This window comes from Moorena bouillonii PNG (assembly GCF_001942495.1).
Lineage (GTDB): Bacteria > Cyanobacteriota > Cyanobacteriia > Cyanobacteriales > Coleofasciculaceae > Moorena > Moorena bouillonii.
The window spans coordinates 3,218,370-3,259,969 of sequence record NZ_MKZS01000001.1; the positions used below are offsets into that span (position 1 = coordinate 3,218,370).

Annotated in this window: 37 protein-coding genes; 20 read left to right on the forward strand and 17 right to left on the reverse strand. The window is 43.7% G+C overall.

Going from position 1 to position 41,600, the window contains the following annotated elements; all coding sequences use genetic code 11:
* Positions 1 to 203 precede the first annotated feature (203 nt).
* The 4 genes from BJP37_RS13080 (at position 204) to BJP37_RS13095 (ending at position 4,739) form a co-directional block, all read left to right on the forward strand.
* A complete protein-coding gene (locus tag BJP37_RS13080; RefSeq protein WP_438941535.1) occupies positions 204 to 914 on the forward strand; it encodes an ABC transporter permease in 711 nt (236 codons plus the stop codon).
* Entirely contained in the window at positions 915 to 2,141 is a 1,227-nt protein-coding gene (locus BJP37_RS13085) for an ABC transporter ATP-binding protein (RefSeq protein WP_075899361.1), read from the forward strand.
* A gap of 187 nt (positions 2,142 to 2,328) precedes the next feature.
* Positions 2,329 to 2,661 carry a hypothetical protein gene (locus BJP37_RS39115; RefSeq protein WP_158069564.1) on the forward strand — a complete coding sequence of 111 codons (333 nt, stop codon included), beginning with the start codon at positions 2,329 to 2,331 and terminating at the stop codon, positions 2,659 to 2,661.
* Positions 2,662 to 2,687: 26 nt separating this feature from the next.
* The gene (locus BJP37_RS13095) at positions 2,688 to 4,739 is read left to right on the forward strand and encodes a serine hydrolase domain-containing protein (protein ID WP_075899363.1); all 2,052 of its coding nucleotides are present in this window, start codon (positions 2,688 to 2,690) and stop codon (positions 4,737 to 4,739) included.
* Between the two features lie 258 nt (positions 4,740 to 4,997).
* Here the strand turns inward: BJP37_RS13095 and hpnH are convergent, their stop codons facing one another.
* From hpnH to BJP37_RS13115, 3 genes are all read right to left on the reverse strand, one after another.
* Positions 4,998 to 6,017: an adenosyl-hopene transferase HpnH gene (gene hpnH / locus BJP37_RS13100; RefSeq protein WP_075899365.1), complete on the reverse strand. Its 1,020-nt coding sequence runs from the start codon at positions 6,015 to 6,017 to the stop codon at positions 4,998 to 5,000.
* 334 nt (positions 6,018 to 6,351) lie between these two features.
* Positions 6,352 to 7,323 carry a hopanoid-associated sugar epimerase gene (gene hpnA, locus BJP37_RS13110; RefSeq protein WP_198954031.1) on the reverse strand — a complete coding sequence of 324 codons (972 nt, stop codon included), beginning with the start codon at positions 7,321 to 7,323 and terminating at the stop codon, positions 6,352 to 6,354.
* A 4-nt stretch (positions 7,324 to 7,327) separates the two neighbouring features.
* Positions 7,328 to 10,324 carry an efflux RND transporter permease subunit gene (locus BJP37_RS13115; RefSeq protein ID WP_075899369.1) on the reverse strand — a complete coding sequence of 999 codons (2,997 nt, stop codon included), beginning with the start codon at positions 10,322 to 10,324 and terminating at the stop codon, positions 7,328 to 7,330.
* Between the two features lie 503 nt (positions 10,325 to 10,827).
* On the opposite strand from BJP37_RS13115, the gene BJP37_RS13125 reads away from it, so the two are divergent.
* Positions 10,828 to 12,078 carry an RNA-guided endonuclease InsQ/TnpB family protein gene (locus BJP37_RS13125; RefSeq protein ID WP_075899373.1) on the forward strand — a complete coding sequence of 417 codons (1,251 nt, stop codon included), beginning with the start codon at positions 10,828 to 10,830 and terminating at the stop codon, positions 12,076 to 12,078.
* A 19-nt stretch (positions 12,079 to 12,097) separates the two neighbouring features.
* Positions 12,098 to 12,673, forward strand: coding sequence for a hypothetical protein (locus BJP37_RS13130; RefSeq protein WP_075899375.1), 576 nt, complete (start codon positions 12,098 to 12,100; stop codon positions 12,671 to 12,673).
* A 12-nt stretch (positions 12,674 to 12,685) separates the two neighbouring features.
* Here the strand turns inward: BJP37_RS13130 and aat are convergent, their stop codons facing one another.
* Positions 12,686 to 13,270, reverse strand: a complete 585-nt coding sequence (aat, locus tag BJP37_RS13135; RefSeq protein WP_075899377.1) for a leucyl/phenylalanyl-tRNA--protein transferase — start codon at positions 13,268 to 13,270, stop codon at positions 12,686 to 12,688.
* 324 nt (positions 13,271 to 13,594) lie between these two features.
* On the opposite strand from aat, the gene BJP37_RS13145 reads away from it, so the two are divergent.
* Together BJP37_RS13145 and BJP37_RS13150 are read left to right on the forward strand one after the other, a co-directional pair.
* Positions 13,595 to 14,023, forward strand: a complete 429-nt coding sequence (locus BJP37_RS13145; RefSeq protein WP_075906050.1) for a tellurite resistance TerB family protein — start codon at positions 13,595 to 13,597, stop codon at positions 14,021 to 14,023.
* Between the two features lie 395 nt (positions 14,024 to 14,418).
* Positions 14,419 to 15,669, forward strand: coding sequence for an S-layer homology domain-containing protein (locus BJP37_RS13150; RefSeq protein WP_075899381.1), 1,251 nt, complete (start codon positions 14,419 to 14,421; stop codon positions 15,667 to 15,669).
* A gap of 107 nt (positions 15,670 to 15,776) precedes the next feature.
* On the opposite strand, the gene BJP37_RS13155 is transcribed toward BJP37_RS13150, so the two are convergent.
* Positions 15,777 to 17,195, reverse strand: coding sequence for a sensor histidine kinase (locus BJP37_RS13155; protein ID WP_075899383.1), 1,419 nt, complete (start codon positions 17,193 to 17,195; stop codon positions 15,777 to 15,779).
* 460 nt (positions 17,196 to 17,655) lie between these two features.
* On the opposite strand from BJP37_RS13155, the gene BJP37_RS13160 reads away from it, so the two are divergent.
* The gene (locus tag BJP37_RS13160) at positions 17,656 to 17,973 is read left to right on the forward strand and encodes a DUF3155 domain-containing protein (protein WP_008178570.1); all 318 of its coding nucleotides are present in this window, start codon (positions 17,656 to 17,658) and stop codon (positions 17,971 to 17,973) included.
* A gap of 134 nt (positions 17,974 to 18,107) precedes the next feature.
* Here BJP37_RS13160 and BJP37_RS13165 read toward each other — a convergent pair whose 3' ends face one another.
* Together BJP37_RS13165 and BJP37_RS13170 are read right to left on the reverse strand one after the other, a co-directional pair.
* Positions 18,108 to 18,656, reverse strand: coding sequence for a cofactor assembly of complex C subunit B (locus BJP37_RS13165; protein WP_075899385.1), 549 nt, complete (start codon positions 18,654 to 18,656; stop codon positions 18,108 to 18,110).
* 250 nt (positions 18,657 to 18,906) lie between these two features.
* Positions 18,907 to 19,308, reverse strand: a complete 402-nt coding sequence (locus BJP37_RS13170; RefSeq protein WP_070396653.1) for a PadR family transcriptional regulator — start codon at positions 19,306 to 19,308, stop codon at positions 18,907 to 18,909.
* Positions 19,309 to 20,190: 882 nt separating this feature from the next.
* On the opposite strand from BJP37_RS13170, the gene BJP37_RS13175 reads away from it, so the two are divergent.
* The gene (locus tag BJP37_RS13175; RefSeq protein WP_075899387.1) at positions 20,191 to 20,760 is read left to right on the forward strand and encodes a DUF3611 family protein; all 570 of its coding nucleotides are present in this window, start codon (positions 20,191 to 20,193) and stop codon (positions 20,758 to 20,760) included.
* Positions 20,761 to 20,856: 96 nt separating this feature from the next.
* On the opposite strand, the gene BJP37_RS43535 is transcribed toward BJP37_RS13175, so the two are convergent.
* Complete coding sequence (locus BJP37_RS43535) at positions 20,857 to 20,988, reverse strand: hypothetical protein (RefSeq protein WP_269086998.1); 132 nt, start codon at positions 20,986 to 20,988, stop codon at positions 20,857 to 20,859.
* A gap of 17 nt (positions 20,989 to 21,005) precedes the next feature.
* On the opposite strand from BJP37_RS43535, the gene serS reads away from it, so the two are divergent.
* The 4 genes from serS to rpsN all read left to right on the forward strand — a co-directional run bounded on the left by serS (position 21,006) and on the right by rpsN (position 25,014).
* Positions 21,006 to 22,289 (forward strand): serine--tRNA ligase, encoded by a 1,284-nt coding sequence (serS, locus tag BJP37_RS13180; RefSeq protein ID WP_075899389.1) that lies wholly within the window; start codon positions 21,006 to 21,008, stop codon positions 22,287 to 22,289.
* 90 nt (positions 22,290 to 22,379) lie between these two features.
* Complete coding sequence (rseP, locus tag BJP37_RS13185; RefSeq protein WP_075899391.1) at positions 22,380 to 23,471, forward strand: RIP metalloprotease RseP; 1,092 nt, start codon at positions 22,380 to 22,382, stop codon at positions 23,469 to 23,471.
* A 452-nt stretch (positions 23,472 to 23,923) separates the two neighbouring features.
* Complete coding sequence (nth, locus tag BJP37_RS13195; protein WP_075899393.1) at positions 23,924 to 24,616, forward strand: endonuclease III; 693 nt, start codon at positions 23,924 to 23,926, stop codon at positions 24,614 to 24,616.
* Positions 24,617 to 24,711: 95 nt separating this feature from the next.
* The gene (gene rpsN / locus BJP37_RS13200; RefSeq protein WP_070392828.1) at positions 24,712 to 25,014 is read left to right on the forward strand and encodes a 30S ribosomal protein S14; all 303 of its coding nucleotides are present in this window, start codon (positions 24,712 to 24,714) and stop codon (positions 25,012 to 25,014) included.
* 241 nt (positions 25,015 to 25,255) lie between these two features.
* On the opposite strand, the gene BJP37_RS13205 is transcribed toward rpsN, so the two are convergent.
* From BJP37_RS13205 to BJP37_RS13220, 4 genes are all read right to left on the reverse strand, one after another.
* Positions 25,256 to 25,591: a DUF8822 family protein gene (locus BJP37_RS13205; RefSeq protein WP_070392829.1), complete on the reverse strand. Its 336-nt coding sequence runs from the start codon at positions 25,589 to 25,591 to the stop codon at positions 25,256 to 25,258.
* Between the two features lie 365 nt (positions 25,592 to 25,956).
* The gene (locus BJP37_RS13210; RefSeq protein ID WP_081431168.1) at positions 25,957 to 27,657 is read right to left on the reverse strand and encodes a cyclic nucleotide-binding domain-containing protein; all 1,701 of its coding nucleotides are present in this window, start codon (positions 27,655 to 27,657) and stop codon (positions 25,957 to 25,959) included.
* Positions 27,658 to 27,956: 299 nt separating this feature from the next.
* Positions 27,957 to 28,580: a Crp/Fnr family transcriptional regulator gene (locus BJP37_RS13215; protein ID WP_075899395.1), complete on the reverse strand. Its 624-nt coding sequence runs from the start codon at positions 28,578 to 28,580 to the stop codon at positions 27,957 to 27,959.
* Positions 28,581 to 28,722: 142 nt separating this feature from the next.
* A complete protein-coding gene (locus BJP37_RS13220; RefSeq protein ID WP_081431477.1) occupies positions 28,723 to 29,274 on the reverse strand; it encodes a sterol desaturase family protein in 552 nt (183 codons plus the stop codon).
* Positions 29,275 to 30,058: 784 nt separating this feature from the next.
* Between BJP37_RS13220 and BJP37_RS13225 the strand changes: the two genes are divergently transcribed.
* Entirely contained in the window at positions 30,059 to 30,250 is a 192-nt protein-coding gene (locus BJP37_RS13225; protein WP_075899399.1) for a hypothetical protein, read from the forward strand.
* Positions 30,251 to 30,276: 26 nt separating this feature from the next.
* Here BJP37_RS13225 and BJP37_RS42480 read toward each other — a convergent pair whose 3' ends face one another.
* The 4 genes from BJP37_RS42480 to pgl form a co-directional block, all read right to left on the reverse strand.
* Complete coding sequence (locus BJP37_RS42480; protein ID WP_229415293.1) at positions 30,277 to 30,612, reverse strand: hypothetical protein; 336 nt, start codon at positions 30,610 to 30,612, stop codon at positions 30,277 to 30,279.
* A gap of 255 nt (positions 30,613 to 30,867) precedes the next feature.
* A complete protein-coding gene (locus BJP37_RS13235) occupies positions 30,868 to 31,344 on the reverse strand; it encodes an FHA domain-containing protein (protein WP_229415294.1) in 477 nt (158 codons plus the stop codon).
* A gap of 405 nt (positions 31,345 to 31,749) precedes the next feature.
* Positions 31,750 to 32,637: a double zinc ribbon and FHA domain-containing protein gene (locus tag BJP37_RS13240; RefSeq protein WP_075899401.1), complete on the reverse strand. Its 888-nt coding sequence runs from the start codon at positions 32,635 to 32,637 to the stop codon at positions 31,750 to 31,752.
* A gap of 591 nt (positions 32,638 to 33,228) precedes the next feature.
* Positions 33,229 to 33,951, reverse strand: coding sequence for a 6-phosphogluconolactonase (pgl, locus tag BJP37_RS13245; protein ID WP_075899403.1), 723 nt, complete (start codon positions 33,949 to 33,951; stop codon positions 33,229 to 33,231).
* Positions 33,952 to 34,488: 537 nt separating this feature from the next.
* Between pgl and BJP37_RS13250 the strand changes: the two genes are divergently transcribed.
* The 3 genes from BJP37_RS13250 to BJP37_RS13260 are packed head-to-tail and all read left to right on the forward strand — an operon-like array spanning position 34,489 to position 37,574.
* Complete coding sequence (locus BJP37_RS13250; RefSeq protein ID WP_075899405.1) at positions 34,489 to 35,745, forward strand: RNA-guided endonuclease InsQ/TnpB family protein; 1,257 nt, start codon at positions 34,489 to 34,491, stop codon at positions 35,743 to 35,745.
* Between the two features lie 58 nt (positions 35,746 to 35,803).
* A complete protein-coding gene (gene hpsJ-B, locus BJP37_RS13255; protein ID WP_070392834.1) occupies positions 35,804 to 36,622 on the forward strand; it encodes a hormogonium polysaccharide biosynthesis protein HpsJ in 819 nt (272 codons plus the stop codon).
* Between the two features lie 52 nt (positions 36,623 to 36,674).
* Positions 36,675 to 37,574, forward strand: coding sequence for a glycosyltransferase family 2 protein (locus BJP37_RS13260; protein ID WP_075906056.1), 900 nt, complete (start codon positions 36,675 to 36,677; stop codon positions 37,572 to 37,574).
* A 1,005-nt stretch (positions 37,575 to 38,579) separates the two neighbouring features.
* Here the strand turns inward: BJP37_RS13260 and BJP37_RS36440 are convergent.
* A complete protein-coding gene (locus tag BJP37_RS36440; protein ID WP_143727598.1) occupies positions 38,580 to 38,768 on the reverse strand; it encodes a hypothetical protein in 189 nt (62 codons plus the stop codon).
* 1,295 nt (positions 38,769 to 40,063) lie between these two features.
* On the opposite strand from BJP37_RS36440, the gene BJP37_RS13265 reads away from it, so the two are divergent.
* Positions 40,064 to 40,792 (forward strand): DUF502 domain-containing protein, encoded by a 729-nt coding sequence (locus BJP37_RS13265; RefSeq protein WP_070392836.1) that lies wholly within the window; start codon positions 40,064 to 40,066, stop codon positions 40,790 to 40,792.
* A 40-nt stretch (positions 40,793 to 40,832) separates the two neighbouring features.
* Complete coding sequence (nusB, locus tag BJP37_RS13270) at positions 40,833 to 41,462, forward strand: transcription antitermination factor NusB (RefSeq protein WP_075899407.1); 630 nt, start codon at positions 40,833 to 40,835, stop codon at positions 41,460 to 41,462.
* The last annotated feature ends 138 nt before the right edge of the window (positions 41,463 to 41,600 follow it).

Below are 41,600 nucleotides of genomic sequence, written 5' to 3' on the forward strand. Positions count from 1 at the left end.
CCAATTCCCGATTCCCGATTCCCGATTCCCGATTCCCGATTCCCGATTCCCGATTTATATCAATTCTAGTTTTACATCTCAAATTAAAATGCTATATTACTCCAATGTCTTCAATAAAAAATCGAAAATCCCAAATTAAACCGTTGTTTAAGTGGCGGTTTTATTATCTTTATGATTTGCTACGAGAGCTAGTTAATCGGGAGATGAAGCTACTCTACAAACGGTCAGCTTTAGGAGTAGCTTGGATGCTGCTTAATCCACTACTTCAGTTAGCTGTGTTTACCTTTGTTTTCAGTTTTGTATTGTCGGTTGATATTCCTCAATATACTTCATTTGCATTTTCTGGTTTGTTGGTATGGACATGGTTTAACAGCTCTCTTTTTCAAGCCACTGGCGTGATTATTCATAATCGCCCCCTGATCCGACAACCGGGTTTTCCAAACGCTATTTTACCGGTGGTGACGGTAACAACAGGTCTGATTCATTTTATTCTAGCCCTGCCAGTATTAGTTATCTTTCTGTTAATCGATGGTGTTCAGCTACAGCCAGTAGTTATACTGTTACCAATCCTACAAGCTCTCCAGTTTGCCGTTACCATTAGTTTAGCCTATCTACTAGCTGGTTTTAATGTAACGTTTCGCGACACGCAGCATACTATCGGTGTACTTTTACAGCTGCTTTTTTATGTGACACCGATTTTTTATGATATTACTAATGTGCCGAAAAATTATCAGTTTTTGTATTACCTTAACCCGATGGTGCATCTGGTTAATGCCTATCGCACTGTACTAATTAAAGGCACAGCACCGGATTGGCTAGCTCTGCTAGTTATGGCTTTGGTCACGTCAGTATGTTTACCTATCGGTCTTCAAATTTTCCGGTGGCAGAGCGATCGCTTTGTGGAGGAATTATAGATGGTTGATGCAATTATTGTTAAAGAACTTGGTAAACGCTTTAACAACTATCATCCTGACCGACCGTTTACTATTATGGAGGCGGCGCTGTCGGGTTTTCGGCATATTATGGCAGCGGAAAGGTTTTGGGCGTTGCAGAATATTACCTTCACCGTTTCCCCAGGCCAGATGCTGGGGATTCTCGGTCACAATGGGGCTGGTAAATCAACCCTGTTGCGCTTGATTGGTGGGGTTGGAAAACCGGATAAAGGGAAGGTTACAGTTAATGGCTCCATTGGAGCGCTGCTGGATTTGGGAGCTGGTTTCCATCCAGATTTGACTGGGCGAGAAAACGCTTTTGTTAGTGGTGTGGTAGCAGGTCTTACTCGTGAAGAGATGGGGCGACGTTTTGATGAAATCGTGACCTTTGCTGAACTTGAGCCGTTTATCGATAATCCAGTGCGCACTTATAGTACAGGGATGCAGATGCGGCTGGCGTTTTCGGTGGCTGTACACACAGACCCAGATGTGATGCTAGTTGATGAGTTTCTGTCCGTTGGGGATTTGAGATTTCAGGCTAAGTGCTTGGAACGAATTGCGCAGTTGAAAGAGTCTGGCTGTGCTATTGTCCTAATTTCTCACAGTAGCGAACAAATTGAGCAACTTTGCGATCGCGCTTTGTGGCTACAACAAGGACAAATCATGGCTTACGGTGAGCCAAAAGTGGTAGTAGCACAGTATGTCAATCAAATGCGATCGCAAACTCAGCCAGGCACTCCCAACGGATCCTCCCAAGTGACTAGGTCTGGTGTGCAACTGCGAATGAATCAAAACCGCTTTGGCTCTCTAGAAGTAGAAATTACCGATGTTTTGCTGTTACCTAGCTTAGAGATTAATAGTGGTGATTCCTTAGCCATTGATATTGAGTACTTTTCACCTCAACCAATTGATGGACTAATTTTTAGTGTCCTCATTAGCACTGAAGATAGTCAAGTTTGTCTTGAGACTAACACAACTACCATGGGAGTATCAGTACCAGGTATTAAAGGTAAAGGAAAAATCAAACTCCATCTATCCCGCTTAGATTTAAACAGTGGTAAGTATTTTGTTGATGTTGGGGTTCATGAACCAAATCGGGCTTATTCCTATGACTACCATTTGCGTGTTTATAACTTTTTAGTGCGTTCAAAATATACTGAAAAAGGTATGATTAGCCCACCGCTTTGTTGGGATGTTGTTGAAGGTTGAATGTTGGTTGAAGGTTGAAGGTTGGTTGAAGGTTGAATGTTGGTTGAAGGTTTAATGTTGGTTGAAGGTTTAATGTTGGTTGAAGGTTGAATGTTGGTTGAAGGTTTAATGTTGGTTGAAGGTTGAATTTTGGTTGAAGGTTTAATGTTGGTTGAAGGTTTAAGGTTGGTTGAAGGTTTAATGTTGGTTGACTGTTGAATTAGGGACAGGTAATAGGCAAGAGGTAACAGATTTAGCTTTACTATTCCCGATTCCCGATTCCCGATTCCCGATTCCCGATTCCCGATTCCCGATTCCAGATTCCCGATTCCCGATTCCCGATTCCCGATTCCCGATTCCCGATTCCCGATTCCCGATTCCCGATTCCCGATTCCCGATTCCCGATTCCCGATTCCCGATTCCCGATTCCCGATTCCCGATTCCCGATTCCCGATTCCCGATTCCCGATTCCCGATTCCCGATTCCCGATTCCCGATTCCCGATTCCCGATTCCCGACTCCCGATTCCCTGTTCCCTTTGATCAAAAATTTCCCAAATATAAAACTAGTGAAAACAACAGTAAATAGCTTACTAAAACTGATTCAATCACTAAGTTTAGCTCTATTAATTCTTAGTGTTTCTGTACTTCCCGTATTTGCTGATGAATCTTTGAGTGTATCTAATCGGTATTTGCCGATGGTATCTACAACCGATGATTCCCAGGTAAAACTAACCAAATTCCAGGATATAGAAGAATTTAGTGACAATTTTTTTGTCAATCAAATGACAGAAAATAATATTCCTGGAGCGGTATTTACCTTAGTCAAAGATGATAAGATTATTTTCTCGAAAGGCTACGGCTATGCCAACCTTGAGGAGAAGATACCGGTTATTCCTAACAAAACTCTGTTTCGTGTAGGGTCTGTATCTAAACTAGTTACCTCTACAGCAGTAATGCAACTAGTCGAGCAAGGTAAGCTTAAGCTAGATGAAGATATTAACCAATATCTTAAGGATGTTCAAATCAAGACTAATAAATTTAAGCCAATCACAGTTGATCATCTCTTAACTCATACTCATGGATTTGATGTAGCTTGGGCGATTGGCGGAGCCACTCTTTGCCAGTCTCAGCTGCCATCCTTAGAAAAATTTCTCACAGAAAATTTACCAGAGCGAGTGCGACCACCAGGTGAATTATATGTTTATAGTGATGTGGGATTAGCATTAGCAGGTTACTTAGTCGAAGTAGTTGGTGGAATTCCTTTCAGTGACTATATTGACCAAGCTATCCTACAACCTTTGAATATGAGTCAAAGTAGTTTTCAGCAACCATTACCGTCTGAGCTGGCTGCTGATTTAGCTGTGGGATATCAGTACAAAAATGGCAATTATATAAACCAACCCTTTACCTGTAATAAAAGTGTTCCTACTACAGCGTTAAGTACTACTGCTGAAGACATGGCTCACTTTATGATTGCTCATTTACAGGGAGGTCGTTATGGTACAGAGCGTATCCTGAATGACACTACAGTAAAGGAGATGCACCGCCAACACTATACTAATTTTCCCAACCTTCCTCAAGTGGCAGGATCTACTTATGGTTTTTTTGAGCGCTTTGTGAATAATCAACGGATAATTGAGCATGGCGGTAGCATGTCAGGGTATACTAATCTGCTATTTTTAATCCCAGAACAAAAGTTAGGTTTCTATATTGCTTATAACCGTAACACTCTTAATGAAAATTTGCGAGACGACTTGGTTGAACAGTTTTTAGATCGTTATTATCCTGTACAGGAAACCATTTCGTCACCTACTGAAACGATTACTAAAGCGATACCTGACGCTAATAGTAACCAGCAGTATCACCAGCAATATGAACAGCAATATAAACAAATAAAGGGCGGTTATCGCTTCATTCGATATCCTCGAAACTCTCTAGTTAAACTAGCCATGGTTTTGCTGGAATGGGGAAAGTTGTTGATTATTCAAACTAATAAAGACCACACGTTAACTATATTTCCAGGAAGAAGTACATGGGAGGAAGTCGAGCCACTCCTATTTCGTGCTACTGACAGCAGTATGTATATAAATTTTCGGCCAGATAGTCAGGGTAAAATTACTGGTATGTCTATGAGTAGTCATGTCCATTTAAGCTATGAAAAGTTACCCTGGTACGAAGCTCCTGTTTTACAGCTTGGACTGGCAGGATTTTCTGTGACCATCTTCCTATGGGGATGTTTAGTTTGGCTAATTAGACCATTAGTTAGCCGCAAAAATAAAACCTTATCTCTAGTTTCACGACATACTCGTTTGGTAGAGTTGAGTATTGGTCTTATTAGTCTGTTGAATTTATGCTTTTTGATGGGCATAGGGATAGCTATTAGTACAATAGATTTCTGGGAATTTTTCTTCGGAATGCCCCCTGTTATAATTGTGTTACTTTATCTACCGATTGTGACCACAGGCTTGACTACTATAGTATCGATTATTGCTTTACTGGCTTGGAGAGACAAAAACTGGTCTTGGATTAGACGAGGGTATTATTTTTTGAGTATGCTAGCGGCATGGCTATTTATCTGGCTCCTAAATTCTTGGAATTTATTAGGATTTAAATTTTAAGTTTTGTGATTAGATAAGGGGCAGCAGATAATGAGGTTTTACCAAAACGAATTAATTCCCAATGGAATAATGACCTTGAAGTTGATTTCAAGGTCTATTTGATCAAGAATCAGAAAGCTCAGATAAATGCGATCGCATTGATTGTATTGTGTGTATTGTGCTCAAGTTGACCTTGTCTATCCTGCCAGGCTTAGCAATCCATCACTACTCAGAGCTAGGAAGTAGCGCCAGCTTTATGGTCTGGGAAATTGGTCAGGTTCAAACTGCTCCTAACACACTACCCATAGCACGAACCATATTCTGGGGCTGAAACGCATCCACAGCCGCCGTCGGCTCATACCCACAATGGACCATACAATCGGAACACTTAGGATTACCACTAGCGCGACCATACTGATCCCAATTCGTTTCCTCCAGCAATTCCTTAAAAGTGGAATAATGCCCTTCATTTAACAAATAGCAAGGCTTTTGCCACCCCAAAACACTGTAACTAGGACTTCCCCAAGGGGTACACTCGTAATCTTTCTCCCCCATCAGGAAATCCAAAAATAAAGGATTATGGTTAAAATTCCAGGTTTTATTCCCAGCCTTCAAAGGCGCTAAAATTTCCCGGAACATCGCCTTAGTCTGTTCCCGCTTCAGGAAATGCTCCTGATCTGGTGCCCATTCATAACTATATCCAGGAGAAACCATCATGCCATCAATACCCAACATGGCTAGGAAATCAAAGAACTCCTGAATTTCCTTAGGATCACTTCCCTCAAACACCGTCGTGTTAGTAGTCACACGAAATCCCCTAGCTTTAGCGGCTCGAATTGCCTGCACTACCTTATCAAATACCCCCTGACGGTCCACACACTGATCATGCCGTTCCCGTAAGCCATCCAAGTGAACGCTGAAAGTCAGGTAAGGGGAAGGTTGGAACTTATCCAGACACTTTTCTAACAACAACCCATTAGTACAGAGATAGACATACTTTCGCCATGCCACCAACCCCTTGACAATTTCGTCAATTTGTGGATGAAGCAAAGGTTCTCCCCCCGGAATAGAAACCACAGGAACACCACACTCTTTCACCGCAGCAAAGCACTCTTCAGGAGTCAGCTGGCTCTTGAGTATTTCCGTAGGATGCTGGATTTTGCCACAACCGGAACAAGCTAGATTACAGCGGAACAGAGGTTCCAACATCAGCACCAGGGGAAAGCGTTTACGACCCAAAAGACGCTGGGTAACAATATACTTTCCGACATCAAGAGCTTGTTGTAATTGAATTGCCATAATTGTCCTCACACCATATAATTAACGCTAATCATGGAGGGTAATCCTGATTACCCTACAGCTTGAACTTTGATCAGCTTCGCTGATAAATTAATAATACTGTTGGTGAATTCCTTAAAATCCTAGACTTCGCCGCAGTTGTCAGTTTCCCTATTTACTGGAGCCAGCGGTAAGTACCTAGAGATAAATAAACGGAAGTGTATTAACTTTTTTAAAGCTGCCAAAAGTCTTTCTGTTCCCTGTTCCGGTGATCCGCTGTTCCCTTCCCCCCTTACTAAGGGGGGTTAGGGGGGATCCGCTGCTCCCTGTTCCCTGTTCCCTGTTCCCTGTTCCCTTAGCTAAACCAATCAACAGCATCCTTGAGGGCTTTCCTAATCGAAGATTGGGGTAACCCTAACTCTCTAACCGCTTTCGAGGCATCGTAATACATCGGGTGTTGTGCCATCCGCACCCCATTGAGCGGAATAGAAGGGGTTTTGCCGAAAGCAGTCAAGACGCACTCATCAATCCAAGCCATACTCAGCGGTAGCCAGACCGGAACAGTTTTTTGAGGCGCACTCAATCCAGTAATTTCCGCAAGTTGCTCCAATAAGGATTTGAAGGATAGATTTTGGTTACCTAAAATATAGCGATCGCCTTTTTTCCCCCGGTCCAACGCCAACAGGTGACCCTGAGCCACATCCCGCACATCAATAAAATTTAATCCCGTATCCAAATAAAATGGCATTTTCTGCTGTAAGAAGCGCACAATGATTTCTCCGGTAGGAGTTGGCTTAATATCCATTGGACCAATGGGAGCGCTAGGATTAACAATCACCACATCTTGACCAGATTGAGCTGCCTTGATCGCTTCCCGTTCAGCAAAAAACTTAGATTTTTTATAGTCACCCACCAATTTCTCGACAGGACTCTGATGGGTTTCATCCACAATTTCCCCAGGTTTACCCACACCAATAGCCGCTACTGAACTGGTGTAAACAGTGCGTTCAATCCCAGCTTTACCAGAACTTTGTAGCACATTACGGGTTCCTTGGACATTGTTACGATAGAGTAAATCTCGATCCGCTTGCCACAGGGAATAATGGGCAGCGACATGAAATAATACCTGACATCCCTGCATCAGTTGGCACAAGCCTGGATCGTTCAAGTCACCGATAACGACTTCTATATCTAGACCCTGGAGGTTATCGAGTTGGCTAGTAGGGCGCACCAGAGCTCGCACGGAGTATCCTGCTTCAAGTAGCGATCGCACAACATGAGCACCGATAAATCCTGTTCCTCCAGTAACGAAAGCTTTGATTGCCATTGGTTTAGCTCCTCTGTTTCCCTGTTCCCGACTTCTGCAAGAAGTCTAATAATCCTAGCCAGCAATCTTCCAGCAGGCTATACAATACTGGTACAACAATCAAACTCAATAACGTAGACGTAAGCAATCCACCAATAATTGCCACAGCCATCGGTTGTCGCAATTCTGCTCCTGCGCCAAATCCCAATGCCAAGGGCAACATTGCCAAAATTGTCGAAGCAGTAGTCATTATAATCGGTCGCAAACGCACCACTCCCGTTTCCAGAATTGCCTCAGTGCGACTTAAACCAGCTCGACGAAGTTGGTTAACATAATCCATTAGCAAAAGGGCATTTTTGTCAAGTAGTCCCAGCAAAAAAATTAGACCAATCAGGGAAATCATGCCAAAATCACTCTGGGTGATCAGAAGTGCCAGCATTGCTCCCACAATAGATAAAGGCAACGACAAGCCCACCACCATCGGTTCTAACAATCGACCAAAAGGCAAAATCAGCACTAACAGCATACAGGTAACAGACAAGGTCAAGGTGCCAGCAAAACTCCCCAGCACATGACTACTAAGAGCCGAATCCCCCCACAGTTGTAACCTCACACCATCCGGTAAAACCATTTTGGCAACCTTTACCACCTCCTCAGTGGCATCTCCCAATCCTTGACCCTGGTTAAGGCTAGCACGAACATAAACCCCTCGCTGACCATTAACATGCTCAATCTCAGTAATCCTATTGCTTCGATTATTCTGACCTGTTGCCTCTACATCCACTAATCCTGGTAATGTCTCAATCCGAGTTTTGAGATCTGCAGCAGTATTGCCTAACACCTCTAAATCATCACCCAATAAAGCAACTTGAACCGGTTTTTGAGTAGGTAGTTCGATAAACTGAATATCTTCAACACTAGTAGTTACACCAGAAATCTTCGGCAAAGCAGCCCGCATTTTTTCCTGAACCTGAGCAGTAGTATATTGGCGATTACGTTTAAGTTTGACCTGAAGGTTACCTTTGTTGGGATCACCCTGTACCCCCACAACCGTATATACCGATTCCACTTCAGGAAAAGCCAACACCGCCTCTTCCAACTGCTTAGCCACCTGCTCAGATTGCTTCAGTACCAATTGCATCCCTTTTTTAATCGGAAATAGACCATTAAACCCTGACTTTGATAGTTTTGCTTTTGATAGTTGTGGTTTTACCTGCTCCCTAAGGTCTGAATTAGTATCTAAATTAGTATCTAAATTAGTATCTGAATTAGTATCTGAATTAGTATCTGAATTAGTATCTGAATTACTTAATGGCTTTGACTCCTCACTATTAGTATCAAACCCTCCTAAATTCAGAATCTGATCAATTAAATCACCAAATTGAGAGGCACTAGGCATCTGAGGCAACGGTGCCGTATAGGTAATCATAAATTCCCCTCGGTCTAGGGTAGGAATAAACCCCTGAGGAATTAGGGGAATCAGAGAAATCCCAGCTATAAAGCTCAATACCGCTAATCCCACTACAAATTTCCGATGCCCCAGGGACCAGCGCAGCAAATCAGGGTACTTAAGATTAGACCTCAACCAAAAGTCAAAAACTACTCTCGATAATTTTTCCGTGTTTACTGTTCCCTGTTTACTGTTCCCTGTTCCCTGTTCCCTTTTCCCCTGCCTAGGTTTAAGCCAATAAACCGCAAGAACTGGGCACAAGGTGCGAGCAACTAGCAAAGAGGTAAGAACTGCTGCCGAAACCGTCAGACCAAAGGGTTTAAAGAACTGTCCTAAGTTACCACCCATTAAACCAACCGGTAGAAATACCGCCACAATGGTCAAAGTAGAAGCAGAAACCGTCAGACCAATTTCATTAGTAGCAGAAAGAGCAGCTTGTCGAGGAGACTCCCCAGCCTCCAGGTGCCGAGAAATGTTCTCGACTTCTACAATGGCATCATCAATGATAATTCCAATTACCAGAGCCAAAGCTAACAGAGTAATGGTTTCCAGATTGAACCCATAGATAGCCATCACGATAGCCGTTCCCAGTAGGGAAATTGGAATTGCCAAGGCAGTAATTAGGGTGGCACGCCAGTTACGCAAGAAAGTAAAAATTACCAACACTGCCAGAACAATTGCCAGTACTAAACCATCAATAGTAGATTGAGTGGCTTCCCGGATATAGTTAGCTTGAGTGACTGCTAAGACTAACTGCACCTCTGGCAAACTGGCTTGTAGCCTTTGCACCGCTTCCTCTACCCGACTAACCACATCTAAGGTGTTAGCATCACCCCCTTTGATCACCTGAAAAGCCAAAGCTTCCTGTCCATTGAAGCGAATCCGAGTCGGGGTAATGGGTATGGGAGATTCGGGATTATCTCGCTGCTGTTCCTCCTTAATAATTTCTGGTGCTTGTTTGGTCAACTCTGAGCCAGAATTGAGAGCCGTAAACGTAGTTTCCCCCCCTCCCAACAAATTGACTTTCAGAACTCCTGGAAGTTGAGCAATCTCTGGTAAAATACTAGTCTTAGCAATCTCAGCTAATTGCTTCAGGTCTTTAGTATCACTCTTGATGGTGTAGCTAACCGCAGAGGATTCGTTCAAATTGAAGGGAATGACCTGAAAGGTTGCACCTTCAGGAAGAGCAATCTGCCACAGTGTCTTTTCAACCTCCCTTGAAGAGGAGTTGAGATCGGTTCCGACATCGAAATAGAGGGTAACTACTGTTCGACCAGGGTAGGTTGAGGAAACCATCTGATCGAGTCCTGCCAAAGGCAAAAGCCTTTCCTCAATCCGTTGAGTCACTTTCTGCTCCGTTTCCACGGCAGTCTCCAATGGCACTTGAGCATTTACCACCACCACCGGAAACGTAATATCGGGGAATAGGGCATACTTAAGGGAACTGAACGCCAAAAGCCCAGCCACAACCATTGCGATCCAAAAACTGATGGTTACTCGGGAATACTTAATGGCTAACCGAGAAATATTGAACCGCTCTCGTAAGACCTTGAGGGAACTCAACTTGACCATTGAAGAGAATTATGTTAATTCACTGCTTCCTTAGGATATACTAGGAGCGATCGGCTATAAGATCGGATTAGATTATCAAGACATGGGATTGACCCAGTAGCGCCACACTTGGCGAACACATTTGTTAGCTGTCCGGTAAAAGAAGCCCCACGTCTCAATCCGCAAGGATGAGCGTTTAAAGTTACCGTAAGGATAGTGGAGCCTTTATGGTTAGTCGGCTATGAGTAAAAGGGTTAAAACTTTGCCGATTTTGGCTCCACTAACAATCAGGTTTCGTCTCCAGGGATGAATTTTACACAGAGTCTTTCGGCTCAGGGAAACGAGCTATTAAGCTCCTGAGTAATTCGGAGCAAGTCATCCCTCTACGATCGGCTTCCTGTTGAAGTTGCCTTTTTTCAAAGCTGGTAAGTCTAATCATTAAGTTTTTATCTTTCATTTTGCATTGACACATGTAAAGACGACTGATATACTAATCATAGGTCGATAAATAGGAGATAGCAATAATGAGAGCAGCGTACCAGTACCGATTAAGGTTGACCAAATCACAGGAAGTAGAAATAGAGAAATGGTTGGACATGCTCCGACACCAATACAATTATTTACTTGCCGACAGATTCAACTGGTACGAGCAAAATCGTTGTTCTATTAACTCCTGTCCTTTAGTTTGTTACTTACCAGACTTAAGAAATAATCCTGATTATTTTTCCCAAAAGAAAACCCTACCTCAGTTAAAGAAGGATAGACCTTGGTACAAGGTGGTTCAATCTCAAGTCCTGCAAGACTGTGTTAAGAGAGTCGATCTAGCTTTTAAGCGGTTCTTGAAAGGAGACAGTAACGGAAAAAAGAGCGGCAGGCCGAGGTTTAAAGGAAAAAACAGGTACAAGTCTTTTACATTCCCTTCTCTTTCTAAAAATCCTATAAATGGCAACATTATGACTCTCCCGAAGTTTGGAAAAGTCAAAATGATTTATCATCGACCTATTCCAGAAGGCTTTAAAGTAAAGACAGCCACTATAACCCGAAAAGCTGATGGGTACTATGTTACGCTATCAATCCAAGATGATTCTGTTCCGGATATTATCCCAGTAGATAGCGCTTCTAACCCTGTTGGGATAGATATGGGTCTCAAGTCGTTCTTAGTCAAGTCCGATGGTTCCGAGGTGCCAATCCCTCAATACTATCGGAAAGCTCAAAAGCGACTAAAGAAAATCCAAAAAGCTGTCAGCAGATCTAAGAAAGGTAGTAACAATAGAAAGAAAGTTGTAACTAAACTGGGTAAAGCTCATAAAAAGGTAGCTGATACCAGGAAAGATTTTCATTTTAAGACAGCTAAAGAGCTTCTAGACAATCACGACCTAGTGGCTCACGAAAAGTTGAACATAAAAGGTTTGGCTAAGACTAAAATGGCCAAATCTGTATTGGATGCTGGTTGGGGTCAATTCCTGTCTATCCTGTCAACCAAAGCCGTTCGCGTAGCGTGGCCTACGGCCATAAATGCTGGGTTACTCACGGTTGCAGTGAATCCTCGAAATACTAGCCAAAACTGTTCTAATTGTGGAACAAAAGTACCCAAGAAGTTGAAAGACCGCATCCATTCTTGTCCTCACTGTGGATATACAGCAGATAGGGATGTAAATGCGGCAATCAATATATTAAAGTTGGCGGTAGGGCATTCCGTCGGTAGTAAAGCTTTCCGAGTATCCGAAGCGTTAGCTGGAGTTGGAAAGAAGCCCACACTCACCTTTTCAGGTTGAGTGTGGGAGTATGTCACCAATGGATACAGCTCTAGACCAAGCGATTGAGTTCTTAACAAGCCCATCGGTTACACCACCGACCTCATCAGCTGTAGTCGAGGCACTACTTCAGGCAGAGACAACTGCTAAACGAACCAAAGTCAGCCATGGCTATTCACAACTGATCGGAACTTGGCGACTAGGGTTTATTACCGGAACAAAGCGATCGCGCCAACGAGCAGGGGTGATTTTGGGTAGCGGACGATTTCTGCCAAAGTGGATCAAGATTCACCTATCCTACTCCCCATCAGAGTCTTCTCAAGACCAAGGAACGGTTCAAAATGCTGTTCAATTTGGACCGATTCAGATAGTTCTCACCGGTCCTACGAAGTTTTATCCTAAGACGAATATCTTAGCTTTCGACTTTAGTCAAATCAGGATATCGTTATCTGGTCTAACACTTTATCAAGGTTACATTAAAGGTGGACAAGACCGGGAAACTAGGTTCTATGAGCAACCCTTGAAAGAACAAGCATTCTTCACCTACTTTCTCGTGGAAAACCGTTGCATTGCTGCTAGAGGTCGGGGAGGAGGTTTAGCTATTTGGAGCAAGTAAGCCCTAGCTAAGTTAGATAGGTTCATCAAAGGAACAGGTTTGTGCTATTGCCTTCTGTAACAGCAGACTATACTCTTGCTCATTTACCGTACAGGCACCAAACCGTTCTAGGTGAGAATTCATCATCTGAGCATCAAACAGCAAAAAGTTGCGATGGCGCAACCGTTCTACCAACTTAACCATCGCCACCTTTGAGCCCTCCGGAATCCGATAAAACATCGATTCACCAATGAACGCTCCACCAATTACAATGCCCAAAATTCCTCCTGCCAGCTGATTTCCCTGCCAAGTTTCAAAACTGTAGGCCCATCCAGCCTTATAAAATTGCCAATAAATCTCTTTTAGTTCTGGAGAAATCCAAGTAGTTTCACGGTCAGCACAACCAGTCATTACCCCTAAAAAGTCTCGGTTAATGCTGACACTAAATCGTTCCTGATTTAGGACACGACGCAGAGATTTAGGATAGCGAAACCGCTCATCCAGAGGAATTATAGCACGTTCGCGGCTTGAGTACCAGCCTAAATTACCAGTATCATCTGCCATCAGGAAATAGCCTTGAGCATACCCTTGAATTAAGTAATCAGTATCGATTTCCATTAACAGAAAGAAGTGTGTAAGGAAGAACTAACTTAGTTAATTAAAATTAAACGTAACATACTAGCGGTTAACACTTCTGTACAAAAAAATTTGCTTTAAATAAATGAGGTTTATTACCTAGATTAAGGGGTCTAACTAAGTTAGTTTTAACAAACCCGGTTTTTTGACAAAGTTCTCCCCCGTCTCCCCAATCTGCCCACTCTTCCCCCTCTTCCCTTTCCACTTTCCCTTTTCCCCTAATCGTGGCAAGCTGTTGATGATTCAAGGTTGATTGGCAACAAGTGCTGTATTGGTTCGGTTCCCCCCTACTGGAGAGATAAAGTCATGGTTACAAATTCTAGTGTCAAACAGTTGCTCAAAATTTTAATCGGTGCCGCCTGGATAGACGGTAAAGTTCAAGCAGAGGAACGGGAATATCTGTATAAAGTCGCCAAGGAATATGGAGTTGCTGACGACCCAGAGATTAAACCGTTACTGTATGAACTCAAAGCTGTGTCAGCAGATGAATGCTACAGTTGGGTGGAAGAGTATTTAGGCGATCGCCCTAGTCCAGAAGACTATCAGCGCTTGGTTGAAGCCCTCAGTGCCTTAATTTATAGCGATGGGCTGGTAGACACAGAAGAAGCCAAACTTCTGAATCGCTTGCAGTTACTCGACCCCAGCAGTCCATCTCAGCAGTCGAGTAGTCAAAAAGTACTCAAAGCAATTCAAAAAATTTACCGCCGCTGGATTAATAAGCAGTTTACTGATTGATTACTGCCTCAGTAGGTCAGTGGGTAACTGTGTTATAGCTTACTTCTGACTTCTGACTTCTGACTTCTTACTTGCCCGTAGCGCTATACCCAGCAATTCTAGCTTTAGGGTCACCCTGAGCACTCTCCTACTAAACTCCACAGGCGGTTAAGCTGTCACCCCACCCCCTTGGGCTAATGTGACAATTTTTGATCTGGCAAGTGGTTGGCAACTCATGGAATGTTACTAGCGTCAAATTACTCAGATTGTGCCGAAATGATTGCTATTAAACAGGCATAATCTGGTTTTTTATGCTTATTTTTAGCAAAAAAAACAATTTTATTGAACCTAGGAACATCTAGCATCTGATTGGTTCTATTTACTTAAGAACACATTAATTTAAGAGAATGCCTTCCATGCTTAACCTAAATCATTTTCAATCAGGAACTGCTGCTGTTTTAGCCCTTGGACTCACCGCCACCACCATGGCTCCCCTAGTGGCACCTGCTCCCTCCTTTGCCCAAAGCACTAACTTTATCGATGTTTCATCCAACTACTGGGCAAGTGAGTTTATTGGGGAATTATCCCAGCGCGGTATTATTGCCGGATTTCCGGATGGCTCCTTCAGACCAAATGCACCAGTGACCCGCGCTCAGTTTGCGGCAATGCTGCGTAAAGCAAATCAAGATTTCAATAAACCCGCCATTCGCGGTGGCAACACTTTCGTGGATGTTGCTTCCAACTACTGGGCAAATCCTGCCATTCAGGAAGCCTACCAAACCGGATTTCTAAGTGGTTATCCTGGTAATATCTTTAGACCTGAACAAAATATTCCCCGTGAACAAGTTTTAGTTGCCCTTTCTAATGGACTGAATTTCTCTTCCACCGGTTCTACCTCAGAGCTGATCAGTTTCTACCGGGACGGCAGCCAAATTTCTAACTTTGCCCGTGCTCCCATCGCTGCTGCTACAGAAAATAGTTTGGTGGTTAATTATCCTAACGTCGCCTTTCTCAATCCGACTCGGAATGCAACTCGTGCAGAAGTTGCAGCTTTTATGTACCAAGCGTTGGTGGCAACAGAACAAGCCCCAGTGATTAGCTCCCAATACATTATCGATCCCAATCCAGCACCTGTAGCCTTCACAATTCCTGCAGGTACTTCTATTCCGGTTAAGTACAAAAAAGATAAAATTCTGCTCGCCCAAGAGGAAACTATTCCCCTAACCCTGACAGTGGATCTAAACATTACCACTGCTGATGAGGGCAAGTTGCTGATTCCTGCTGGTAGTGAAGTGGTTGGCGAACTGCGTGCGACAAAAGAGGGAGCTCAGTTTGTAGCTCAGCGGCTGTTGATCAATGGTGAAACCCTATCCTTTAATGCCACCTCTGAGGAAATTACCACCACTGAAACCATTCGCAAGGGTAGCAATCCAGGAAGTATCCTAAAAGATGCAGCAGTTGGTACCGCTGCCGCCGCTGCTATCTCTGCCGTTACCGGTGACCGTGCGATCGCTACAGAAGAAATCTTGATTGGAGTTAGTTCTGGTATCGCTTTAAATATCGGCAAACGTTTATTCGGTAGCAGCAGTGTTGACTTATTTGTGGTTGAACCAGAAACCGACTTACAGCTTACCATCGACTCTGACTTGGTGATTAGCAGTCAGTAACTAGAGATGTGGATAGTTAACTGTTGAGAGGTTAATAGATTAACCAATCACAGCCAACCTCTCAACGGTCAACAACAACTATCTACTGACCAATTACTAAAGGTCTACTAAGCGTAAGTCAACCAAACGATAAAGGTTGTTCCAATCCTTGAGTTATCTTGACCATGACTAATGGATAATTCCCCATTTTCCTCAGTCGATAGTAGTTTGGCAGGACTCAAGACTTCAATATCACCCTGCATGTATGCCATCAGTTCTTTTGCGATCGCTAATCCTAAACCAGTGCCAGGGATAGGACCATTAGCTTGAACTCCCCGATAATGTCGCTCAAACAGATGGTCTAAGTCTTCTGGAGCAATACCTGGACCAGTATCACTAATTGCGATCGCTATAGCATCACCATGATCAAGCCATTGTCCAACACCAACTTGGATATCAATTTTTCCCCCAGCTGGGGTGTACTTCAAAGCATTGTCAATCAAATTACTCAACACTTCCCGTAAAGCCTTAGGATTCCCTTTCACCAAAGGTAAGTCGGGGGCAATAGAGCAATGCAACTCCAAATTAGCCTCTTGAGTAATAGCGTCAGCAGATATAAGCAAGGGTTCTAAGACATCCTTGACCGCAAACAGTTCCAAAGGAAGAGTTTTGTCCGTGAGTAGGGGAAATTCCCCTGGGGTGGAGTGTGGTTCGGAGTGACTAGTTGGGTAAATCTCCCCAAGATCATCTGATTCTGGGGATGAGGAAGCCTCAGCCGTAGCTACAGGTAACGTTAGGGATGCTGTATCGGTTTGGTTCATGTCCAGGCAAGCATTAAACTGTTGCAGCAACTCCTGTAAGCGATCGCTTTCTCGTATAATGCTCGAAGCCACTGGATAGTTTTTATCTCCTGGTACCAGTCGCTTCAGCAATAGCTTACCAAAGGTACGTAAAGCCATCAGGGGATTACGAAATTGATGCAGCAGATCATCAAGCATATCCCGTTGTTTGGCCTGTAGACGTCTTTGCTGAGTCAACTGCTGCTCAAACCAACCTTGACGCTGTTCTATGACATATGCGATCGCTAAGGTTCTAGCAATGCGTTCCACACTTGCCTGTTCTGTGTGATTCCAAGGTCTATCATCACGAACACTCACCAATAATCCCATCACTATCCCTTCATGGATTAGAGGTAAAACGATTTGGTGCTGCTGCTGCAGAGAATTTTCAGATCCTACAAAAGAGGTTGAACCCAAATCTTGCTCTTGGTTATTTCCCTGAGGGAGTAGCCGAGGTAAGCTGCTGGATAATCGAGGAATCTGATCAATCTCACCTATTTTCTGTGGCAAAACCCAGTCAGGATCACTCATATCCCGCACGGTACTTGTTTCCGGATAAACTACCACAGGAATTAGCTTTGCCTGATTGCCCTCAACGAATTCTTCCGTTAAATATACAGCACCACTAGCTGCTCCCAGTCCTTGGGTTAATAAAGCCACTTGGTTTCGACACAGGGAGACAAATTCTGAACTGACGCGAGTGAACATGAGCAATAGATGAGTGATCTGGGTTAATCCTACTGGAAGTTAAGCCACTATCAGCTTTCCTTCTATAATGTCGAACCCCTTAAACAATTGACTATTATGCTTTAGTGAGCTTTAGTCATCAGTAATCAGTCATTAGACCTCTGGCAAATATCTGTTACATCCATTGCCTGATCATCTGATCACCCCATCACCCCATCACCTGATCAGTGTAATTGTGAGATGAGTTTAAGGCTATTTTTTCTAATTATATTTAAGTTTTATTAAAACTATTAAATTTTTGTATTAATTTTCCGGAGGTAATCAGGAAACGGAAAATCCCCTAACGTATTGCTGTCAAAGGTTTCAGCCGGGTTGTTTAGTTCTATGACAAGAGCTTGATATTTCTAGAAAGAGTCGATATAATTTCGACGGCTTTTGTAACTATCTTTACAATTGCCAGCAAAAAGAGGAGGTAAAAAGGTTGGCAAGAAGACGTAAGCGTAAGAGTCGCCGCCGCCAAGAAGGGCGAAAGATACTTGAGCATGTACCTCAGTACAATCTAGAAAGTGGCGAGTATAAACCGGTTACAGCAGCACGCGCATACATTCGATCACAAGGGATAGTTCCACCTGCCCTACTACTGGTCAAACGTAACGAGCATACCACAGACCGTTATTTCTGGGCAGAAAAAGGGCTCTTCGGTGCCCAATATGTGGAAGAAAATCATTTTCTGTTTCCCAGTTTGCGATTAATCAACTCTCCCTTAAAAAAGGTAGGGGTTGCCGCTCGTAGCCGCTGAAACCTTACTGGTAATATTTATTGAAAGTGCTTTTACTTAGCCCTCCTCAAACTCAAAGGCTTGAGGAGGGCTAAGTATCTTGGTAAAATTACCTATTATGGTTATAGTGTGGGAAGATGTCAAACCCTGCTTGCTTACGACAAGGGTTTTAGTTTGACAGACTGTTGAAGTTGTATTAGTTCATCGCGATGGCCAGTGACTATAACCAAACATTGCTCCGCAGCGGCTTGATCCCCAGGGGCTTGGGTAGACGCTGATTCTAATTTTAGAGATACCTGTTCGAGTCGCTCAGCTTTTTTCCAATAAAAAACCCCTGCAGCGGGAGCTAGTGCCACTAGCCCCAAAAACACCTTAGTCAAAGTCGGAAACAAAATAGATAGCACTAGGGATAAGCAGAGTATACCACAGGCAGCTAGGACGGTTAAAAAGATAGCCATAAACCAACTCGGTCGGACTATCCCCTGGAACGTGACTTGATTAGTGGCAGCATCCACCGCCACCACCTGGTAGGCTCTTTGATAAAAATATTGCTTCAACTGGTTTAGAAGCGATTCTTCTGTTTCTGGGGAAGCTAACTTGACTTGTTGTATTCGGTCTTTCACAGAGGCTCGAATAAAGAAAAACAAACCTACTGCTAATAAAAGAGTTAGCCAAAGTGTAGAAGCAAGAATAGTGGTATTCACTGAATATTAACTATAAAAATACACATCCTTTGCTACTACTTTACAAGTTATTAGACACGCTTTGGTCAGGTCACGCTACTCCGTACCCACTAGCTAGAGGCTGTAAGATACTGGTATGGGTAGATGGCTAGCAGCTAGCACGCCCTGAATTCACCTGAATTCAGATCTGGGCAAGACAATGCATCACCTGACTTCTGTTATGCCACCAGGGTTTTCACGGGAAAGCACCCTGGAAAAAATTGCTACTTCCCTACCTAACTGACTCAACAACAGACTGGTGGCAGGGAGTCCTTGACTGAATTTTCCCCACTGTTTCCTCAGCCATATAGTCATGCCAAAAACTGGCAAGTTCTATAGCTTTCTCCTGCCACTCTGGGCAGATTTGATACATCCTGCGTGGGCGTCCTCTTCCTTCTACTTTTTGCCAGTAGGCTGAAATTGCCTGTTTTTCTTCAAGAAACTTCAGTGCACTGTAGAGGACAGTATCTGAAAGTCGATAGGTGGGGTATTCTTGTTCTAGTTGTTGGATCAGTTGTGTTCCATAAGATTCTCCTTGCAACAACACCGATAGAACATAGCATACGGCTAATTCTTTATTGAGATAGTTGGGTGGAGGATCTTGGAAAAAGCTATAGATATCTTCGAATTTCATCTGCATATGTAGTTGGAATTCCCAGTTCTTCTAGATGGGATTAGAGGGTTTTCTGGCAAATACTGATGGTTGGAGGCACCCTGGGAAATTCACGCGCGTTTTGCAGTGAGTTTTATTTAAACGATTAACCTGGGTAGGTACATCGCTATCACACTTTATAACTTAAAAATCTCTGGCGTAGGGTTTAAATACCTCCCTAATTTGATGAAAGTTTAATGAATTTTCGACTTAACACACCTAAAACGTAAAGATCAACTTTAATAATTGCTCGAAACCCTGATCCTAAACTTCCGACTATCAAGGGGAACATCGGGAAAGAAGACAACGGAGACCAGTAACACCAATTTCATTGATGCGAGCTAGAGAGGATGATCTCGGATGGAAGGATGGGAGGATGGAGGGATTAATATCTAAGCTAATATCCATTTCAATTTCAGATCTTGCCACTTGTGCAAAAGCGAGTCTACCATCTACCCATCCCCAATCTACCCATCCCCCGATAAACCGCCATTCACAATTTAAATCCGTTAAAGCTTAATAATTTTTGTGGGGGTTGGTGTAAGTGGGGATTGGTATAAGTGGGGGTTAGTGTAACACAAAAGTGAACTATTAATGTCGATCATCTCACATACAACCCATTCAGGCAGGTTTTGTAGAAAATTAACGGTTCCCGCAAGAAGTCTCTCAGCCATTTATCTGCGATTTAGCTAGGGATGAATTGCGAGTGTGATCAATCCTTGTCACAATAAAGTTGGTTGCTGACCCCCCCCGACCGACGACAAGGGTGTTTAGCTTCCAGCCCAAGATTAGCCCTACGTCTTTTCGCGTTGCGGAGCGCGTGGTAGGCGGTTCAAAAGTGATTACTCAAGGGACACAGCCCCCATGCGAGAAATATCTGACACTTCCATCCCACCAGCTCGTCAAAAAATTGCCCTAACGCTGCGCAGATTCGGTTGGATTTCCTTCTGGACTCAGTTAATCTTAGGGGTGATTTCTACGCTGATTTTAGTGTTTGCAGGCTTTACCCTTGCCAGCCCTCAACCTGACAATCCAGGGGGTCAAGGAATCGGCTTCGGTCTTTTTTTCGTAGTTTGTGGACTAGTGGCTTTAGGTATAGGCATTTATTTTGCCTACCGTTACACTGGAATCGCTAGTCGGCTGCTAGCTGCCAATGGGTCAGACATACCAAGCAAAGCTCAAACCCTTCAAACGATTAGGCTGGGCTTGATTGTGAGTTTAGTAGGAATGTTATTGACCATCATTGGCTCATTTGCAGTCATAGGCAGCCTTGTAGCCCTAGCTCTAGCTGAGCAACAAAATCCAGTTGGGTTGGCTTGTAATGATGTTCCACCGATAGACCTGTTTGTTGTGCAGGCAAACATCAACACTATTTTTGCTAATTTTGTTGGCATAGCCATTTCCCTGTGGCTATTTAATCGAGTCAGTCGCTAGCCAACATACCTCACACCAGCTCACCAGCTCACCAGCTCACCAGCTCACCAGCTCACCAGCCGACTCCCTACTCCCTACTCCCTACTCCCTACTCCCCTACTCCCGACTCCCGACTCCCGACTCCCGACTCCCAGGAGAAGTTAATTGCCGTTGGCAAGAAAACTGTGGCACATTGGTGAAGTTAGATCCATGTTGCTCAGATGAGTACTGATCATGCGATCGCGCCATTTTAGAAGAGAAAATCTGTGCTTGACCTAAAGCAAATTCGGGAAAATCCACAAAAGGTTCAAGAACTACTAGACCGACGTAGTGTCAATCAATATGACCTACAACCTATTCTGGAACTGAATCAGCGTCAGCGGGAGCTGGAAACATCCCGCACCCAGTTGCAGGCTCGTAGTAATGAAATTGGTAAGCTGATTGGTCAAAAAATCAAATCGGGTAGTCCTCCACAAAGCCCAGAAATTCAGTCGCTCAAGGAAGAGGGTAACCAAATCAAAACTAAGTTGAGCGAACTGGAACCCGAAGAAAAAGACCTAAAAGACCAGCTGAACACCCTCTTGCTATCCCTGCCCAACTTGCCCTGGGAATCCACACCGATTGGCAAGAGTGAAGCAGAAAATGTAGAAGTCCATCGCTGGGGTGATGAGTACATTCCCAAGGATTTCCAAATTCTCCCCCATTGGGAAATTGGCGAAAAACTCGGCATTCTTAACTTTGAGCGAGGGGTGAAAATCGCTCAGAGTCGATTTGTGACATTGATCGGGGCTGGTGCTGCTTTGGAACGAGCACTGATTAACTTCATGCTTGACCAGCAAATTGCTGCTGGCTATACCGAAGTGATGCCACCGGTACTGATCAACAGTGAATCCCTAACCGCTACCGGTCAGTTGCCCAAGTTTGCCGAGGACAGCTTCAAGTGCTCTGATGATGATTTGTGGTTAGCACCCACAGCAGAAGTGCCATTGGTGAATCTCTACCGAGATGAAATCCTCGAAGCATCCCAACTTCCCATTAATCTCTGTGCCTTCACCCCGTGTTTTCGCCGGGAAGCGGGTAGCTATGGACGGGATACCCGGGGTCTAATTCGACTACACCAGTTTAATAAAGTTGAGCTAGTGAAAATTGTTGAGCCGAGTACTTCCTCCGAAGAGCATCAGAAGCTGCTTAAGAATGCTGAGGCGATCTTGGAAACCTTGAAATTACCCTACCGGACTGTAGAACTGTGTACAGGGGATATAGGTTTCTCAGCTGCTACAACCTATGACCTAGAAGTTTGGCTGCCTTCGCAAAGGACATATCGGGAGATTTCCAGTTGCTCCAATTGCTTTGATTTCCAGGCACGGCGGGGTAGGATTCGTTTCAAAGAGTCCGGCAAAAAAGGCACTAACTTTGTTCATACTCTCAATGGCTCAGGATTGGCAGTGGGGCGTACTATGTCAGCCATTCTGGAAAATTATCAACAACCCGATGGAACGGTTAAGATACCAGAGGCTCTACAGCCTTATATGGGGCGAGATCTGTTGTAATACCATGAGCCTAGAGCCTAGAGCCTAATTGCAATGCCTATACAATAGAAAAATGAAGTTAACATTACATTAAATAAATTCTTCACTTATATGTCAATTTTGGCGGCGATTGCAGTTTTGGCAGTCTTGATTCTTGTTCACGAGCTGGGTCATTTTATGGCAGCTCGTCTGCAAGGAATCTATGCCAATCGCTTTTCTCTTGGCTTTGGTCCAATTCTATGGAAATATCAGGGTCCAGAAACTGAGTATGCAGTGCGAGCGATTCCCCTAGGGGGGTTTGTGGGTTTTCCTGATGATGACCCCGATAGCGATATTCCCCCCAATGACCCCAATTTGCTCCGCAACCGACCGATTCTAGACCGGGCAATTGTGATCAGTGCTGGTGTCATTGCTAACTTAGTCTTTGCTTACTTCCTGCTTGTGGCTCAGGTAGGAATGGTTGGCATCTCCCAATTCAACTACCAACCGGGTGTGGTAGTGCCTAAACTTGCCCCAGAAAGCAGTTTAGTGGCTACAGAAGCAGGTATCAAACCAAGAGACATAATTCTCGCCGTAGATGGTCAAGGGTTGGAAGCAAACCCGGAAGGGATTACTTTCCTGATGAAAGCGATTCAAAATCATCCCAACCAGCCCCTTCAAATGCGGATTCAGCGTCAAAAACAAACGCTACTGTTGAAGGTGATTCCGGAACTAGGGATAGATGGTAAAGGAAAAATTGGTGTACAACTCTCTCCCAATGGAGAGGAAGTGCGTAAACGTGCTGGTAGTTTGCTGGAGGTATTCAGTCGTGGTGCCGAAGAATATCAACGCATTACAGTCTTAACCCTGCAAGGCTTTGGTCAGCTATTGAGTAATTTTGGCGAAACGGCGGAACAAGTGTCAGGTCCAGTGGCAATTGTGGCGATTGGAGCCGATATTGCTCGTTCCAATGCTGTCAATCTTTTACAGTTTGCAGCTCTGATTAGTATAAATCTAGCGATTATTAATATTTTGCCCCTACCAGCCCTTGATGGTGGTCAGCTGGCTTTCTTACTGATTGAAGGACTTCGAGGTAAGCCCTTGCCCATGGAAGTACAGCAGAATATTATGCAAACTGGGCTAGTGCTGCTTCTGGGTTTAGGTGTTTTCTTGATTATTCGAGATACAGCTAACCTGGGTTGGGTACAAAACTTATTCCAGTAACCCGTGTTTGGTTGTTAAAGGTTACAGGTTAAAGGTTAAAGGTTGCAGGTTGCAGGTTACAGGTTAGAGGTTAGAGGTTACAGGTTAGAGGTTACAGGTTGCAGGTTACAGGTTACAGGTTAGAGGTTGCAGGTTAGAGGTTACAGGTTAGAGGTTACAGGTTGTAGGTTACAGGTTACAGGTTAGAGGTTGCAGGTTAGAGGTTCAAAGATTTATTGACCTAGGTTAGTTGATCCTGTGGGTTTTACTGGTATAGCTTCAGAAGAGATTTACCCTCGATCTTCTCAACATTGGCCTTGCGGCCACGCGTGCGCGTTCAACCTTCCAACCTTCTAACCTTTAACTGGCGCTTATCTAGCCAACGTTCAACCTTCCAACCTTCCAACCTTTAAACCTTCCAACCTTCCAACCTTCCAACCTTCCAACCTTCCAACCTTCTAACCTTCCAACCCATGAGTATTACCCGTAAATGGTCTGCCAAGCAGCAAAGATCCCTAGAGATTCTAATTCGCCTTAAGCGACTCTATCCGGACGCCACCTGCACACTGAATTACGAAACGCCAGTACAGTTAATGGTGGCAACCATTCTTTCAGCTCAATGCACCGATGAACGTGTGAATCAGGTAACACCAGGGTTGTTTCGCCAGTTTCCTGATGCTGTTGCGATCGCTAGTGCTGATATAGAAGTCTTGGAAACTTTAGTGCGCTCTACTGGCTTTTATCGTAATAAGGCGAAAAATATTCAAGGTGCCTGCCGCATGATTGTTAAGGAATACGGTGGTCAGGTACCGAAACAAATGGACAAACTCCTCAAGTTGCCTGGAGTGGCTCGTAAAACCGCCAATGTAGTACTTGCCCATGCCTATGGTATTAACCAGGGAGTCACGGTAGACACTCACGTCAAGCGCCTCAGTCAGCGTTTAGGATTGACAGAACACACCGATCCGATCAGGATTGAGCGAGATTTAATGGGGCTTTTGCCCCAGGAGGATTGGGAAAACTGGTCGATTCGGCTGATTTATCATGGTAGGGCAATTTGTAAAGCCCGAAAACCTGATTGTGATGCTTGTGTTTTGGCGGACTTATGTACCAGTGCCGATCTGGCTGAGGCAACGACTACTACAAACGACTACTACAACAGATAGCTGGAAAACTAACGCTACTGTAACAGCCTCTGATTAAGCTCATCGGATAAGATAAAAAGACAGTGTCTTGTTTTTAGATAGAATTTCAAGAATTAATGGCTAAAAAATCAATGATTGAGCGCGAAAAAAAGCGCAAAAAAATGGTAGAAAAGTACGCAGCTAAGCGGGAGGCGCTCAAGGAAGAGTTTCAAAATGCTGCGACTCAACGAGAAAAGTTAGAGATTCACCGGAAAATACAACAGCTCCCCCGCAACAGCGCCCCCTGCCGTGTGCGGAACCGTTGTTGGGTTACAGGGCGTCCTCGAGGTTACTACCGAGACTTTGGACTATCTCGCCATGTCTTGCGGGAATGGGCACACCAAGGTCTATTGCCAGGTGTGGTTAAATCAAGCTGGTAGGTTAACTGGTTGCAGGTTAACTGGTTGCAGGTTACAGGTTGCAGGTTAACTGGTTGCAGGTTAACTGGTTGAAGGTTTTAGGTTGTCTGACATACCCGAGTCTACCCTTAGGGTTTTCCTACTTAAGAGGAGCATAGCCACTCTGCCTTGAGCTTCAACGGGCTCTTGCATGACGCTCTGGGAACTTTCAACCTTAAAACCTTGGCCAATAGGCCACGCGTGCGCGTTCAACCTGAAACCTTTACTGCCCACAACAGCGGTCAATGCCAAGACTTTGTAAGAGTAGGTCACTGACAGCGTTAGCGATCGCAAATTCCCCGTAAAAACTTTCTCGAAAGTCAAACGACTGCATTTCTGTAACAATAGCAATCACAAGTGAACCCAAATCATTTTCTCCTTCCATCCGTTGACGGACGAAAATCTGGGCGGCGCGTTGTGCAATCGTTTGATTAATTGCTTCTGGGAGAAACTCTTGATCTAGCCATTGCGCAAGAGTTTCTCGTAACCATTCACCTTCCTGCTGAGGATTTGCAGCCGGTGGCAGAGTAATAGCTGGAATTGGTTTCGGTTTAGCCATAAATAAGGTTTGGTGACGGCTAAGCTAAATAGTTTTCTGTTGACATTTCATTCCATGATACTGTCAAGTCGCTATCGGCGTTCGCCTTTGGCGTGGCCTACGGCCAAGCCGACGCTGCTTAACGCGCTCCAATTCAAAATTAAAAATTATTAATTCAAAATGACAATCAGTGGGGGCTTGTACCCGCCACTGATTGAATAAGCCCAGAATAAAATTCAGTGGGGGCTTGTACCCAGAATTAATTAATTCAAAATTTATTCTTTTCTTTATTTTGAAGTTTGAATTTTGAATTTTGAATTACCACTAGGGGTCAATACTCTACACTCAACACTTAACACTCAACAAACTGATCCTGCTACTTGCTATTAAAGAGCAAATAGCCTCTTGACTCGCTTGCGAACCCAAACTAGAAGATTTCTGTCATCTTCTGCTGCATCCAACAACCCCATTTTCCGCATCTGTTTTTGTCGCTCAGCTAATTCTTCCTGATGCTTGCCTAATTCCTGGACAATGATCTCAGATAGATCTGGATACTCCTGCAATAGTTGTTTAAAACCTTTATTGTTAATTACAAATAATAGTGACTCTTCTAATGCTCTAACTGATGCTGTTCTTGGTACGCCTAACATTAACGAAAGTTCGCCAAAAAATTGACCTGCCTGAAGATTATTGAGAGTTTTGTTAATCCTCTCTACAAAGACTTCGACAGAACCAGCTAGGATAATATAAAAAGCATCTCCAGGGTCGCCTTCATGAAATAACATCTCTGAGGGACGTAAGCGCTTTCGGTATCCAATTTCAATTAATTGCCTTAGTTCTAATTCAGTAAAATTTTTAAAATAATCGACCTGCCGCAGTAAGTCACGTAAAGCTAAAGGTCTAGGTGTTTTAACTTTGAAGGACTGCTGAGTTGATTGTTCAATAGTTTCTTCAATAGTTTCAAGATTTTGGCGGTTAATCTCTCTCCCCATCAGGGCTTCAGGGTTGCGCAGCCAAAAATCCCTTTGAGGGAAAGGAATTGAGATTCCCTGCTGACGTAAATTATATTCAATAATAAAATTCAAAGAACTTCTTATCAAAGGTTCTTGATCAATTCGATTGACCCATACCCGAAGTTCAAAGTTTAAAGCACTATCACCAAACCCTTTAAAAAGAACTCTTGGTGTCGGATCAGATAAGACAGATGGTTCTAAATAAGCAGATTTTAACAGGACTTCTGTCACTAATACTGGATCACTATCGTAAGCGACTCCTACAGGTATGTGTATACGGGCTTTATAGCTGTCAAAAGTCCAGTTAAGCATTCGTTTTTCTACCAAATGAGAGTTAGGAACTACTACATCTCCCCCCTCCCTTGTGCGGATGATTGTAGACCGCATCGAGACTTCTTTAACATATCCGGATAACCCATCAAATTCAATAAAATCACCAACTCGTATTGTTCGTTCTAATAGTAATGTCACACCACTGATAAAGTTTTTAGTTATATCCTGTAGTCCAAAACCAATTCCAACCCCTAAGCCACCAGCAATGACCGCTAATGACCCCAATTCAAAGTTATTATTCAGAACAATTACAATGCCTAATATCCCAAATGCGTAACTTATGATTGTAGCGATGACTGCTTGATTAGCTTCATCAATCCCCATTTGGGGAAGTAGCTGTTGTTTGAGAAAGTTTTTTAGGGTACTAGCCAGAAAAATTACTATCATTAAAGATAGTACTAGTTTTATTAGAGATTTAATAGATACTTCAGTACTACCTACTTTAAAAATGGTTAAATTAATTAGGTTTAAACCACCTATATCTATATAATAGATAATATATACCAGTACAAGGAAAGTTATATAACTAATTAACTTAGAAATAAACTCTCTTTTATTTGGATCATTAACTAGCTTATTAAGGAGTTTATAATTCAGGATTTTTTTGAAATCTTGAATTATAAATTTAGTAATTAGAAATAAAAAGATTAATTGAAGTATAGTGAGAAGAGAGACAGGCATCTCTCCCAGTTTGAAGAGGGGTTCTTTTAAGAATTTTGGAACTAATTGATCAAGAGGCATAAATAACTGCTTTTCAGCTATGAATCTATATTTATACCACTTAATCTTAGTATTATTTTAGGATTCAGATCTCAGAGTTGCTATTTACCACTTTTCCATCTGGCAACTCCTAGACCAGTTAAATTCCTTGCAAGACCAAGGATGAAGCGCTTTGAGCAACACAACTATTTTTTTTTAGTCAGGCACAAGTAACAAACCTGACAACAAACCTGACAACAAAGCCTAAAAAGCCCTTGCCACACTTACGCAACCACTAATCAGTAAGCAAATCAGTACTCAGTAATAGCTTCAAGTTAGCTTCAGAGATTATTACATACTATACCATGTTTGACAATGATGTGACGGTCTCTGTCAAATGTAATCATACCACGGTTATGGAGTTCTCCTAGAGTTTTAGTCACTGTGACCCGAGAGGTGCCGATGGCATTGGCTAAATTCTGATGGGTCATGCGCACACTCAAGCGAGTTCCCTCAGCAACTGGCTCCCCCATTTCCTGTTTCAACAAGAATAATAACTGCTGCAAGCGGTCTTCAACTCGGCGCAGTCCAGCGATCGCTAAAAGTGCTTCTGTCTGTTGTATCCTGTGACCTAGTTGATTGAATAGGGTGTGAGATAGATGAGGGGACGCTTCCAATTCAATCATCGAAAACCATTGAAGATGCACTTCGGATAAAGCTTGAGCCTGATAGGTGTCTAGAGCAGCCAACCCAATCCGGAAAGAGGTATCCGGCAATGCCCAACCTAGTAGCACTTCCTCTCCATCAAGGTTAATTTTACTCAGTTGAACAATACCTTGACAGACTTGCCAGATCCCAGGTGCAACCAAAGGAATGATTTCCCCCTTTGAATACCAACGCAGCCGCTGTCGCTGTTTTTGTCCGTCTTGGGATATTCCGTGAAAGGCCTTTTGGGTTAGAGGCATTGTTTATAAGTTCTGTAGCTTCTAAAGCTCTATTAAACGCTCTTGATAATGGGTAGGCAAAATAGTTTTGGTTTACCGTTGACTGTTTACCGTCCAGGGTTGACTTTAACATTTACTTAGTAAACAGTCAACAGCCAGCATCCTAACTTGATTTCTGCCTACTTAGCTTATATTTCTTCTTAACTGACATCAAAAACCTATACCAGGCTTGTGCTGGTTGGTCGTAAAATGTGAAGATATCCCCATAAGCAACTGTGGCATCCTGATGGTGAAGCCAATGCTTTTCTGGAGTAGTAATGCACAAGAAGTTGCAAAGGCGCTCTAGGGTCTGGGGAGTTTTCCACTCCATCACAGAAACATGCCTCCAGATCACATGAAACTCACCCAACACCAGTCCCAAGATAGTTCCTAGAGGAGAAATTTGCCAGAACCAAGGCACAAACATCAAGTAAGGAAAGGCACCTGCGAAACCATCAAGGATTACCAGGGGGTTCTTAGTTAATACAGCATAGTGAATAAAGCTACGATTATTACTATGGTGTACTATGGCATGGAATTTACCAAAAATGTGCTCAGGGACATGGTACACAAAAGTAGACAGAAAATCCCCAAGTAGTAGCTGCACTAAAGCAACCAATAATATCTTAATGATGAACACATCTAACTCCTCTTCGTATGCGCTAATCTTAGTCAACAAACGTTAAGGTTTGTCAAAGAAGAGGTTAAACTTAAATTTATTATTTATTGAAGGTATGCTACTCTAGCATTTCTAAATCATTCTTGTACAAGAATCGTTATCTTATCTAATAGTTTCAATTAAGCCAATGTTTTCAACTTATGACTTATGACTTCTAGTTTTTAAACTTCATCTAAGTTGTACAACTACTGAACGACGCGCTACGCTATATAATTTGAATTGCTGAATTAATTGATCTCCTTTTCCGGTTAATCATTAATTGTAAATTTTACCTTCACAATTAACGAACTTCAATTATCATTAATCAAACCAACCGGATATAAATCTGTCTATATATGAGCTATAATTGACCATTTGTGAAGTCAAAATGCATAAGGCAAAATGCAAAATTCAAACAGGTATAGCCTTCTAATTTTGAATTGTTGACACCGGATACAAGCCCCTGAATTCATTTATGGAAAAAGACTATTGGCGTTGCATCAAAGTTTCAAGCCCCCGAATTTATTCGTGGGGTATTTTTGAATTTTTAATTTATAATTTTGAATTGGAGCGCGTTAAGCAGCGTCGGCTTGGCCGTAGGCCACTGACGCAGTAACGTTACTTTTAGTCCCGTGGCCAGCTTAAAATGGTCTAATAGAGAGTAATAGGAAAAAGGTTAAATGCTAAGAAGAGGATAATAATAATGCATCAAATTAAGCTGGCTAAGCCAGTAGGAAGCGACGCCGTGGGTTCCTACTAAATAAGCGCGTTTAGAGCCTAGTTTTGGGTAAGTTCTATTTTAATGACGAATTACCAATTATCAATTACCAATTACCAATTACCAATTACCAATTACCAATTACCAATTACCAATTACCAATTACCAATTACCAATTACCAATTACCAATTACCAATTACCAATTACCAATTACCAATTACCAATTACCAATTACCAATTACCAATTACCAATTACCAATTACCAATTACCATAAAATTTCCATCTTCCATAGCCATAATCCTAAGTTAATTTCTCCCTACTTAGCTTATATTTCTTCTTAACTGACATCAAAAACCTATACCAGGCTTGTGCTGGTTGGTCGTAAAATGTGAAGATCTCCCCATAAGCAATTGTTGCATCCTGATGATGAAGCCAATGCTTTTCTGGAGTAGTAATGCACAATAAGTTGCAAAGGCGCTCTAGGATATGGGGAGTTTTCCAATCCATCACAAAAACATGCCTCCAAATAAGATGAAGCTCACCCAAGACTAGTCCCAAGATAGTTCCTAGAGGAGAAATCTGCCAGAACCAAGGCACAAACATCAAATAAGGAAAGGTACCTGCGTGCGCGATCAAGCATTACCAGGGGGTTCTTAGTTAATAAAGCATAGTGAATGAAGCTACGATTTTTACTATGGTGTACTATGGCATGGAATTTGCCAAAAACGTGCTCAGGGACATGGTAAACAAAAGTAGACAGGAAATCCCACAGTAGTAGCTGCAGTAAACCAACTAATAATATCTTAATGATGAACACATCTAACTCTTCTTCGTATGCGCTGATCTTAGTCAACTTACCAATTAGTAATTAGCATCAATTACCATAAAAGTTCAATCTTCCATTTCAGTTGACTCAGTTTGATCGGATTGGGTGCTTTCGGCATTTATCAACGTATTATTGAATGAATTGATGTTCCGCTTTCGTTCAGAGGTACGCTTATCCAAAATTGTCTTCAGCCTTGCTGAAGGCATTTCTCCATTAACATGAATCTGAATTTTCGGACCCGAACTAGCTAGACGAATAATCATCCCATCGATAACCGGCATTTGGGTAATCCGCTTGCCATCCATGTAGGTGCCATTGGCACCTAAACTGATAATTTCCCAACCATTAGGATTTCGCCGTAGTTCTACATGGTGACGGGAAACTACAGCGCTATAGAGAATAACATTATTATCGGTTGACCGGCCAATCCGAATCACTGATTCTGTTTCAAAGGGCCAACTTTGAACAGGCACAGACTGGAGAGGATGCAGTAGGGTTAGGGTAATCGCCGGTGTCACATCTTTCAAGGATTTTGTCCTCACGGCCTGATACTGTTAACTATCCCCCACCGACACGACGTGGGATTTCCTTGCTTATACAGCCAAAACGGCTGCCAGAGTTAGTCATATCTGCTTAGATTTACAAGGACTGACATGCACCCCAATTAAGGCACACCTATATTAATATAGAATTTAATGTAAACACTATGACTATAGACGACCTTAGTAGAAGGGGCAATCTAGGAGAGTGCCACCATGGTGAATTGTTAATCTAAGGCTATCACTTAAAAGGAAGGTCTGCAATTGACTATAAGCCCTCTCTTGAAACATCCTTTAGTAAACCGCCCCGATAGTAAACTGCCCTGACCTAGCTAGCTCTTTAGGTCAGGGCTTTGTCCGAGATCAATTTTGCACAACCAGCTGTCACACCTACCTAGCACCGGAAACTCAAGAACTTTGGAACAAAAATGTCACTTTATCACCTTTCCCCAAGCTAATGCGATCGCCTGTTCTTAGTCGATGCCGATTGCCTGGTGCTAGAGACGTGTGGTTGACATAAGTGCCATTGGAGCTGCCTACATCTTCAATATAGTAGGTATCCCCCTCAACTCTGATATCGGCGTGAATGCGAGAGACAATGTCTGAGTCAGGAAAACCAGAGACATCAATATCCGGGGGAATTTTATCATTGGGCTTACCCATATGAATCACTGATATATGCTGCGGTAACTCAATTGTTGTATTGGTTTGCATATGCAACAGTTGAGCTGAGATTACCTGCAACTGAGTTTGGGCACTACCTCTATCCGGTACAGAGGGGGGTGACGGGTTCTCTAAGTCAGCTTCTGGTATTGACGGTGAGGTTACGTTTTGGCTAGATTCTTCTTGAGAAACCCCTAAATTCCCAACAGTAGGCAGCGGCAATGGCAGGGTTTCTAAGTCAAGATTCTGCGGTTGAAATGCTTCTGAGTTGAGGGCTGGATTAACGACCGTAGCTGGCATAGCGGTGGTAGATTCAGCATCATCAGAACTGATAGGATTGGATGCTGGATCGGGGACTTGAGTATTCATAGCCATCGGTATAGGTTCAACAAGTGGTTCTGGGGATACCAAGTCGGGTATCTCTGGGGTAGAGTTTGACCCTGATTTCTCCCCTTTTTCCATATTGGCACCCACATTCAAGTGAAATCCACACTGACCACAGAAGCTTGCGTCAGTCTGAACTGTTGCACCACAGTTAGGACAGCTGGTAGTGGAAGGTAAGGGAGTGTAGCAGGCTTCACATTGGGTAGCCCCTTCCGGATTTTGGTGATTGCAGTTAGGGCAAACAATCATAGAACTTTAATTTATTATTTTTAACAGCTATTATCTAGTTTCAGATAATGTGACGATCATACACTTCCCGATCGGGCAAGTGTAGGCTTAATGCACCTCTTAAGGCTACCAGAACTTCTTTAGCCTTTGGAGACGCTGCGCGAACGAGGTACTATTAGTTATAGAACTATCAATAACTGGATTTCCTCATGGCGCGTTTTCTTGCCAGGAAAACGTACTGCCCCACTTTTAATAGACTTGATTGAAGTTACTGTTTGGTTATTTTTGCTGCTATCTAATCCAGCAACCTTCTCGCTGATTAGACTACAGTAGACTTGGGCTATTTTCGGTTAAAATTGGAATTAATTCCTGTCCCGCATCCAACCACCGCTCCCCTATCTGAGGAGACCTGGGATTGGTGCGGGTTTTAGCTAGAGTGGGAGCATCGAAGGCAAAAGGCTACCAAGCAAAAGGCTACCAGGCAAGTCACCCTAATGAATTATCAAAATCCATAAAAATATAACATATATCCCCTAAAACTATAATAGTTTCTCAGTAACCGGATACAATTGTTTCGCACTTCATCGTTCACACTTGACACTTCCGCCCTTGTCAATGTTTCAAATCTTGACCTGCTGATTCATCTAGAAGCCACCAAAGTTCTCCTTGGGGCTGGATCAACCGAGCTGGATAAGTTTGTGGATCAGCTTCGGGGGCAAATATTTGAGCTAAGGCTGCTCTTTTACCAGCACCAGCAACCAGAAACATAACGCAGTTGGCATGGTTAATCAAGCTCGACGTAAAGGTGATTCGTGCTTGGCCATCTTTGTTGCCAACTGTAACCAGTCGGTCTTTTACTTGCAGAGCCTCTGTATGGGGGAATAGGGAGGCAGTATGGCCATCATCACCAATGCCTAACAAAATTACATCAAAGCCAGGAAACTCTCCTACTGGTATGCCAAAAAACTCATACAGTTGAGCTTGATGTTTATCCGCATCAGCAGCGGGGCTAGAGCCGTCGGTGGGCATCGGGTGAATGTTAGCCTCTGGTATATCGACTTTGTCTAACCAGGCCAGACGAGCCATCCTTTGATTACTATCCGGGTCATCGGGACTAACATAGCGTTCATCACCCCAAAACACATGAATGTTATTCCAGGCAAGGTCAAAGGTAGCGATCGCTTCGTATAAAGGCGCTGGGGTGCTACCGCCAGCAAGGGCAATGGTACAGCGACCGTTAGCCTCGATTGCTCCTTCGATTTTACTGAGGACAACATCAACAGCTCGCCTAATCAAAGCTTCTTTATCCGGTACAACTTCAACCACTTTGTTCATAAAACCTTTCTGCCGAGGAACACTACATCCACAAGACTACCGTTAATCAGCGATTGTGCGTACGCTTTACCTGATTAAGGCAGAATACCAGAAATTATCCTAACACCTTGATTAGTGGTTAATGGTTAATGGCCTGCGGCTCGTAACGCTCACCTAAAAGGTAGAGCGCGGGATTTCCCATCTAAAACGTAACACCAGCAACGGATGTTGGAGTTAGGATTATCGATTGCCATAGGTTAATATGGGCAAAGCGCCATGGTTGGCTCTCCTGCTGTTCTATTTTTCAACTTTACTGAGTACCCCAAAAACTACTCTAAAAACTAGTAAGCCAGTAAGTTTAGGAAGGATTACTCAGTAAATTCCCCAAGTCGATGATTAACTTTTGAGGGGTTCGGGGAGCGATAAGTCCCGCGCTGTATGCGTAGCATCAGCGTCGGGATACATGGACTCCCCTTGAAAGGTCTTATCCCCTCGATGGGGATAAGACCAGCATTTACCATTAGCTCTGGCTTATGGCAAACTAGAGTCATGCTGAGGATGAACTACACCTACCGAATCTATCCAGACTCCACTCAGCAGACTGAACTGCTGGAATGGCTTGAGATATGCAGAGGCATATACAACTATGCATTGCGCGAACTCAAAGACTGGATTGCTTCGCGTAAGTGCATGACAGATAGGTGCTCCCTACAAAAGGAATACATCATTGCGGCTGATCAACCCTTTCCGTCCTATCATCGCCAGCAAAATAACTTGCCCAAGGCCAAGAAACAATTCCCCCACTTGAGCAAGGTGCATTCTCAAGTGCTGCAAACTACGATTCGTAGACTGCACGACACCTGGGATTCATTTCAAAAGCGTGGGTATGGATTCCCACGATTCAAAAAGTTGGGTCAATTCAAGTCCTTTGTGTTTCCTCAATTCAAGAACAATCCTCTCAACGGCTTCACCATCAAGTTGCCGAAGATTGGCTTGGTTCCCATCAACTTGCATCGACCGATTCCTGATCGATTCAAGATCAAGCAAGTTCGGGTCTTGTCTAAAGTGCGAGGCACACAATGGTATGTGGTTGTCACGATCGAATCTGATGTTTCGGTTCCGGATGCTCCGCTTCACGGTCGTGCTATTGGAATTGATCTCGGATTGGAGAGATTCTTGACCGCTTCCGATGGCAGCTTCCAGCAACGTCCTAAGTTTTTTAAGTCCATGCAACGCAAGCTGAAATCGCTGCAACGCAGAGTGGCTAGAAAACAAAAGCGTTCTCAAAATTGGGAGAAGGCGCAAATTCAAGTGGCGAGAATACACCATCGCATTGCCAATCGTCGCAAAGACTTTCACCTGAAAACGGCTCATCAGCTTTGTGAGCAAGCCCAAACCATCTTTGCAGAAGACCTCAACCCTAAAGGCCTCACTAGAGGGATGTTGCGTAAAGATTGCGTTGATGCTGCCTTTGGGCAATTCTTGTCTTTGACTGAATGGGTCTGCTGGAAGCGTGGGGTATACTTTGCCAAAGTCAACCCCAACGGCACTAGCCAGACCTGCCCCAAGTGCCTGGGCACTGTGCCCAAGGGACTGGAAGTTAGAGAGCATCATTGCCCTGATTGTGGATATCGAACCCATCGGGATCATGCTGCGGCAGAAATGGTTTTGCATCATGGATTAGAGCCAATAGTCGCCCAGGGACTCTGGGGAATGGAAACAGCCTGTCAAGTCGGTCTGTCGGGGGTCGATGACCTAGATAAGTGGCGTGGGGCAGGAATATCCAATCGTGAGGTTGGGAAGCCCGGGCTGTAGCCGTAGGGTCAGCGTCGGGAGGATGTCACGTTAATCTAATAATCGCGCTTCATAGCCCATGAATACTAATTCTGTTTATTCCTCGTTTACTGCTCTGACTCTTAAGGTTGTCGGGCTGATAATGATCGTTTCTTCCCTTTTGGATTACATCATTTTGGCAATTCCCCCACAGGGAGCTAACCTGTTAAAGCCAGAGTGGCAGTTGAACTTTGCTACCCAAGTTGTTGACCGAGGTATTATCCCTATGGTCGGCATTGGGTTTTTATTTGCTGGATATTGGATTGCTCAAAGTGCTGCTACCGCTACTACAGAGCCAAAATCTTCGGTTCAAGATCTCCGATTTTGGGTGCTGTGTCTCTCTAGTTTTCTAGGGTTGGTCTTTCTGCTAATGGTACCCCTGCATCTCAATAACCTTCGTTTGCAAAGTTCCCAGGCTCTAGAACAAATTAACCAAAGAGCTAAGAGCGCCGAAGTTCAACTGGAAAACCGCACTCAGCAAGTCACTGAACTTCTCAAAAGTCCTCAAGGTATAGCCCAGGTAGAAAAGAGACTCGCCGATTTAGACGCAGCCATTAAAAGTGGTAGGATTCCAGCACAACAGCTTGAGCAAGCCAAAGCTCAGGCTAACAGAGTTAGACAACAATTGCAGGCAATTAAGGAAAACCCTGATGTCCTCAATCAAGAAGTAGAGCAGAATATTAACCAAATCCGTAGTCAGAAACTTCAACTAGAGAAACGAGCCACCACAGAAGCTTTCAAACTGGGCATTAAAACGGGTTTGAGTAGCTTACTCCTAGCAATTGGCTATATTGCCATTGGCTGGACAGGATTGCGAGGGTTGGGAAGTACACCAGTAACCCGTCGTGGGCAAGCTTAGTAGGGTGGAGACTTTTAACCCTGACCAGATTTTTGATAATGATCCGCTTGACATGTTCTCTATCTATATCCTGACCTACAACGAAGACCTAGATATTGCTGCTTGTATCGAGTCAGCCCTACTCTCCGACGATGTGATTATCGTAGATTCAATCAGTAGCGATCGCACTGTAGAAATTGCTAATCAGTATCCGGTGCGAGTTGTGCAGCACGCCTTTGAAAGTCACGGACGCCAGCGCACCTGGATGCTAAAGGAAGTGCCCACCAAGTACGAATGGGTCTATATCCTTGAAGCTGATGAACGCATGACCCCTGAGTTATTTTCCGAATGCCAGGGAGCAATACAACGACAGGAGCATGTGGCTTATTACGTTGCAGAGCGGGTCATGTTCATGAATCGCTGGATTCGCTACTCTACTCAGTATCCCCGTTACCAACTACGGCTGTTTCGTAAGGAAAAGGTTTGGTTTGATGATTATGGTCATACGGAACGGGAAGTATGTGATGGACCGACTGGTTTCATAAAAGAAACATATCCTCACTACACCAACAGTAAGGGATTTACCCGCTGGATTGATAAACACAATCGCTACTCTACCGACGAAGCCCTCGAAACTTTGCGCCAGTTGGAGCAAGGAACTGTTGAGTGGCGAGACCTATTTTTTGGGCGTTCGGAAGTAGAAAGACGCCGTGCCCTGAAAAATTTGTCCTTACGCTTGCCCTGGCGACCTGTATTGCGTTTTCTATACATGTACTTCCTACTCGGAGGCTTCTTGGATGGTCAAGCCGGGTTTACCTGGTGTACCTTACAAGCATTTTATGAGTATCTGATATTGCTCAAAGTTTGGGAACTTAAGCATCCCATTCCGCCTCCGAGTAGCCATGTCATGCCCTCAACTTCCCCAGTATCAAAAGACTCTGATGCTACCCAGGTCACTTCATCATCATCCTAGTAGTATTTCGGTCAGATTACGGTAGAATCAAATAGATTACTATACCATTGGCTAACTAACTGAATTGGCTAACTAACCGATAAATCAAACATTTCATAGTAAAACTGGGTAGCAGGAAACCCCGCATCTAATGACCAGGGAGGACTTCGACCTAGCAGCAATAACCAGCTTTTGGCGCGAATCTAGGTTAAAATACAGAAGACGCAACAACCATTAAAGGAAAGGTGAAACTCCTGGTAGAGGGAAGTTTTGGTCAAAAGGTAGCTACCATAATTTATTACCAAAAGATTTGGGTAATCGCGCCCCTAGAGACGCGCGCCTTAGAGAGGGGAGCCTTTAAGGTGGGTCGGTCTCGCGCAAAAAGGTTAAAACTTGATAATTAAGGCGACCCTCTCTTACGGTAACTTTAAATCCTTCGTTGGCCTTTGGCCACGCTACGCGAACGACGGCTTTTCCGTCGGATGTGATAGAATAAAAGCATAAGCAATAAACAAGCATGTCAGATAGGTACTATCTAATCATAAGTAGACAACGTAAAAAATATGTATGAGATACGTATTGCGTAATTTGGTCTGACGACTACAACGTCTATGAAAAACTTAGATAAAAAAGTATAAAGGTGCCCTTGACCTATTAAGAATTAAATTCGCCACGGGTCGCACCTCTGTCTATTCATATAAAAAAGGTACGGTGGGGTTAGAAGTTACCGTAAGAAGAGGGTCGCCTTTATAGTTAGTCGGCGCTTGTGTAAAAAGTTTTAACCTTTCTTGATGCAGTCGCTCATGGGGGAAACCCCCTTTGGCCGACTGCATCGCTTTTGATTAAGGCGACCCTGTCTTCATGCAAAGCGCGAGTGGGGGAAACCACGGCAAAGCGCGAGTGGGGGGAACCCCCTTTGGCGGCGCTGCCTCCCCAAGACCGCGCTGCATCGCTCTGATAAGGCGCGCGTTTCCGGCACACCGAAACCTAGATCTAGGATCAATCACGCTTGGGGAGATTTGTCCTCTACTTTTTCTGACTCCGGTTTGAAAGAGCCACGACGAGTCGTAGAGCCAAGAATCCCCGCTCCTTACTGGCAGTGCCAGAGGCTACGCGAACAGGACGGGGAGTGTCAATCCAATCGGTGCCTCTACAAGCAAAAGCCGTTGTTGTGAGGGAATCAAGAACTTCGGGGAAGCCGACGCTACCAAACACAAAATTCTACTCAATGGCATTTTGCCGGACATGGTAGAGGCAATTAGCACCGCCTTGATCACTACCTTGAGGACTACCGAGAAATTGGTAGTTGCCCACCAGTAATGCTATCCATGATTATCTCCTCTAAGCAATCCCCGCGTCTAATCACCGCAGAGTGTCAATTACGATTCTCTATCTTTGTTAATCTATCTCTGGTAATATGTAATCTCTGGTAATATGTAAAGAATAATACCAATTGATCTGGTCAAAGGGAAAAAGCTGGTCTGATCTTAGTTCATGCCAGTAATAACTCTATAGCTAGTGCTCGATAAAATATAGTCATGGGTATAACGCGCCAAAGGCCATCATCTTGTCCAGCATTAACTAGCGCTAGACTTAGGAAGTGGTCTTTTAGATTGAGGCAAACGGGCTACCGTTTTGTGGCAGTATCTAGAAACTAGATTTGGAGTATCTAAAGCCATCTCCCAACTCTAGAATGAAAAGGGAAAACAGGTGTAATTCCACTGTTAAAACTTCCCTTTACAAGGAGAATGTTAGCCATGGGTCGCAATTCCCAAGGTTTGCTATTGGTATCAGTTAATGGGTGCAGCGTAGGTTATTCCTATGATATAGCTTCCCATGGGGTAAAGCAACCACACTTTCCTACCACTCCACCTCCTTTAAAATTAGTGTCTATTGGCGTAGAATAGCTGAGTTCGACATAACCAACTATGCTTCGATTGAGCAGTATAAAGTCAGGAGCTTCGAGTCAGACTAATTGATGGTCAAGGAATTTTTCCCTTGAAATCCTCGTTCAAAACCAACAATCGTTCTTTCTAGTCCCACTAACATAGCTGAATTATTATGATGACAACTGAATTCTGTATCCTGTCTCCTTTTCATAGGCGAGTAAATTGATTAGAACGAACTGAGGTATACTAGTCTATAACGGCTAGATCCACCTTGGCATTTTTTCAACCACTCGAAAAAAAAGTGGCTATAACAAGGTCAGCTATCAGCTATAAGCTAATGCGCTACTTGAGATGCTACTTGAGGTGCTATCAGCCAAAAGGCCTGTAGCAAAGCTACCGGAACAGTTTATGCCCATAGCGCACTCTACACCGAACAGCTTTTGAATAAAATAAGCTGACGGCTGATCAATAAAATAAGCTGACGGCTGTTCGCCCAGCGTGAGCTAAAAGCTCACGGCTGACAGCTGAATGCTTACATAAAAAGTTGGGAGAGTAGTAGGGAATTGAAGTGGCTAGTAAAAAAAAATTTTATTCAGTTATTAAAAGGAGAATCTGTGCTCTGTGTTCGAGGGCTTGAAGCAGGATCTAAAAAATGACCTAATTGCAGGAATTCTAGTGGTAATTCCCCTGGCTACCACAATCTGGTTGACGATTACAATCGCTAACTGGGTGATAAATTTTTTAACTAGAATTCCCAAACAAATTAACCCTTTTGATAATCTCCACCCCATCTTAGTAAATCTGATAAATTTAGCAGTGGGACTGACAGTCCCACTACTATTTATTATGCTGATTGGCTTAATGGCACGCAACATTGTTGGACGGTGGTTGCTCGATTTGGGTGAGAAACTATTGCAGGCGATTCCCTTAGCTGGCTCAGTATACAAAACCCTTAAACAGATTTTGGAAACCCTTTTTCAGGATTCTAAAACTAAGTTTAGCCGGGTGATTTTGGTAGAGTATCCTCGCCAAGGAGTCTGGGCGATCGCGTTCGTAACCGGTGTTGTCAGTACACAACTCCAATCCCACATGAATCACCCGATGTTGAGCGTTTTTATACCTACTACTCCTAATCCCACCAGTGGCTGGTATGCTATGGTTCCTGAACAGGACGTGATTAATCTTTCGATGTCCATCGAAGATGCCTTTAAAGTATTGCTCTCAGGTGGAATTGTTAGCCCAGATAACCCGGGAATCCCAATTAACCTACAGCAGCCTCCTGAAAAGCAACCATTGGAAGAACCATTGCCTGAGATGATACAGCAGGTTTTGCCAACAGAAGACGCTTAATCGTTTTGGGTAAAAGGACAAAATTAACTAAGGACAAACAATGCAACCTCGCAGAATTGCCCGTGAACTGGCTCTTTTGAGCATCTCTCAGATGCCCAACTCACCAGAGCGGTTGGATACACAACAACTGAATAATCTGGTGCTGGCGGCTGTTCGTACCCTGACTGGAGAAATTCAAGAGGCTTTAGAAACGGCGGCGGCTGAACTGAAACGGGGTAGCGATCGCATTCTCGACAGTGAAACTCGTGCTACTGATGTACGTAGTGCTAGAGCAATGGTAAAAGATGCAATTGAGTTAACTGAAAAAGCGATCAATCACTTGGGAAGCGCGGTAGAGATTCCCGAAATTGTCCAGTTGTCTAATACGGTTGAAGTCCGTAGCTATACCCTAGAAATTCTCAAAGCTGTCAGTCGTAGACAGCTTGAGATTGATCAGATGTTGAACCAAGCCCTTAAAGATTGGCAACTGAAGCGCTTACCTCGTATTGACCGGGATATTCTGCGCATGGCTGTGGCGGAAATTTCGTTTTTAGGTATCCCAGACCGAGTCGCAATTAATGAAGCAGTGGAACTGGCTAAACGCTACAGTGATGAAGAGGGACACCGTTTTATTAATGGTGTCTTGCGTCGTGCCAATGAGTTAATTAAAACTCAAGCTCTAACACAATAGCGGAGGGAGTAGGGAGTAGCTCACAGGGGTAGGTTTTTTACATTTGGGTCGGGAGTCGGGAATCGGGAGTCGGGAATCGGGAGTCGGGAATCGGGAAAAGCGGGAAATGGGGAGAATTATCCCGGAAACTAGTGTGTA

Excerpts from the sequence above, each read along its gene's own strand:
- BJP37_RS13170 (WP_070396653.1), bottom strand. The coding sequence starts at position 19,308 with ATGAAATTCGAAGATATCTATAGCTTTTTCCAAGATCCTCCACCCAAC.
- BJP37_RS13085 (WP_075899361.1), top strand. The coding sequence starts at position 915 with ATGGTTGATGCAATTATTGTTAAAGAACTTGGTAAACGCTTTAACAAC.
- rseP (WP_075899391.1), top strand. The coding sequence starts at position 22,380 with ATGTCAATTTTGGCGGCGATTGCAGTTTTGGCAGTCTTGATTCTTGTT.
- BJP37_RS13130 (WP_075899375.1), top strand. The coding sequence starts at position 12,098 with ATGGATACAGCTCTAGACCAAGCGATTGAGTTCTTAACAAGCCCATCG.
- BJP37_RS13145 (WP_075906050.1), top strand. The coding sequence starts at position 13,595 with ATGGTTACAAATTCTAGTGTCAAACAGTTGCTCAAAATTTTAATCGGT.
- rpsN (WP_070392828.1), top strand. The coding sequence starts at position 24,712 with ATGGCTAAAAAATCAATGATTGAGCGCGAAAAAAAGCGCAAAAAAATG.
- BJP37_RS13240 (WP_075899401.1), bottom strand. The coding sequence starts at position 32,637 with ATGATTGTTTGCCCTAACTGCAATCACCAAAATCCGGAAGGGGCTACC.
- nusB (WP_075899407.1), top strand. The coding sequence starts at position 40,833 with ATGCAACCTCGCAGAATTGCCCGTGAACTGGCTCTTTTGAGCATCTCT.
- BJP37_RS13250 (WP_075899405.1), top strand. The coding sequence starts at position 34,489 with ATGAACTACACCTACCGAATCTATCCAGACTCCACTCAGCAGACTGAA.
- nth (WP_075899393.1), top strand. The coding sequence starts at position 23,924 with ATGAGTATTACCCGTAAATGGTCTGCCAAGCAGCAAAGATCCCTAGAG.
- hpnA (WP_198954031.1), bottom strand. The coding sequence starts at position 7,323 with ATGGCAATCAAAGCTTTCGTTACTGGAGGAACAGGATTTATCGGTGCT.
- hpsJ-B (WP_070392834.1), top strand. The coding sequence starts at position 35,804 with ATGAATACTAATTCTGTTTATTCCTCGTTTACTGCTCTGACTCTTAAG.
- BJP37_RS13115 (WP_075899369.1), bottom strand. The coding sequence starts at position 10,324 with ATGGTCAAGTTGAGTTCCCTCAAGGTCTTACGAGAGCGGTTCAATATT.
- BJP37_RS13155 (WP_075899383.1), bottom strand. The coding sequence starts at position 17,195 with ATGTTCACTCGCGTCAGTTCAGAATTTGTCTCCCTGTGTCGAAACCAA.
- BJP37_RS13125 (WP_075899373.1), top strand. The coding sequence starts at position 10,828 with ATGAGAGCAGCGTACCAGTACCGATTAAGGTTGACCAAATCACAGGAA.
- aat (WP_075899377.1), bottom strand. The coding sequence starts at position 13,270 with ATGGAAATCGATACTGATTACTTAATTCAAGGGTATGCTCAAGGCTAT.
- BJP37_RS13260 (WP_075906056.1), top strand. The coding sequence starts at position 36,675 with ATGTTCTCTATCTATATCCTGACCTACAACGAAGACCTAGATATTGCT.
- BJP37_RS13215 (WP_075899395.1), bottom strand. The coding sequence starts at position 28,580 with ATGCCTCTAACCCAAAAGGCCTTTCACGGAATATCCCAAGACGGACAA.
- hpnH (WP_075899365.1), bottom strand. The coding sequence starts at position 6,017 with ATGGCAATTCAATTACAACAAGCTCTTGATGTCGGAAAGTATATTGTT.
- BJP37_RS13080 (WP_438941535.1), top strand. The coding sequence starts at position 204 with ATGAAGCTACTCTACAAACGGTCAGCTTTAGGAGTAGCTTGGATGCTG.
- BJP37_RS13210 (WP_081431168.1), bottom strand. The coding sequence starts at position 27,657 with ATGCCTCTTGATCAATTAGTTCCAAAATTCTTAAAAGAACCCCTCTTC.
- BJP37_RS13205 (WP_070392829.1), bottom strand. The coding sequence starts at position 25,591 with ATGGCTAAACCGAAACCAATTCCAGCTATTACTCTGCCACCGGCTGCA.
- BJP37_RS43535 (WP_269086998.1), bottom strand. The coding sequence starts at position 20,988 with ATGGCGCGATCGCATGATCAGTACTCATCTGAGCAACATGGATCTAAC.
- BJP37_RS13225 (WP_075899399.1), top strand. The coding sequence starts at position 30,059 with ATGACGAATTACCAATTATCAATTACCAATTACCAATTACCAATTACC.
- BJP37_RS13175 (WP_075899387.1), top strand. The coding sequence starts at position 20,191 with ATGCGAGAAATATCTGACACTTCCATCCCACCAGCTCGTCAAAAAATT.
- pgl (WP_075899403.1), bottom strand. The coding sequence starts at position 33,951 with ATGAACAAAGTGGTTGAAGTTGTACCGGATAAAGAAGCTTTGATTAGG.
- BJP37_RS13150 (WP_075899381.1), top strand. The coding sequence starts at position 14,419 with ATGCTTAACCTAAATCATTTTCAATCAGGAACTGCTGCTGTTTTAGCC.